At 74.5% G+C, this 57,671-nt stretch carries 41 protein-coding genes (1 of these 41 running past the window's edge); 16 read left to right on the top strand and 25 right to left on the bottom strand.

All coding sequences use genetic code 11. The features are described from left to right. Window positions 1–3,140 carry the 5' portion of an isoleucine--tRNA ligase gene (gene ileS, locus LPA27_RS10865; RefSeq protein ID WP_228942436.1) on the bottom strand. Its footprint begins 178 nt before the window's first position, so only the first 3,140 of its 3,318 coding nucleotides appear in the window; it begins with the start codon at window positions 3,138–3,140; its stop codon lies off the left edge, out of view. 482 nt (window positions 3,141–3,622) lie between these two features. Between ileS and LPA27_RS19265 the strand changes: the two genes are divergently transcribed. Continuing rightward, window positions 3,623–4,336 (top strand): PepSY domain-containing protein, encoded by a 714-nt coding sequence (locus LPA27_RS19265; protein WP_267477205.1) that lies wholly within the window; start codon window positions 3,623–3,625, stop codon window positions 4,334–4,336. Window positions 4,337–4,435: 99 nt separating this feature from the next. On the opposite strand, the gene LPA27_RS10855 is transcribed toward LPA27_RS19265, so the two are convergent. After that, window positions 4,436–4,885, bottom strand: coding sequence for a MerR family transcriptional regulator (locus tag LPA27_RS10855; RefSeq protein ID WP_200920136.1), 450 nt, complete (start codon window positions 4,883–4,885; stop codon window positions 4,436–4,438). Window positions 4,886–5,199: 314 nt separating this feature from the next. Between LPA27_RS10855 and LPA27_RS10850 the strand changes: the two genes are divergently transcribed. Beyond that, complete coding sequence (locus LPA27_RS10850; protein ID WP_416383240.1) at window positions 5,200–6,654, top strand: SulP family inorganic anion transporter; 1,455 nt, start codon at window positions 5,200–5,202, stop codon at window positions 6,652–6,654. 96 nt (window positions 6,655–6,750) lie between these two features. Here LPA27_RS10850 and LPA27_RS10845 read toward each other — a convergent pair whose 3' ends face one another. Both LPA27_RS10845 and LPA27_RS10840 read right to left on the bottom strand, forming a co-directional pair. Then, window positions 6,751–7,776, bottom strand: a complete 1,026-nt coding sequence (locus LPA27_RS10845; RefSeq protein ID WP_228942434.1) for a lipase — start codon at window positions 7,774–7,776, stop codon at window positions 6,751–6,753. A gap of 147 nt (window positions 7,777–7,923) precedes the next feature. After that, window positions 7,924–9,183: a hypothetical protein gene (locus LPA27_RS10840; RefSeq protein ID WP_228942433.1), complete on the bottom strand. Its 1,260-nt coding sequence runs from the start codon at window positions 9,181–9,183 to the stop codon at window positions 7,924–7,926. 201 nt (window positions 9,184–9,384) lie between these two features. Between LPA27_RS10840 and dapD the strand changes: the two genes are divergently transcribed. Both dapD and LPA27_RS10830 read left to right on the top strand, forming a co-directional pair. Continuing rightward, entirely contained in the window at window positions 9,385–10,362 is a 978-nt protein-coding gene (gene dapD, locus LPA27_RS10835) for a 2,3,4,5-tetrahydropyridine-2,6-dicarboxylate N-succinyltransferase (RefSeq protein ID WP_228942432.1), read from the top strand. 76 nt (window positions 10,363–10,438) lie between these two features. Then, complete coding sequence (locus LPA27_RS10830; protein WP_228942431.1) at window positions 10,439–11,407, top strand: hypothetical protein; 969 nt, start codon at window positions 10,439–10,441, stop codon at window positions 11,405–11,407. A 9-nt stretch (window positions 11,408–11,416) separates the two neighbouring features. On the opposite strand, the gene dapC is transcribed toward LPA27_RS10830, so the two are convergent. Next, complete coding sequence (gene dapC, locus LPA27_RS10825) at window positions 11,417–12,493, bottom strand: succinyldiaminopimelate transaminase (protein ID WP_324251256.1); 1,077 nt, start codon at window positions 12,491–12,493, stop codon at window positions 11,417–11,419. Between the two features lie 44 nt (window positions 12,494–12,537). Further along, on the bottom strand, window positions 12,538–12,864 hold the full coding sequence (gene fdxA, locus LPA27_RS10820; protein ID WP_056862274.1) for a ferredoxin: 327 nt from the start codon (window positions 12,862–12,864) through the stop codon (window positions 12,538–12,540). Between the two features lie 76 nt (window positions 12,865–12,940). Between fdxA and LPA27_RS10815 the strand changes: the two genes are divergently transcribed. After that, window positions 12,941–13,945: a GNAT family N-acetyltransferase gene (locus LPA27_RS10815; RefSeq protein ID WP_228942430.1), complete on the top strand. Its 1,005-nt coding sequence runs from the start codon at window positions 12,941–12,943 to the stop codon at window positions 13,943–13,945. A gap of 6 nt (window positions 13,946–13,951) precedes the next feature. On the opposite strand, the gene LPA27_RS10810 is transcribed toward LPA27_RS10815, so the two are convergent. Further along, window positions 13,952–14,908, bottom strand: coding sequence for a DUF389 domain-containing protein (locus LPA27_RS10810; RefSeq protein ID WP_193665191.1), 957 nt, complete (start codon window positions 14,906–14,908; stop codon window positions 13,952–13,954). 110 nt (window positions 14,909–15,018) lie between these two features. Between LPA27_RS10810 and LPA27_RS10805 the strand changes: the two genes are divergently transcribed. Further along, window positions 15,019–15,366 carry a hypothetical protein gene (locus LPA27_RS10805; protein WP_228942429.1) on the top strand — a complete coding sequence of 116 codons (348 nt, stop codon included), beginning with the start codon at window positions 15,019–15,021 and terminating at the stop codon, window positions 15,364–15,366. 52 nt (window positions 15,367–15,418) lie between these two features. On the opposite strand, the gene LPA27_RS10800 is transcribed toward LPA27_RS10805, so the two are convergent. The 4 genes from LPA27_RS10800 to LPA27_RS10785 all read right to left on the bottom strand — a co-directional run bounded on the left by LPA27_RS10800 (window position 15,419) and on the right by LPA27_RS10785 (window position 19,582). Continuing rightward, complete coding sequence (locus LPA27_RS10800) at window positions 15,419–17,191, bottom strand: VanW family protein (protein WP_228942428.1); 1,773 nt, start codon at window positions 17,189–17,191, stop codon at window positions 15,419–15,421. Between the two features lie 32 nt (window positions 17,192–17,223). Further along, window positions 17,224–17,679 (bottom strand): hypothetical protein, encoded by a 456-nt coding sequence (locus tag LPA27_RS10795; RefSeq protein ID WP_228942427.1) that lies wholly within the window; start codon window positions 17,677–17,679, stop codon window positions 17,224–17,226. 77 nt (window positions 17,680–17,756) lie between these two features. Next, window positions 17,757–18,725, bottom strand: a complete 969-nt coding sequence (gene mshB, locus LPA27_RS10790) for an N-acetyl-1-D-myo-inositol-2-amino-2-deoxy-alpha-D-glucopyranoside deacetylase (RefSeq protein WP_228942426.1) — start codon at window positions 18,723–18,725, stop codon at window positions 17,757–17,759. Between the two features lie 110 nt (window positions 18,726–18,835). Beyond that, window positions 18,836–19,582: a (deoxy)nucleoside triphosphate pyrophosphohydrolase gene (locus LPA27_RS10785; RefSeq protein WP_228942425.1), complete on the bottom strand. Its 747-nt coding sequence runs from the start codon at window positions 19,580–19,582 to the stop codon at window positions 18,836–18,838. A gap of 47 nt (window positions 19,583–19,629) precedes the next feature. On the opposite strand from LPA27_RS10785, the gene LPA27_RS10780 reads away from it, so the two are divergent. Both LPA27_RS10780 and LPA27_RS10775 read left to right on the top strand, forming a co-directional pair. Continuing rightward, window positions 19,630–20,811, top strand: coding sequence for a DMT family transporter (locus tag LPA27_RS10780; RefSeq protein WP_228942424.1), 1,182 nt, complete (start codon window positions 19,630–19,632; stop codon window positions 20,809–20,811). Window positions 20,812–21,053: 242 nt separating this feature from the next. Beyond that, window positions 21,054–22,160, top strand: coding sequence for a hypothetical protein (locus LPA27_RS10775; RefSeq protein ID WP_228942423.1), 1,107 nt, complete (start codon window positions 21,054–21,056; stop codon window positions 22,158–22,160). 20 nt (window positions 22,161–22,180) lie between these two features. Here the strand turns inward: LPA27_RS10775 and LPA27_RS10770 are convergent, their stop codons facing one another. Then, a complete protein-coding gene (locus LPA27_RS10770; RefSeq protein WP_228942422.1) occupies window positions 22,181–23,014 on the bottom strand; it encodes a thioesterase family protein in 834 nt (277 codons plus the stop codon). A 63-nt stretch (window positions 23,015–23,077) separates the two neighbouring features. Here LPA27_RS10770 and LPA27_RS10760 point away from each other — a divergent pair, with 63 nt between their 5' ends. After that, complete coding sequence (locus tag LPA27_RS10760) at window positions 23,078–23,488, top strand: YidH family protein (protein WP_324251255.1); 411 nt, start codon at window positions 23,078–23,080, stop codon at window positions 23,486–23,488. Between the two features lie 251 nt (window positions 23,489–23,739). Here LPA27_RS10760 and LPA27_RS10755 read toward each other — a convergent pair whose 3' ends face one another. Both LPA27_RS10755 and LPA27_RS10750 read right to left on the bottom strand, forming a co-directional pair. After that, entirely contained in the window at window positions 23,740–24,351 is a 612-nt protein-coding gene (locus LPA27_RS10755) for a hypothetical protein (RefSeq protein WP_228942421.1), read from the bottom strand. A 36-nt stretch (window positions 24,352–24,387) separates the two neighbouring features. Next, window positions 24,388–25,002 (bottom strand): hypothetical protein, encoded by a 615-nt coding sequence (locus LPA27_RS10750; protein ID WP_228942420.1) that lies wholly within the window; start codon window positions 25,000–25,002, stop codon window positions 24,388–24,390. A 182-nt stretch (window positions 25,003–25,184) separates the two neighbouring features. Here LPA27_RS10750 and LPA27_RS10745 point away from each other — a divergent pair, with 182 nt between their 5' ends. Together LPA27_RS10745 and LPA27_RS10740 are read left to right on the top strand one after the other, a co-directional pair. Beyond that, window positions 25,185–25,568, top strand: a complete 384-nt coding sequence (locus LPA27_RS10745) for a hypothetical protein (RefSeq protein ID WP_228942419.1) — start codon at window positions 25,185–25,187, stop codon at window positions 25,566–25,568. Next, window positions 25,565–26,902 carry a hypothetical protein gene (locus LPA27_RS10740; RefSeq protein WP_228942418.1) on the top strand — a complete coding sequence of 446 codons (1,338 nt, stop codon included), beginning with the start codon at window positions 25,565–25,567 and terminating at the stop codon, window positions 26,900–26,902. Before LPA27_RS10745 ends, LPA27_RS10740 begins: the two co-directional genes overlap by 4 nt. Before the next feature lie 68 nt (window positions 26,903–26,970). On the opposite strand, the gene LPA27_RS10735 is transcribed toward LPA27_RS10740, so the two are convergent. The 5 genes from LPA27_RS10735 to LPA27_RS10715 all read right to left on the bottom strand — a co-directional run bounded on the left by LPA27_RS10735 (window position 26,971) and on the right by LPA27_RS10715 (window position 43,770). Next, window positions 26,971–27,789: a hypothetical protein gene (locus tag LPA27_RS10735; RefSeq protein WP_228942417.1), complete on the bottom strand. Its 819-nt coding sequence runs from the start codon at window positions 27,787–27,789 to the stop codon at window positions 26,971–26,973. Window positions 27,790–28,031: 242 nt separating this feature from the next. After that, window positions 28,032–38,225, bottom strand: coding sequence for a hypothetical protein (locus tag LPA27_RS10730; RefSeq protein ID WP_228942416.1), 10,194 nt, complete (start codon window positions 38,223–38,225; stop codon window positions 28,032–28,034). Window positions 38,226–38,504: 279 nt separating this feature from the next. After that, window positions 38,505–38,984 (bottom strand): hypothetical protein, encoded by a 480-nt coding sequence (locus LPA27_RS10725; protein ID WP_228942415.1) that lies wholly within the window; start codon window positions 38,982–38,984, stop codon window positions 38,505–38,507. Between the two features lie 120 nt (window positions 38,985–39,104). Further along, entirely contained in the window at window positions 39,105–39,965 is an 861-nt protein-coding gene (locus LPA27_RS10720) for a hypothetical protein (protein WP_228942414.1), read from the bottom strand. A gap of 523 nt (window positions 39,966–40,488) precedes the next feature. After that, window positions 40,489–43,770 (bottom strand): Ig-like domain-containing protein, encoded by a 3,282-nt coding sequence (locus tag LPA27_RS10715; RefSeq protein WP_228942413.1) that lies wholly within the window; start codon window positions 43,768–43,770, stop codon window positions 40,489–40,491. Window positions 43,771–44,106: 336 nt separating this feature from the next. Between LPA27_RS10715 and LPA27_RS10710 the strand changes: the two genes are divergently transcribed. Both LPA27_RS10710 and LPA27_RS10705 read left to right on the top strand, forming a co-directional pair. Then, complete coding sequence (locus LPA27_RS10710) at window positions 44,107–45,717, top strand: hypothetical protein (RefSeq protein ID WP_228942412.1); 1,611 nt, start codon at window positions 44,107–44,109, stop codon at window positions 45,715–45,717. A gap of 260 nt (window positions 45,718–45,977) precedes the next feature. Beyond that, entirely contained in the window at window positions 45,978–47,516 is a 1,539-nt protein-coding gene (locus tag LPA27_RS10705; RefSeq protein ID WP_228942411.1) for an AtzH-like domain-containing protein, read from the top strand. A gap of 162 nt (window positions 47,517–47,678) precedes the next feature. On the opposite strand, the gene LPA27_RS10700 is transcribed toward LPA27_RS10705, so the two are convergent. The 6 genes from LPA27_RS10700 to LPA27_RS10675 form a co-directional block, all read right to left on the bottom strand. Then, a complete protein-coding gene (locus tag LPA27_RS10700; RefSeq protein ID WP_228942410.1) occupies window positions 47,679–48,401 on the bottom strand; it encodes a DUF1275 family protein in 723 nt (240 codons plus the stop codon). A gap of 357 nt (window positions 48,402–48,758) precedes the next feature. Continuing rightward, complete coding sequence (locus LPA27_RS10695; protein WP_228942409.1) at window positions 48,759–49,823, bottom strand: SGNH/GDSL hydrolase family protein; 1,065 nt, start codon at window positions 49,821–49,823, stop codon at window positions 48,759–48,761. A gap of 65 nt (window positions 49,824–49,888) precedes the next feature. Then, the gene (locus LPA27_RS10690) at window positions 49,889–50,458 is read right to left on the bottom strand and encodes a TetR/AcrR family transcriptional regulator (protein ID WP_228942408.1); all 570 of its coding nucleotides are present in this window, start codon (window positions 50,456–50,458) and stop codon (window positions 49,889–49,891) included. Window positions 50,459–50,575: 117 nt separating this feature from the next. Then, window positions 50,576–51,271, bottom strand: a complete 696-nt coding sequence (locus LPA27_RS10685) for a collagen-like protein (RefSeq protein ID WP_228942446.1) — start codon at window positions 51,269–51,271, stop codon at window positions 50,576–50,578. A 164-nt stretch (window positions 51,272–51,435) separates the two neighbouring features. Further along, entirely contained in the window at window positions 51,436–52,443 is a 1,008-nt protein-coding gene (locus LPA27_RS10680; protein WP_228942407.1) for an alpha/beta hydrolase, read from the bottom strand. A gap of 265 nt (window positions 52,444–52,708) precedes the next feature. Further along, complete coding sequence (locus tag LPA27_RS10675; protein WP_228942406.1) at window positions 52,709–53,455, bottom strand: maleylpyruvate isomerase family mycothiol-dependent enzyme; 747 nt, start codon at window positions 53,453–53,455, stop codon at window positions 52,709–52,711. A gap of 257 nt (window positions 53,456–53,712) precedes the next feature. Here LPA27_RS10675 and LPA27_RS10670 point away from each other — a divergent pair, with 257 nt between their 5' ends. The 3 genes from LPA27_RS10670 to LPA27_RS10660 all read left to right on the top strand — a co-directional run. Continuing rightward, window positions 53,713–54,999 (top strand): hypothetical protein, encoded by a 1,287-nt coding sequence (locus tag LPA27_RS10670; RefSeq protein WP_228942405.1) that lies wholly within the window; start codon window positions 53,713–53,715, stop codon window positions 54,997–54,999. Then, window positions 54,992–56,098, top strand: coding sequence for a polysaccharide deacetylase family protein (locus tag LPA27_RS10665; protein ID WP_228942404.1), 1,107 nt, complete (start codon window positions 54,992–54,994; stop codon window positions 56,096–56,098). The genes LPA27_RS10670 and LPA27_RS10665 overlap by 8 nt, the downstream gene beginning before the upstream one ends. Further along, a partial coding sequence (locus LPA27_RS10660; protein WP_228942403.1) for an O-antigen ligase family protein occupies window positions 56,095–57,671 on the top strand: 1,577 nt, incomplete at its 3' end. The genes LPA27_RS10665 and LPA27_RS10660, both read left to right, overlap by 4 nt.

Below are 57,671 nucleotides of genomic sequence, written 5' to 3'. Positions count from 1 at the left end.
AGGGTCAGCGCGATCCGGTCGGAGACGTCGAGGCCGGCGTCGCGGCGGGCCTGCTGCACCGCGCGCACCAGGTCGCGCGCCAGGCCCTCCGCCGCGAGCTCGGGGGTGACGGCGGTGTCGAGCACCACGAAGCCGCCGCCGCGGGGCAGCAGGCCGACCGCGGTGGTGTCGTCGGCGGCGCCGGCGACGGTCTCGAGGGTGTACTCCCCCTCGACCAGCGCGAGACCGCCCGCGGTGACGGTGCCGTCCTCGGCCACCGACCAGTCGCCCGACTTCGAGCCCTTGATCGCGACCTGCACCTCGCGCCCGAGCCGGGGCCCGGCCGCGCGCGCGTTGACGGTGAGCCGCTGCGACACGCCGTACGACGCCGCCTCGGGCGCGTCGGCGCCCAGCAGCCGCACGGTCTTGACGTTGACCTCGTCGGCGAGGATCGACTCGAAGCCGGCGAGCAGCGCGGGGTCGGCCACGACCACGGTGAGGGCCGGCAGCGGCAGCCGGTTGCGCAGCTGGCCGGCCTTGCGCAGCGCGGAGGTGGCCGAGCAGGCGTCGCGCACCTGGTCCATCGCCGCGACCAGCGCGTCGTCGCCGGGCAGCTCCTCGGGCGTCGGCCAGTCGGTGAGGTGCACCGAGCGGCCACCGGTCAGGCCGCGCCAGATCTCCTCGGTGGTGAGCGGGAGCAGCGGGGCGGTCGTGCGGCAGACCACCTCGAGCACGGTGTGGAGGGTGTCGAAGGCCGCGGCGTCGCCCTGCCAGAAGCGCTCGCGGGAGCGGCGGATGTACCAGTTGGTCAGCACGTCGAGGAAGGAGCGCGTGACGTCGCAGGCCTCGGCGACGGCGTAGTCGTCGAGGGCGCCGGTCATCTGCTCGACGTACTGGCGGGTCTTGGCCAGCAGGTAGCGGTCGAGCGGGTCGGTGGAGGCGGTGGAGCGCTGCGCGGTGTAGCCGCCCTCGCCGGCGGCGTTGGCGTAGAGCTGGAAGAAGTACCAGCTGTTCCACAGCGGCATCATCACCTGGCGCACCGAGTCGCGGATGCCCTGCTCGGTGACCACGAGGTTGCCGCCGCGCAGGATCGGGCTCGACATGAGGAACCAGCGCATCGCGTCGGCGCCGTCGCGGTCGAAGACCTCGCGCACGTCGGGGTAGTTGCGCAGCGACTTGCTCATCTTGTTGCCGTCGGAGCCCAGCACGATGCCGTGGCTGACGCAGGCCGAGAAGGCGGGCTTGTCGAAGAGCGCGGTGGCCAGGACGTGGAGGGTGTAGAACCAGCCGCGGGTCTGGCCGATGTACTCCACGATGAAGTCGCCCGGGAAGTGGCCCTTGGCCGCGGCGGTGCCGTCGAACCAGTCGGCGTTCTCGAAGGGGTAGTGCACCTGGGCGTAGGACATCGAGCCCGAGTCGAACCACACGTCGAGCACGTCGGTGACGCGGCGCATGGTGGAGCGCTCGCCCTCGGGGCGCGGGTCGTCGGGGTTGGGGCGGGTCAGCTCGTCGACCCAGGGGCGGTGCAGGTCGCGCTCGCCGTCGGCGTTGCGGGGCAGGTCGCCGAAGTCGCGCTCGAGCTCGGCGAAGGAGCCGTAGACGTCGAGGCGGGGGTAGGCCGGGTCGTCGCTCTTCCACACCGGCACCGGGGAGCCCCAGAAGCGGTTGCGGGTGATCGACCAGTCGCGGGCGTTCTCCAGCCACCGGCCGAACTGGCCGTCCTGGATGTGCTCAGGCACCCAGCGGATCTGCTGGTTGAGCTCCAGCATCCGCTCCTTGATCGCGGTGACCTCGACGAACCACGACGAGACGCCCTTGTAGATGAGGGGCTCGCGGCAGCGCCAGCAGTGGGGGTAGGAGTGGTCGTAGGTCTCGCGACGCAGCAGGACGGTGCCGGCGGTGACCGCGCCGGCCTCCTCGCCGGTGGCGCCGCGGGTGGCCGCGCGCAGGTGGTCGATCACGTGGGGGTTGGCGTCGAAGACCTGCATGCCGGCGTACTCGGTCACCGGCGCGGTGAAGCGACCGTCCTTGCCCACCGGCATGACCGCCTCGATGCCCTCGCGGTCGGTGACCTCCTTGTCGACCTCGCCGAAGGCGCCGGCGGTGTGGACCACGCCGGTGCCGTCGGTGGTCGTGACGGCGTCGTCGGCGGCCACGACGCGGAAGGCGCGGTCGTGGTCGGCGTAGTAGGAGAAGGGCGGGGTGTAGGTGAGGCCGACCAGGTCGGCGCCGCGGCGGCGGGCGAGCACGACCGGCTCGTCGCCGAGCTCGCGGGCGTAGGCGCCCAGGCGGGCCTCGGCCAGCAGGTAGCGCGCGGTGGCCTCGGTGCCGGGCACGGGCGCCTCGACGACGACGTAGTCGATGTCGGAGCCGACCATGACGGCGAGGTTGGAGGGCAGGGTCCACGGGGTTGTGGTCCAGATGAGCACCTTCGCACCGTCGAGCTCGGCGTCGCCCTCGACGCCGTCGCGGGCGTGGAGGGTATAGCCGACGGTGACCGCGGGGTCCTGGCGGTTCTGGTAGACGTCGTCGTCCATGCGCAGCTCGTGGTTCGACAGCGGCGTCTCGTCGTTCCAGCAGTAGGGCAGCACGCGGAAGCCCTCGTAGACCAGGCCCTTGTCGTGCAGGCTCTTGAAGGCCCAGATCACCGACTCCATGTAGTCGGGGTTCATCGTGCGGTAGTCGTGGTCGAAGTCGACCCAGCGCGCCTGGCGGGTGACGTAGTCGCGCCACTCGCCGGTGTACTTCATCACCGACTCGCGACACGCGTCGTTGAACCTGTCGATGCCCATCTCGACGATCTCGTCGGTGGTCTTGATGCCGTTGAGCCGCATCGCCTCGAGCTCGGCCGGCAGGCCGTGGGTGTCCCAGCCGAAGCGGCGCTCGACGCGCTTGCCGCGCATGGTCTGGTAGCGCGGCACGAGGTCCTTGACGTAGCCGGTGAGCAGGTGGCCGTAGTGCGGCAGCCCGTTGGCGAAGGGCGGGCCGTCGTAGAAGACGAACTCCCCCGAGCCGTCGTCGCCGGCGCTGCGCTGCTCCACCGAGGCCTGGAAGGTGCCGTCGGCGGCCCAGTAGGCCAGCACCTTCTCCTCGATCTCGGGGAAGCGCGGCGCGGACGGGACGGCGGCCTGGCCGGCCGTGGAGACCTGGGGATAGGTCATCGGGGTCATCTCCTGCGGTGCGTCGGGTCGTGGGCTGCCTCACCACGAGGACGACTCCCTGACGGGGACCGCGGTACCACCTCGCTTGCCCTGCCGCGCCGTGCGCGCCGGTGGGCGCGTGCGTCGGGCGGGGCCGCTCGTTGCGGGCTGTGACGGGCCTACCCGTCCGGGTCTAGTGAGGTCGCGCGGTCGGGGACCGCGCGGCCCGTTCTTCCGGAGGCTCGCCGCTGATGACGGCTCGAGCGCCTGTGCTCCCAGGGTAGCCAGCCGGGCCCGTCCCCGGCCAACCGGTTCCCCGTCGCCCCCGCCGTACGTCGCACCGCTCGGCTCCCGCGGTGGTCCGGCGGGGGCCGGCGGGGGCCGGCGCGCGTCTTAGCGTCGCCTTGACCTTCCCTTGGAGCCGCGTTGGTGCGCACCGCCGCAGAGTGGTGCCTGTGCTCGAGGAGACCTCGAGGAAGACCACCCCGATCCAGGAGACGACCATGACGAAGACCGTCCGCACCACGACCGCCCTCCCCACCGGCCGCACCCCCGGGCGTCGCCTGCGCCGCAGCCTCGCCGTCGCGGCCGTCGTCCCGCTGGCCCTCGGCCTCGCCGCCTGCGGCGACTCCGACGACGACAACGACGACGTCACCGCCCCGGCGCCCACCGCCACCGTCACCGAGACCGCCTCGGCCTCGCCGTCGACCGGCTCCTCCGACGACGCCTCCGACGACGCCTCGACCGGCGGCTCGACCGGCGGCTCCGGCGACGAGCGCGCACTCCTCGCCGCCGCGGCGACCGCCGTCGGCTCGGTGCAGGGCAGCACGCTCTTCTCCATCGACCGCGACGACGCCGGCGGCTGGGAGATCACCGTCGTCGACGGTCAGGGGGTCGAGAACGACGTGGTCGTCTCCGCCGACGGCTCCTCGGTCGAGCGCGGCCCCGACGTCGACCAGGACGACGCCGACGACCAGGACGACCTCGCCGAGCGCCAGCAGCTGCTGAACGACGTGCAGGTCGACTACCGCCAGGCCGTCGAGGCCGCCCGCGGCGAGGTCGCCGGCGGCGTGGTCGAGGACGTCGACCTCGACCTGGAGAACGGCGCGGCCGAGTGGGAGGTCCAGGTGCAGGACGGCACCACCGAGCAGACCGTGCGCATCGACGCCGTCTCCGGCGACGTCAGCGGCACCGAGACCGACAACGACGACGACTGACCGCACCCCCGCGCCCCCCGGGCGCCCCCCGGCCGGACCGGGCCCGTCGCTGCGTGACGGGCCCGGTCCTTCGTCGTCCGGCCCCGGCGGGGTGGGTGGTCAGGGGAGGTGGCGGCCGAGGAGGTCGAGGAACTCGTCGGCCATGGCGAGCTGCCGCACGAGCTTCTCGCGGCGGGCGGCCGCCTCGGCCTGCACGGCGGCGAGCCGCTCACGGGCTGCGGCTCCCGGGGCGCCGGGGCCGGTGTCGGGACCGGGGCCCTCCTCGGCGAGGAGGTCGAGGTCGGCCAGGGCGGCGCCCATCTCCTCGAGGCTGAAGCCGAGCGGCTTCATGCGGCGGATGAGCAGGATCCGCTCGACGTCGCGCTCGGTGTAGAGCCGGAAGCCGCCGTCGGTGCGGCCGGAGGGACGCAGCAGGCCCACCTCGTCCCAGTGGCGCAGGCTGCGCAGCGACAGGTCGGTGCGGGTGGCGACCTCACCGATGTGCATGGCGCGCGCCTCCGGGATCGGGTCGGACGGGTCGGCCGCGGGGCCGGCGGTCTCCTCGCTCACCTGGGTCTCCTCGGTCGGTGGGTGTGCTCGCGCGTCGGGTGGGAGCGATTTCAACCCTACCCTCACGTAAGGGTAGGGTTGCGCTCAGACTTCCGCCGGCGACGACGCCGGCAGCGCGCCCGGCGCGCACCACCCTCCCATCCCGTCCACCGACGCTCCCGACCGCCCGCGCACGCCGCGCGGACCGGGGCGTGCCGGTGTGCCCTGCCCCCGAACGGAGCCTCGTGACCACGACCCCCTCCCTGCCGGCCGACGTGCCGGACGCCCGGCCTGACGCCACGCCGCCGCCCCGCCAGCCCGGCGTCCGCGAGGCGCTGCGCTCCCCCGCGCTGCTGCGCACCGAGGTGCTGGCCGGCCTCGTGGTCGCCCTGGCGCTGATCCCCGAGGCCATCTCGTTCTCGATCATCGCCGGCGTCGACCCGCAGGTCGGCCTCTTCGCGTCCTTCACCATGGCCGTCTCCATCGCCTTCCTCGGCGGGCGCCCGGCGATGATCTCCGCGGCCACCGGGGCGGTCGCCCTGGTCATCGCCCCGGTGATGCGCGAGCACGGCTACGACTACCTCATCGCCACCGTGCTGCTCGGCGGCGTGCTGCAGGTCGTGCTCGGCCTGGCCGGCTTCGGCCGGCTGATGCGCTTCATCCCGCGCTCGGTCATGGTCGGCTTCGTCAACGCGCTGGCCATCCTCATCTTCCTCGCGCAGCTGCCCTACCTCGTCGACGTGCCGTGGCTGGTCTACCCGATGGTGGCCGTCGGCATCGCCGTCATGGTGGGCCTGCCGCGGGTCACCAGGGTCGTGCCGGCCCCGCTGGTCGCGATCGTCGCGCTCACCGGCTTCACCGTGCTGGCCGCGCTGTCGGTGCCCGACGTGGGCGACGAGGGCGAGCTGCCCGACTCCCTGCCCGCGCTCTTCGTGCCCGACGTGCCGCTGACGCTGGAGACCCTGCAGATCATCGCCCCCTACGCCCTGGCGATGGCGCTGGTCGGGCTGCTGGAGTCGCTGATGACGGCCAAGCTGGTCGACGACCTCACCGACACCCACTCCGACAAGACCCGCGAGTCGTGGGGCCAGGGCGCCGCCAACGTGATCACGGGCTTCTTCGGCGGCATGGGCGGCTGCGCGATGATCGGCCAGACGATGATCAACGTGAAGGCCTCCGGCGCCCGCACCCGGATCTCCACCTTCCTCGCCGGCGTCTTCCTGCTGGTCCTCGTGGTCGGTCTCGGCGACGTGGTCTCGATCATCCCGATGGCCGCGCTGGTCGCGGTGATGGTCATGGTCTCGGTCGGCACCTTCGACTGGCACTCGGTGCGCCCGCGGACGCTGCGCCGCATGCCGCGCTCGGAGACCACCGTGATGGTGGCGACCGTCGCGGTCACCGTGGCCACCCACAACCTCGCCATCGGCGTCGTCGTCGGCGTGCTCGTCGCGACGACCCTCTTCGCCCGCCGCGTCGCCCACCTCACCGAGGTCGACCGCGAGGTCGCCGTCGGCCCCGACAGCGAGCCCACGGCGGTCTACCGCGTCACCGGGGCGCTGTTCTTCGCCTCCAGCAACGACCTCTACCGCCAGTTCGACTACGTCGGCGACCCCGCCCGCGTCGTCATCGACCTCAGCGAGTCGCACGTCTGGGACGCCTCCACCGTGGCCTCCCTCGACGCCATCACCACCAAGTACGCCGCGAAGGGCAAGCGCGCCGACATCGTGGGGCTCAACGAGGCCAGCGCCGAGCGCCACGGGCGGCTCACCGGACAGCTCGGCTCCCACTGAGCCGGGCCCACTGAGCCGGGCCCACTGATCCGGGCCCGCTTTGCCGGCCCGCTGGGACGGGCCCACCGAGACGGGCCGGGCCTCCGCGGCCCGGGGTCAGCGGGCGTAGGGCGCCAGCGGCGGCTCGGCGGTGACCATCGGCGAGGTGGCGCTCGACCGCGCGGTCTGCGCGAGGGCCGCGGCCACCTCGGCCGGGAAGGTGACGGGGTCGACGTCGGGCATCAGCGGCTGGCCGCAGGTCGCGGTGGGCACGCGGTCGAGCCGGGCCGGCCCGCGGTGCTCGAGGGCGTCGAGGCCGATCAGCCAGGCGGCGTTGTCGTAGGCCATGCCGAAGTGGTCGACGACCTCGGTCGGGCAGAGGTCCTGCACCGCGACGTTGGTGACGTTGCTCCCGGGGGCGAGGTGGGCCGAGGTGCTGGGCACGACGACCTCGTCGTAGCGCGTGCTGATCGCGGTGTAGTCGACCCGGTCGTAGGTCTCACGTCCGCGGTTGAGGGCGGTGAGGAAGTCGGAGCCGGCCAGTTGCTGCCAGTTGGCCGGGGTGCAGCGCCCGAGGGTCTCGCAGACGGCGCCGAAGACCTCGGTGCCGTGGTGGGAGGAGGAGAGCCCGACGTAGTCGTCGACCATGCCGCGGGTGTCGGGCCAGTACTTCAGCGCCCAGCGGCCGACCATGCCGCCCTGGCTGTGGCCCACGATGCTGATGTCGCGCCCGGCGCGGCGGTGCATGAGGCGGATCGCGCGCACGACGTACTCGCCGTTGACCTGGATGTCGGCGTTGGCGCTGTCGGGCGACTGCAGGTCGCAGTGGGCGCGGTGGCGGGCGTCGAGGGCGCGGTCCCAGTTCCACGACCAGTTGGCCTCGGCGCTCGAGGTCGTGCCGTGCAGGAGGAGCACCGGAGCGCGGCCGCGGGTGAGGTCACCGGTGCAGTCGAGGGCCTCGAGCACCTGGGCGCGCGTTGGTCGCAGGTCGGGCCCCGGCGCACCGGCACCGGCCGCCCCGGCCGGCCCGGCCGTGAGGGCCTCCACGCCGGTGAGGGCGCTCGCGAAGGCGAGGGCCGCCGCGGCGAGGGCGGCGGCCGGGCGCAGCCGGGCGGTGGACGGGCGGAGCGGCGTACGGCGCACGGGAGCGGCCTCTCGGGGGGAGACGGGATCACCCGCCCAACGACGCCCGGTGGCGATGGTCACGCGCGGCAGCGCCCGGGGCGGCCTCGACCCGGGGCCGACCGGGAGCCGCCCGGGTCCACCCGGACCCGCCGTCGTCCGGACGGGTCAGCGGGCGGCGGGCTCGGTGACCGGCAGCTCGAGCACGCGGGTCAGCAGGGCGCGGGCCTCGGCGCGCTCACCGGCGTCGCGCAGGTGGGCCGCGGCGTCCTCGGCGGTGCGCACCGCCAGCTCGACGTCGACGGGGCCGGCGGCGAGGAGCAGCCGCGCGGAGACCCGCGGCGGGCAGCCGGACTCGAGCGCGGCCACGGCGAGACGGTGCAGCAGGCCGGCGCGCACCGCGGGGGGCACGGTCTGCTCGACCCGGCGCCGCACGGCGTCGTGACGGTAGGCGACCCCCTCGGGTCCCTCGCGCAGCAGGCCGGCCGCGACCCCGGCGCTCTGCCAGCCGGCCCCCAGGGCGTGGTCGAGCAGCCCCCTCGGCGCCCCCGCCCCGGCCAGCGCGAGCACGGCCCAGGCGTCCAGGTCGCGGTCGCCGGCCCCGGCCACGACCCCGCCGACGACGACGGGCAGCACGTCCTCGAGGCGGATCGCGGTCTGCGACGGGTCGGGCGCCCAGCGCACGAGGTCGAGGGCCGCGCGGGCGTCGGGCAGGTCGAGCACCGCCGTCAGGCGACCGGGCTCGCCGCCGCTGGCGCGGGCGTAGCCGGCGGCTAGCGAGGAGCCCGGCTCGACCTGCTCCCCCAGCGCCCGCGACACCACCTCGGCGACCGCGGCCCGGTCGAGGCCGGGCAGGTCGAGGACGCGCGCGCCGGGGAGGTCCTCGAGCGCGGGCACGGCACCATGGGCGCCGACGACGACGGCGACGCCGGACTCCCGCGCCGCGACCGCGAGCAGCGACTGGGCGGTGGGGCCGAGCAGGTGGGCGTCGTCGACCACGAGCACGACCGGGGAGCCGGGGGCGATCCCGCCCGGGCCGGGCAGCGCGCAGACGCCGCGGCCGGCGAGGCGCCGGCTCACCTCGTCGGCGTCGGCAGGGCGCACCAGCGCGGGGCGGCCGTCGAGCTCGCCGAGCAGGATGTCGAGCACGCCCACGTCGTCGGCGGCCCAGCGGTCGGCGGCCGTGGCGAGGCAGCGCACGCCGGTGGCCGCGGCCAGGGGCGCCACGGTGGCCAGAGCCGCCGAGACCCCGATGCCCGGTCGCCCGCGCAGCACGAGCACCCCGGCGCTGTGCACGGCGTCGGCGATCTCGGGCAGCAGGTGGGTGCGGCCCGGCAGGGCCGACGGGAGCGAGGCGGCGGACCCGCCTGCGCCGGCTGTGGTGGACGGTGTCGCCCTCGCGGACGCCGCGGCGTGCTGCTCGCTCATGGCTCCCCCCGAAGCACCGGCTCGTCCGACCCCCCGCCGGACGTCTCCAGGTTAAGCCCCACGGCGGCGAGCACCACACCGCCTCCCCAGGATCGGGGTCGGGGCGGGTGGCAGCGCGCCTCGCCCGCGGTGGCGGGCGCTGCCGTCCGGGGTCGTGGACCGCGGACGAGCCGCGGGGCGGGCCCGCCTAGGCTTGCCGCCGTGACTGAGGCCAACGACCCGACCGCCACCCCGACCCGCGCCTGGGCCCACGGCCTGGCGACCGTGACGAGCGACGACACCGTGCTGGACGTGTGGTTCCCCGAGCCCCGCCTCGGCGAGGCCCCGGCCGACGCGACCGCGCCGCGTGAGCTCACCGACCTGGTCGGCGGCGACGAGGCCCGTGGCGTGCGCCGTGAGGTGCGCCTGGTGGAGATCGACGACCTGCAGGCCGAGCCCACCTCCACCGAGGACGTCTGGCTGCGCCTGCACCTGCTCTCCTCCCGCCTGGTGCGCCCCCACACGATCTCGATGGCCGGCGTCTTCGGCCACCTGGCCAACGTCGTGTGGACCTCCGCCGGCCCCTGCGCCGTGCAGGGCTTCGAGCTGACCCGCGCCCGGCTGAAGGCCCGCGGCCAGCACGTCACCGTCTTCGGGATCGACAAGTTCCCGCGCCTGGTCGACTACGTCGTGCCCGCCGGCGTGCGCATCGCCGACGCCGACCGCGTGCGGCTGGGCGCCCACCTCGCCGAGGGCACCACCGTCATGCACGAGGGCTTCGTGAACTTCAACGCCGGCACGCTCGGCGCCAGCATGGTCGAGGGCCGGATCTCCGCCGGCGTGGTGGTCGGCGACGGCTCCGACGTCGGCGGCGGCGCCTCGATCATGGGCACGCTCTCCGGCGGTGGCACCCAGGTCATCTCCCTGGGCGAGCGCTGCCTGCTCGGCGCCAACGCCGGCATCGGCATCTCGCTCGGTGACGACTGCGTGGTCGAGGCCGGCTGCTACGTCACCGCCGGCACCAAGGTGAGCCTCGTGGGCGAGCGCGACGAGGCCGGCGAGCCCCGCGTGGTCAAGGCCCTCGAGCTCTCCGGCTCCGACAACGTGCTCTTCCGCCGCAACTCCGTCTCCGGCGCCGTCGAGGCCGTCGCCCGCACCGGGCAGGGCATCGCGCTCAACGCCGACCTGCACGCCAACTGAGGCGCGGTCGAGGACCCACAGCCGCCGACCGGCGCGTTCTCAGGTGGTTCTTGGCCGGTCCCAGGAGAATCGACCCATGAGGACCTCCGTGATCGCCGCGGGCTCCGCCGTGGCCGCGCTGGGGGTCGTGGGGGCCGTCGGCTACGGCGTCTACCAGGAGGTGGCGCCGTCGCTCGACGGCGACACCTGCGTCGCCACCGTCGACGGCCGCTCGGTCGAGCTGAGCGTGGAGCAGGCCGAGAACGCCTCGCTCATCGTCGCGACCGCCGTGCGCCGCGGCATGCCCGCCCGCGCGGCGTCGATCGCCCTGGCCACGGCCTACCAGGAGTCGAAGATCGTCAACATCGACTACGGCGACCGCGACTCCGTCGGCCTCTTCCAGCAGCGCCCCTCGCAGGGCTGGGGCACCGTGGAGCAGATCCTCGACCCGACCTACGCCACCAACGCCTTCTACGACGAGCTCGAGGAGGTCGACGGCTACGAGTCGATGGAGATCACCGTCGCCGCCCAGGCCGTGCAGCGCTCGGCCTTCCCCGACGCCTACGCCGACCACGAGGACGACGCCCGCGTCATCGCCTCGGCGCTGACCGGCAACTCACCGGCCGCCTTCACCTGCGAGAGCGACGACTCCGCCGAGGCCGCCTCCGACACCCTCGGCGACAACGGCCTGGTCGCCCGCGCCGAGCGGGTGCGACGCGACGTCGACCGACACTTCGGCCGCCAGGCCGTCGGCGGCTTCGCCCCCGGCGGGGTCAGCACCGGCCACATGGAGGGCTCGGCGCACTACGAGGGGCGCGCCGTCGACCTGTTCTACCGCCCGGTGAACCCGACCAACCTGGTGCGCGGCTGGGCGGTGGCGCAGTACCTCGTCGCGCAGGCCGAGCGCCTCGACGTCGCCACCGTCATCTACGACGCGAAGATCTGGACCTCCGGGCGCGCCGACGAGGGCTGGCGCGACTACACCCCCGACACCTCCGGCCGCTCCCCCGAGACCGCCGCGATCCTCGAGCACCGCGACCACGTGCACGTCGACGTGCTCGACTGACCCGCTCGGTCAGCGCGTGAGGCGCTCGACGGCGGCGTCGACCCGCTCGTCGGTGGCGGTGAAGGCGACGCGCACGTGCTGGCGACCGGCGACGCCGTAGAAGGCCCCGGGCGCCACGAGGATGCCGCGCTCGGCGAGCCAGGAGACGGTGTCCCAGCAGTCCTCGTCACGGGTCGACCAGAGGTAGAGCGAGGCCTCGGAGTGGTCGACGCGGAAGCCGGCGTGCAGCAGCGCCTCGCGCAGCCGGGCGCGGCGGGCGGCGTAGACGGCGTGCTGGGCCACGACGTGGTCGTCGTCGTCGAGGGCCGCGGCCATCGCGACCTGCACCGGGCCGGGCATGATCAGGCCGAGGTTCTTGCGCACGGCGAGCAGCTCGGCGACGACCGCGGTGTCGCCGGCGACGAAGGCGGCGCGGTAGCCCGCGAGGTTGGAGCGCTTCGACAGCGAGTGGACCGCGAGGATCCCCTCGAGCGAGCCGCCGTTGACGTCGGGGTGGAGCACCGAGACCGGGGTGGTCTCCCAGGCGCACTCGAGGTAGCACTCGTCGGAGACCAGCAGGGCGCCCCGCTCGCGGCACCAGTCGACGACCTTGCGCAGGTGCTCGGGCGGCAGCACCCGGCCCGAGGGGTTCGAGGGCGAGTTCAGCCAGACCAGCGCCGGGGTCTCGGGGCCCAGCGAGGTCAGCGAGTCGGTGGCCACGGCGCGGGCGCCGACGAGGGCGGCGCCGACCTCGTAGGTCGGGTAGGCCAGCGCGGGGTAGGCGATGAGGTCGCCGGCGCCCAGGCCCAGGTGCAGCGGCAGCGCGCCGATGAGCTCCTTGGAGCCGATCGACGGCAGCACCTGGTCGGTCCCGAGGCCGGTCACGCCGTGGCGGCGCGCCAGCCAGTCCACGACGGCCTGGCGGGTGCGCTCGAGGCCGAGGGTGGTCGGGTAGCCCGGCGAGTCGGTCGCGCCGGCTAGGGCGCGGCGTACGACCTCGGGGGTGGGGTCGACGGGCGTGCCGATGGAGAGGTCGACGACACCGTCGGGGTGGGCGCGGGCCCGTGCGGCGTGCCCGGTGAGGGCGTCCCAGGGGAAGTCGGGCAGGCGCGCGGAGACGGTGCCCCGCGCGCCCGGCCCGGCCGTGTCGCTCAGTGGTCCTGGTTCTGCGGGGGGAGGGCGGCGATGAAGGGGTGGTCGTGGTCGATCTCCCCCATCTTCGCAGCGCCGCCGGGCGAGCCGAGCTCGTCGAAGAACTTCACGTTGGCGTCGTAGTAGTCCTTCCACTCCTCCGGCGTGTCGTCCTCGTAGAAGATGGCCTCGACCGGGCAGACCGGCTCGCACGCACCGCAGTCGACGCACTCGTCGGGGTGGATGTAGAGCATCCGCTTGCCCTCGTAGATGCAGTCGACGGGGCACTCGTCCACGCAGGCGCGGTCCTTGACGTCGACACACGGCTGGGAGATGACGTAGGTCACCGGGATCCTCCTGGGAGTGGAGATCCAGGCCGGGGCCTGGGGGTGCTGATGGACTCCCACAGCCTAGTATCCCGGCGTGCCCGACGCCGCCCCCGCCCACCGCTTGGGTCCGCACGTCGTGGGCACGCGGGTCGTGGTGAGGCGGATCGTGCGCGGCGGCGGCGCCTCGGGCGACGAGCCCGAGGCCGGCCCCACGGGCGGCCCGGCCTTCACCGACCTGCTCGGCACGTGCACGGCCTGGGGCGCCGAGACCTGCACGATCGCCCCGGAGCGGGGCGAGCCGGTCGAGATCGCGCTGCGCGACATCGTCTCGGGCAAGCCGGTGCCGCCGCGCGCGTCGGTGCGCCAGCGGGTCTCGGCCCGCGAGGCCGAGGGCCACTCCTTCTCGGCCTTCCCCGACGTCGAGCGCCGCGACCTGGGCGACTGGGTGGCCCGCAGCGACCCGATGCCGGTGGGGAGGCCCTTCAAGCGCGCCAACTCCTGCCTGGCCGTGGGCGACCCCGGCGTGCCGGTGGCCGAGGCCCTGACCCGGGTCGAGGCCTTCTACGCCGAGCGCGACCGGCCCGCGCTGCTGCAGGTCGAGGCCGACGGGCCGGTCGAGGCCGCCGCGCTCGCCGCGGGCTGGGGGCTGCTGCCGCACGGGGAGGTCGAGTTCCGGCTCGGCTCGCTGGCCGCCGTACGCCGGCGCCGGCGCGGCCTCGCCCCCGCCGTCGACCGCACCCACGTGGAGGTCACCGGCGACCGGGCGCTCGCGGTGGTCGCGACCTCGGCGGGCCGCATCGCCGAGGGCCGCGCCATCCTCGACGGCGACTGGCTGGGGCTGCACGCGCTCAAGGTCCGCCTCGAGCACCGCCGCCAGGGCCTGGCCGGCGAGGTGATGGACGCGCTGCTGGAGTGGGGCGCCGAGCGCGGGGCGAGCACCGTGTGGCTGCACGTCGAGACCGACAACGAGCCCGCCCTCGCCCTCTACGACGGCCTGGGCCTGCTCCCCCACCACCTCACGCGCTACCTCGTCCCGCCCGGGGTCGCCGCGTGGCCGGGCGACGGCTTCACCGGCGGCGGTCCGGGCAGCGGGACCTGAGCCCGGTCACGACAGCCGGCGGAAGAGCCGCTCGCTGGCCACGGTGATCGGCGTCCACCACAGCCGCATCACCACCAGCACCAGGGTGCCGGCGATGATCATGCCGGCGACGTTGAGCCCCAGCTGGGCCAGCGACCCGCGGATCTCGCCGCCGTCGAGGAAGGCCAGGCCGAGGGCGAGGTTGCCGGCGGCCGGCACGGTGGTGACGCTGATGAACACCCCGACCATGGTGGCGGTCTTCTCGATGGCCAGCGCGAGGGCGCCGGCGGCGCCGGCGACCAGGGCGACGATGAAGGACCAGCGGTCGGGGTGCCAGATGAAGCCGGTGTTGGGCCGCTCGCGCACGACCTCCTCGAGCGTGACCAGCCCGGTCGCCCGGGCCAGCACCGCCAGCAGCGTCACGACCACGATGGCGAGCAGGAACGACAGCACGAGCAGCCGGAGCCCGCGGCCGACGAGCCCCCAGCGGCCCAGCAGCAGCCCGGCGCAGGTGGCCGCGATCGCGCTGAACTCCGGGCCGACCACCATCGCCCCGATGACGAGCACCGCGGAATCGGTGATCACCGCCACCGCGGCCAGCACGACCGCGAGCACGAGGAAGACGTGGAAGGACACCGTGGGCACGGCGCCCGCCTCCGCGGCCGCCTCGACCGACTCCCAGATCACGGCGTCGTCGGGGTGGCCCGGGGCGGCGCGCTCGAGCCGGTCGGCGGCGTCGAAGGGCGTGCCGGTGGGCGAGGTCACCACGATCCCGCCGCGCTCGCGCAGCCCCAGGCGGGTGAGCTCGCGGATCACCGGTCCGGCCTTCTCCCGCGCCACGTCGGCCTCGACGAGGTCGCCGGCGGGCTCGAGCACCACGCCGCGCTGGAGGGTCACGTTGGTGATCCAGTCGTGGCGGCAGAGGGTCTGGCAGACCGACTCGGTCAGGTCGGCGGGCGCGGTCACGCGCAGGTGGAGCAGCACGCGCCCAGGCTAGAGCGGCCGGCCTCGTCGGCTCCGACGGGCCCGGGTGCGCGCCGGACACGCCGAGCCAGTAGTTCGCGTAACTCACCTAGGTCAGTATGGTTACGCGCATGATGACCGACGCCGGCCTCCCCCAGCCGTCTGGCTGCCAGCCCCTCGACCCCCGCGTGGCGATCGACACCGCGGTCGAGGCGCGGGAGGGGCGGATGTGCGTGCTGCGGGGCACGGCGTGCGTGCACGACGCCACCGTGGCCATCGTCGAGGTGAGCACCGACGGCGGCGAGAGCTGGCACGAGGCCACCCTCACCGGGCCCAACGAGCCGGCCGGCCCCGTCGAGTGGGAGCACCCCTGGGTGCCCGAGGCCCCCGGCGTGCACACCCTGCTCGCCCGGGCCACCGACTCGCGCGGGCGTCGCCACGACGTCGGTCGCGACCGGCTCCGCGTCTCCCCGGCCTGAGGTCGGGGCCCTGGCCGGACCCTTGGCCGGCAGCTCGGGTCAGCCGCTCGGGTCAGCCGCGCCCGGCACCCGCCGGCGGGCGGCAGATGATGGTGTCGGAGGGGATGTAGTCGGTGTGGATCTTCTCCTGCTTGACCAGCCGGTCATCGCCGGGTCGCCGGAAGTAGCGCCACACGTCGACCGAGAAGCCGGAGTAGCCGGTGTTGGGCAGGCAGTTCTCGGTGCTCAGGGTCTGCGTGGCCGGGGCGGTGTAGTCGTAGCGCTCGGAGGTCCGGGTGGTGATGTCCCAGGTCTTGGTCGACCAGATCGAGACCGTCAGCACGCCCTGCGACGACGGGGTGCTGTCGGAGAAGGCGGTGTCGACCAGCACGCCGTGGTCGGTGTCGTTGCGGAAGCGCAGGTCGACCGCGCCCCACACGACGGTGGCCTCGCGGCCCACGGGGTAGCGGTCGATGTAGACCGAGTGCGCCTTGTGCTCGACGTCCTCGAGGCCGGCGAAGAAGGCGGCGTTGTAGGTCGTGGTCGCCATCTGCGAGACGCCGCCGCCGAGGTCCTCGACGAAGACGCCGTCGCTGATGATGGTGCCGGTGGTGAAGCCGTTCTCGACCGTGCGCTCGCCCACGATGTCGTTGAGGGAGAAGGTCTCGCCCGGCTTCACGACCGTGCCGTCGACGATCTCCGCGGCGCGGCCGATGTTGACGTTGCGGTACTCCGCGTAGGGGAAGTACGTCGTGAACGACGACACCCGCTCGCGGATCCCCAGCGCCCGGGCGTCCTTTGTGGTGAAGTCGGGCCGGGCCACGGTGGCCGCGACGTCGACCTCGCGCCTGCCCTCGCGGCGCGTCAGCACGTCGAGGAAGTCGGCGGCGACGTCGTCGGGGTCGTAGGAGACCCCGGGGCGGCCCGGCACGACCTCCGGGCGGCCGTCGACCAGCGCGACGGTGGCGTCGACGGGGTCGTCGGAGGTGGTCATCGAGTCGACCAGCGCGCTCAGCGCCTCGGTGTCGACGCGCGGCTCGAGCTCCCCGTCGACGGGCTCCATCGAGAGCGCCTCGCGGTAGTCGGCCGGCTGCAGCCGCAGCGGCGTGCCGTCGAAGCGCAGCACGACCGAGGCGGACAGCGCGGGGTTGGCGAAGTCGTCGAGGCCGGCCTGCACGTCGGCGGCGTCGATGTCGGGCTCCACCACGACCGGCTCCAGCTCGACGCGGCGGTCGGCGCGGCGCTCGGCGACGTACGCCGCCTCCAGCGCCTCGCGGACCTCCTCGGCGTCGAGGGCGCGGCCCTGCTGCGGGGAGACGGTGCTGACGCCCGCGGGACCGAAGACGACCTCGCCGTCGACCGCGGGAGCACCGGCCTCGTCGTCGAGGCGGGTCACCAGCGCGTCGAGCGCGGCGGGGTCGACGTCGACGACGGCCTCGAGGTCGTCGCCGCCGGTGTAGTAGTCCCACAGGCGGCGGGGGTCCCAGGTGCGCTCGCCGCCCGCGGCCTCGACCGAGGCGAGGTGGTCGACCGAGAGCCCCGCGTCGGCGGGGCTGATGCGCAGCGGCTCGGCGTCGGAGCCGGCCACGGAGACCCGCAGCCGGCCGCTCTCGCGCTCGGCGAGGCCCTCCTCGAGCGCGGCGACCGCGTCGGCCTGGGTGCGCCCGCCGATGTCGACGCCCGAGACGGCCGTGCCGCGCGGCACCTTGTCGCCGGCGGTGAGGGCCAGCGCGGCGTAGCCGCCACCGGCGAGCAGGGCCAGCCCGCCGATGACCGCGGCGACGACCTTGCCCCCGCTCCCCTCGCGGTCGGGGCGGGGCGGCTTGGCGTCGTCTCGCGGGCTCACGACCCCCATCCTAAGGAAGGGCCCGCGCCGGGTCAGGATCCCCGGCCCTGGGCGGGCGGCGCGGGGTCGGCCGCGGCGGCGCCCTCCGGGGGCCGAGCACCGGGCTGGTCACCGGTCCGGTCATCGGGTCGGTCACCGGGCCGGTCACCGGGTCCGGCGCCACGCGGACGGAGCACCAGGGTGGTCACGTCGGAGACGACGAGGACCACGACGACGAGCCCGAGGCCGAGCAGCAGGTAGCCCGCGACGTCCTGGGCGACGAGGTAGCCCGACCCCGGGGAGCTCTCCAGCACGACGCCGAGCACGACCACCCACGCCAGCGCCCACGGCGGGCGCGCCCACCACGACCGCGGCAGGGCCCACGCCGTGGCCAGGGTGGCGGCCGCGCCGAGCAGCAGGCCCCACCACAACGGGTGCACCAGCACGACGGCGGTCGCGGTCGCCGCGCCCACCGCGGCCAGCAGCCCGGCGGCGAGCACGCGCAGCACCAGCCCGACCGGCCCCGGTCGGGCCGCTCGCCCCGGCGCCCCGGGGTGCGCCGGCGCCTCGGCCACCACGGGCGGGGTCAGCCCGCGTCGCCGGCGAGCCCGGCGAAGAGGTCGCTCTCGAGCCCGTCGTCGCCGACCGGGCCCAGGGCGCCCTTGACCAGGCGGTAGAACTCCACGCCCCAGGCGGCGGCGCCGACGTTGTTGGACAGCGCGAAGAAGGGCCCGTCGAGGGTGACCTGCGTGGGGTAGGCCCGCAGGGCGTCCATCTTGCGCTCGACGTGGTCCTGGGCGTCGACGGCGCAGGACAGGTCGTCGTCGGCGGTCACGAAGTGCGGCAGCGGGCCGTCGGGGTCCATGCCCTCGAAGGAGGTGGTGTCGCCGGCGTCGCGCAGGGCGCGCAGGCCGGCGCGCATGCGGCTCTCCGACATGGCGCCCCAGTAGACCTTGGCGATGTCCCACGCCGCCCCGAGGTCGGGGCGGTAGGACGGCACGGCCGCGAGCTGCGCGGCGTACATCGCGACGCGGTGGGCCTGGATGTGGTCGGGGTGGCCGTAGCCCCCGAACTCGTCGTAGGTCACCAGCACCTGCGGGCGCACCTCGCGGACCACCTCGACCAGCAGGGTGGCGGCCTCGGTGAGGTCGGCGCGGGAGAAGGCGTTGTCGTGCACGTCGTCGGCGGCGACGGCGTGGCCGTCGGCGTGCCACTGCATGCCGGAGTCGCGGTAGTGCCCGAAGCCGCCGAGCCAGCGGTGGTCGGTGACGCCGAGGGCGGCCATCGCGTCGGCGATCTCGCCGCGGCGGTGCTCGCCGAGGCGGTCCTCCTTGTCGGCGGCGAGGTGCTCGAGCTCGGGCACGAGGATCTCGCCCATCTCGCCGGCGGTGCAGGTGACGAGGGTGACCGAGCGGCCCTGCGCGGCGTACTGCGCCATCGTGGCGCCCTGGCCGATCGTCTCGTCGTCGGGGTGGGCGTGCACGAGGAGCAGCCGCTGCTCGGCGGGCGTGGCGGCGGGCGGCTGCTGGGAGGCGTGGGCGGGCGCTGCGGGCATGGCGAGGATCCTAGGGACGAGGTCCGACAGGGGCGGAGGGCGCCCGGCCGCGGGAGTCCCGCCGCCGTGCACCGCGACCGGCGCACCGGCCGGTCAGTGGCCCCAACACCTCACTGCGGCTTTTTGATCCGCCTCGGCGCGCTCGGCAGGTCCAGCGGCGCCGCGGGCGGCGCGTCGGGAGCCTCGAGGCCCTCGTCGAGCCAGCCGTCGTGCTCGTCGCAGAGCACGTCGAGCACGAAGGCGGGGGCGTCAGTGACCACGGCCCAGGGGTGGTCCTCGTCGTCGTCCTCCCCGGCCAGCCGCTCGCGCTCGACGTGGGCGTCGTAGCCGTCGGCGCGCAGCCGGCGCTCCACGGCCCGGGCGTCGTCGTCGGAGAAGAAGACCGCGCGCGCCGAGGCCACCGGCGCGGTGAGCAGCACGTGGCGCAGCTCGGGCAGGAAGGGCCGGTCGGGCTCGAGCCAGTCGAGGTCGTCGAGCTCGTCGGGGCCGACCCAGGCCAGCAGGTCGTGCTCGCCCGGCTCGGGCTCGCCGCGCACCAGCCGCGCCGTGGCCACCCGCAACGTCAGCCCGGGCCGCACCGCCACCCCGTCGGCGGTCGCCCCGGCGGCGCCCGCTGCGGGCCCCGTCGCCGGCCCCGTCAGCGGTCGCAGCCACGCCACCACCTCGACCTCGCAGCCCAGCTCCTCGGCGACCTCGCGCACCAGCGCGTCGCCCGGGGTCTCGCCGGCCTCGACCTTGCCGCCCGGCAGCTCCCAGCGTCCCGCCGCCTCCGGCGGAGCCGTACGCCGCGCGGCCAGCACCCGCCCGCCGCGCACGAGCGCCGCGCCCACCACCAGCCGCTCCCGCTGCCCGTCCACGAGCCCGACTCTAGGTCTCCCGCGCACCGGTGGTGCAGGGTGGGCCCATGCTGTCTCGGGGACCTCGTCGCACGCCTGCCCCGTCGGCCGCGCAGCCGGCCGGCTCGCGACCCGGCGCCGACCGGGACGCCGACCCCGCCACCGACCACGGCCGCCACCACCCGCACCTGCCGCACCCGCAGGTGCCGCTCGTGCCAGCGGCGGCCTTCGTGGTGGTGTGGTCCTCGGGCTACATCGCCGGCCCGCTCGGCGTCGAGGCGGTGGAGCCGATCACGCTGCTGGCGCTGCGCTTCGTGGTGGCGACGCTGCTGCTGGGGGCGTGGGCGCGGTGGCGCCGCGGGCCGATGCGGCTGCCGCGGCGCGTGCTCGTGCGGCTGGGCGCGGTGGGGCTGATGATGAACGGGCTGCAGTTCGTCTTCATGTACCTCGCCTTCGACGTCGGCCTCGGCGCCACCCTCGGCGCGCTGATGCACTCGCTCTCCCCCGTGCTCACCGTCGTGCTCGCCGGGGTGCTGCTGCGCGAGCGGGTCACCCGCGTGCAGGTCGTCGGCCTGGTCGTGGGCGTCGCCGGCGTCGTGACGATCCTCGGCCCCGACGTCGAGGAGGCCGGCGGGGCGGTCGGCATCACCCTCGGCGTGCTGAGCACCCTCAGCCTCTGCCTCGGCACCCTCGGCCAGCGCTGGACGGCGGCCGCCCCGGCGCGCGCCGAGGGCGCGGGCCTGCCCTCTGACTCCCTCGAGGAGGCCGGCGCGGCCGAGTCGGGCGCGACGCCGCCCGGAGGCGCGATCGACCCGGTGTGGGCGGCGGTGGTGCAGTTCGCCGTGTGCGCCGTGCCGCTGGTGGTGCTCGGGCTGCTGCTCGAGGGCACCCGCCCCGTGCACGACCCCGCCGTCGCGGTCGCCACCGTGGCCTACCTCGCCGTCGTCAACTCCATTGTCGGCCTGCTGCTGCTCGGCGCCGTCGTGCGCCGCGGCGGCGCCGGGGCCTCGGCCAGCGTCTTCTTCCTCATGCCCCCCGTCACCGCCGTGATGGCCTGGTTCTGCTTCGGCGACACCCTCGACGCCCGTGAGCTCGTCGGCCTGGTCGTCGCCGTCCTCGGTGTCGCCGTCGCCACCCGCTCCGCCCGCCCCCACCCCGACGGTGGTCGAGGAGGGAGCCCCAGCCCCGGTGCTCGAGGAGGGAGCCCCAGCCCCGGTGGTCGAGGAGGGAGCCCCAGCCCCGGTGGTTGAGGAGGGAGCGCCAGCCCCGGTGGTTGAGGAGGGAGCGTCAGCGACCGTCTCGAAACCACTACGCCCGGGGACAGTGGTTTCGAGACGCTCGTCGCTGGCGCTCCTCCCTCCTCAACCACCGGCCCGACGGTGATCGCGAGACGCTCGTCGCTGGCGCTCCTCCCTCTCGACGACCCGTCCCGGGCAGCCCGACCAGGACGACCTGCCAGGCTGGAGCCCCGCCCGTCGACCAGGAGGACCCCGTGACCGACCCCGACCTCTGGCTCACCCCGGGCCGCGACGCCGGCCCCGCGATCGACGCGCTCGTCTCGTCGTACGGCGGGCGGCGCGCGGGTCTCGCGGGGCTGGTGGTGGCTCTGCCCCGCGAGGGCCGGCGGCTGCGGCGGACCCTGTCGCCGGGTCTCGCGGCGCGCCGCTCGTGGACGTGGCAGGGGCCCGACCGGCGCGACCCCCGCTGGTGGCCGCAGGGGGTGACCTCGTCGGCCGACGCCGCGGCGGGGGCGGCCGAGGCACCGGTGCCGGGGCGGGTGCTGATGGTCAGCTGGTACGCCAAGACGATGCCGGGCGAGCCCACGCCGCCGGGCGGCCAGGGCTCGCGGATCAGCGTCGTCGACCTCGAGACGCGCCGCTACGACCACGTCCTGCTGGTGCGCGCGCAGGCCGACGGGTCGTGGAAGCCGCTGCAGGTGCACGCGGGCGGCATCGCGTGGGTGGGGTCGTGGCTGCACGTCGCCGCCACCGCGAAGGGCTTCTGGAGCGCCCGGGTCGACGACGTCGTCGAGGTGCCGGCCGGTCGCCGCGCGGAGACCTTCGGCCACCGCTGGGTGCTGCCCGTGCGGCGCGGCCACGCCGCCGGCTCGGGTGAGGGCGTCGAGCCGCTGCGCTACTCGTTCCTCTCCGTCGACGCCTCCCCCGCGTCACCCGCGTCGTCGTCCGCCGCGCCCGCGGCGGGCCCGGAGCTGGTGGTCGGCGAGTACGCCCGGGGCCGCCGGACCCGGCGCCTGGCCCGCTTCGCCCTCTCTCCCGAGGGCGCCCCCGTGGTCGGCGACGACGGACGCGCCCGCCCGCTCTCGGTGCACGACAGCGGGGTGGCCGGCATGCAGGGCGCGGTGGTCTCGCGCGGGCGCTGGCACGTGACGACCTCCCACGGCCCCTGGACCCCGGGCACCCTGGTCACCGGCGCCTCCCCCGACGCCGCCGACCCCTGGCGGCCCCGCCGCTGGGCGACCCCGATGGGTCCCGAGGACCTCGCCGTCTGGCCCGGCGACACCCCCGCCGACGACCGGCTCTGGACGGTCACCGAGCACCCCCGCCGCCGCTGGATCTGCGAGCTGCGCGTGCCCCGCTGACGCCCGCGCCCGCAGGCGGCTCAGGCCCCGCGCGGCACCATCGCGAGCTGGCGCGCCTGGGCCACGAGGCGCCCGGCGGAGTCCCAGACCTCGCAGTCCTCCTCGAACATGCCTCCCGCGAGGTTGCGGGTGGCGTGGCGCACCTTGAGCCAGCCAGGGGCGGGCCGGGCCCGCACGTGGGCGGTGAGCTCGACGGTGGGGGCCCAGCCCATGAGCCCGAGGTCGAAGGTCACCGGCGGCAGGGCGTCGACGACGAGCAGCAGCGACAGCGGGTCGGGGTCGCGCTCGTCGTGCAGGCGGAACCACGCGGCGATCTCCCCGCGGCGGCTCGGCGCGCCGACCGCCCAGCCGGCGCTCTCGGGGGCGAAGCGCATGTCGAAGCGCTCCATCAGCGGCGCCATCGCGCGCACCTCGGGCGGGGCGTCGGTGTTGCGCACGCACTGCTCCAACGGCGGGAGCTCGGGCTCGACGGCGGTGGTGCGCACGTCGTCGGCGGCGCGGGCGAGGTCGCCGTAGGTGGCCAGCGCGGTGATGCGGGTCTGCCCGTCCTGCACGAGGTCGGCGGCGACGGTGGCGACGCGGCCGCCGTCGCGGCGTACGGCGACCTGGGCCTCGGCCGGCCCCGCGGTCGCGGCGGAGAGGTAGTAGGCGCTGATGACCAGCGGGTCGGGCTTGCCGCGCTCGGCCAGCTCGGCGCGCACGGCGGTGCCGAGGGTGGCCAGCAGGTAGCCGCCGTTGAGGCCGCCCCCGACCTTCCACCCGGCGGCGAGCTCGGCGGCGTAGCGCCCCTCGCCCTGCGCCGTGACGGCGGTCTGCGTGTCGAACTCGGAGGTCGGGGGGAGGCCTGCGGTCATGGCCGGACGCTACCGCCCGCCGCCGACCCTCCCGCGCCCGCGGTCGTGCGGCACGATGGTCGCGTGCCCGCGTCCGCCTCCCCCGCTCCCGGCGAGAGCCCCCGTGGGCAGGAGCGCCCGCGCCGCCCCGCGTGGGTCTACGGCGAGGGCCAGGAGCCCGACCCTCGCTACGTGCTCGCCAACGAGCGCACCTTCCTCGCCTGGGTGCGCACCTCGCTGGCCCTGCTCGCCGGCGGCGTCGCGCTGTCGTCGCTGGGGGTGCCGGAGCCGACGTGGCTGCGGCTGACCCTCGTCGTGGTGCTGGTGCTCCTCGGCGGGCTGACCACCGCGGTCGCGCTGGCCCGCTGGGCGTGCGTCGAGCGCGCGATGCGCACCGGCCGCCCCCTGCCCGCCTTCGGCCTGGGCCTGCTGATGACCGCCGCCGTCGTCGGCGTCTCGCTGCTCCTCGCCGTCGTGGTCCTGCTCGGCGCCTGACCGCGCCGTGGTCGAGGAGGCAGCGCCACCCGCCCCCGGTGGTTGAGGAGGGAGCGCCAGCGACCGTCTCGAAACCGCCCCCGGTGGTCGAGGAGAGAGCGCCAGCCGGCCCCGGTGGTTGAGGAGGGAGCGCCAGCGACCGTCTCGAAACCACCCCCGGTCGTCGAGGAGGCAGCGTTACCCGGCCCCGGTGGTTGAGGAGGGAGCGCCAGCGACCGTCTCGAAACCACGCCCGCCGACCGGTCGGCGCGTCACCCCGTCAGCTCGGCGCTGCCCATCACCGACTCGACGCGCTCCTGCGCCTCGGCGTCGGAGACGCTGCGGTCGAGCTCGAAGACGACGTAGACCTGCAGCTCGCCCGAGGTCGTGCCGAAGACCTCGGCCGTCGTGCCCAGGCCGGTGCCACCGTCGGCGGAGCCCGCGAGGTGCCACCACCGCGTCCCGGCGTACTCCACCGGCTGCTGCGACTCGAGGTCGGGTCCGTAGGGCGCGGTCTCGCGGAAGATGTCGGCCTGCTCGCGCAGCGTGCTGCCGTAGGACGGGATGGAGGCGATCTGCATCGCGTCGGTGGTCGCGCCGGAGAAGCCGACCTGCACCAGGTCGTCGCTGACCGGCTCGACCGTCGTGCCCTCGGGGGCGTTGACGCTCAGGCCGGGGATCTCGACCCGCTCGCCGGTGGCGGGATCGTCGGTCGGATCGGAGTCAGCCGAGGGCGGCCCCGAGGATGCGCCGGTCGGACCAGCCGAGGACGTCGAAGACTGCGCCGTGTCCACAGGGTCGCCCTCAGAGCCGCCCCCACACCCCGAGACCAGTACGCCGCAGCAGGAGACGACCGCAGCAGCGGCCAGGCGGTACGACCTCATGCCCCCACCCTCCCCCGGGCGCAGCGGCGTCACACCTCAGCCGAGCTCGACGCTCCCCATCACCGACTCGATCCGCTCCTGAGCGTCGGCCCGGCTGGTGCCCTGCGGGATGCCGAACTCCACGTAGACGACGTACTCCCCCGTGCTGGTGCCGAACGACTCCACCCGGTCGCCCAGGCCGGCCGGCCCGGCGAGGTGCCACCAGCGCTGTCCGACGTACTCCACCGGCGCCAGCACGGTGGGCGGGGTCGGGAAGCGCGAGGTCTCGGCGGCGGTCTGGGCCAGCTCGCGCAGCGACCCGCCGTAGTCGGGGATGGACCCGGCGTTGACGAAGGACCCGTCGGCGTAGTCCGCGCTGATCAGCCCCTCGCCCAGCTCCTGGGGCTTCGCACCCTGGGGCGCGACGACGGAGATCCCCTCGATCCGCAGCTCGGTGCCGTCTGGCGCCTCGGACTCCGAGGGCTCTGAGGGCTCCGAGGGCTCCGCCGAGGCGCTGGTGGAGCCCGCGGAGCCGGCGTCGGTGGGGGACGCCGCCGCGGTCGAGGACCGGTCGGGATCGTCCCCCGAGCCGTTGTCGGAGCATGCGACGCCGGTCATCGCTACGGCAGCGGCGGTCAGGGACAACAGGACGGTGCGCGCACGGGACAGCATGGCCACAGCGTGCCAGACCCCCCACGGGCGCAGCCGCCCGCGGGAGGCCCTGCCGGCCGAGGGAGCGCACGCGGGGCGGACGACTTCTGTCGAGGACGTTAGAAGTCGCAGCGCGAGGGGAAGGAGCGTCTCGGCCACACCCTGAGCCCACGACACCTCGACTGTCCCAGGAGGACGCGCTCATGAGCGACACCACGCCACTGCCAGGGCTCGTAGGTGCCCTGCAGGAGCTCATCATCGACTACGGCGTCATCGAAGGCATCCTCGAGGAGCTGAGCACGGGCGAGGGAGACCTCAGCTCCACCGACCTGGACTGGGCCGCCGGGTCGTCGTTCGGCTCGCTGCCGCGGGGCACCGAGCTCAGCGGACACGCCGACAAGGCCAAGGACTACCTCCGCGACAGCCTGGTGGACCTCCGGCAGGCGATGAACATCTACATCGAGGCGGTCCAGACGTTCCGCGACGGGACCAACACGACCGACACGCACTCCGCCGAGGCCCTGGCGCAGATCCAGAGCAGCACCGACGCGGTGGAAGCGATCAACCAGAACCTGGAGAACCGATGAAGGGCACGGAGCGGACGCGTCTCGACCAGGCCGTCGACCAGTCGAGCGACGACGCCATCACCAATGGCGTCACCGCCTGGGAGAACGTCTCCGAGGTGCTCAACAGGGTGGCCATCCACCTGTCGACGGCCGCCCAGAACGGGGTGGACATCGGAGGCGAGACCGGTCCCGCCATGTTCAACGCCCTCAGTGCCTCCGCCGACCGCATGCGCGAGCGTGGCACGGAGGCCTTCCGCGGCAAGCTGGCGCTCCAGATGGCCAAGGACGGCGTGATCAAGGCCCGCGAGGCCCGCGACAAGATCGACACCGAGCTGCCGTCCCTGACGCCGATCACCTACACGCCCGACCCGGAGAAGACCCAGGCGGAGAACGACCAGGCCAAGACCACGGCCGACAACTCCGCGACCCTGGCGGCCCAGCGCGAGCAGGCCCGCGAGCAGCGCGCCCGCGAGATCGCGGACCAGATGGAGGCCGACTACGACGAGCCGATCACCATCTTCAAGGACATCCACAAGATCCCCGACCCCGAGCCCCTCCCCGGCACGGGTGGCGGCGGCGGCGGGGGTGGCGACAACCCCTACGGCGACGGCTCCGGCGGAGGCGGCGGGGGCAACAGCACGTGGCGCCCCGACGAGGGCGGCCGGATCGACCGCGATCCCGATCGTGACCGCGACCCCGATCGTGACCGCGACCCGATCATCGACCCGGTCGACCCCGAGGAGCCGAAGCCCCCGATCATCACCGAGCCGCCGATCACCGGCGAGCCGGAGGTCCCCGACGGCACCGACCCCGACATCGGCGACCCCGGCTCCTGGACCAACGGCGGCGCGTCGGGCACGGGCACCAGCGGCTCGGGCGGCAGCACGGGCGGCGGCTTCCCCGGCGGTGTCGCGGGCGGCGTGGCCGCCGGCGCCATCGGGGGCGGCGCGCTCCTGGGCGGCATCAAGAGCGGTGCCTTCAGCGGCCTGGCCGGCTCGCTCTCCAACGCCGCCACGAAGGCCGGCGCCATCGGCGCGTCGGCCCGCACGGGCGCCTCGGGCGCCCTGGGCCGCGGCGCGGCGGTCGCCGCTCCCGGCTCCACGGGCGGAGCCCGTACGGCGGGCGCCGCCGGTGCGGGCGGTCGTGGCGGCAGCCGCAGCGGGGCCCGTGGGGCCGCCCGCGGTGGCACCGGCGCCGGGGGCCGCGGGGCCGGTGGCCGTGGTGCGGCCGGGGTCGGCGGCGGCGCGGGGCGCGGCAGCAAGGACAAGAAGAAGGGCGCCGGCGGCGAGGACTTCTGGGACGACGGCCAGGACTGGATCGACGACGAGGACTCCGGCACCACGGTGCTGAAGTAGCCGACCAGGCGACGTGAGCGAGGGCGGGCCCATCCGGGCCCGCCCTCGCTGCTTTCACGGCCGGGTCGTCAGCGGGTGACCTTCAGCTCGTAGACCCAGCCCCACGGTGAGGCGACGGAGAGCCCGGAGGCACGGTCGCGCTTCGGGGAGCCGTAGACGGCGATGACGAGCGTCTTGCCGGCGAGCCGCTCGGGCACCCTGATCCGCGTCTCGAGCTCCTTGCTCGACGTGCGCACGAAGCGGATCTGGTCCTTGGTCGGGCAGTAGCTGTTCTTGCAGACCAGGAAGTCCGAGCGCCGGTCGCGGAAGCCCGAGGCCCCGCGGGCGGCGACGATCTGGGTGACCGAGGCGACGTCGTCGCCGTAGGCGCCCTTCCAGTCGAAGCGCAGCAGCGAGCCGGCCTTGACGGTGGTCTTGGTGGTCCGGTGCAACGTGAGGCTCTCAGGGTGCTCGACCGCCTCGTAGGTGACGCGGTCGGGTGCCGACTCCTCCACCACCGTCTCCCCGTCGAGCTCGGCGACCACGACGTCGTAGGTCTGCCCGAAGACCACGCCGGGGCCGGGCAGGATGTCGACGACGGCGTCGGCGCCGTCCCAGCCCTTCGGGGGCTCCCACGGCTGCGACGAGACCTGCTCACCGGTGACGGTGTCGGTCGCCGTGGCGACGTAGACGTGGCCGCGGGTCACGGTCGCGTCGGAGATGCGCGCACCGATGCCCTGGAAGCCCCAGCTGAGCGAGGGGAAACCGCCCCAGCGGTCGGTGATCAGCCCGGCCCCGACGAGGTCGAGGCCGCCCTCGTCGGCGTGCACGCTGCCGGCGCCGAGGGAGGTGGTGGTGAGGAGGGCCGCGGTGAGGGCGAGGCCGACGCGGCGCAGGTGGGTTCGCATGGGGGCTCCTGTCGGAGGGGGGTCGTACGGCGCTCCGCTTCGGCGCCGGTCCGCTCTCGGGGCGGACGGCGTGACCGTAGGCCCGGGTCGCGGGGTCGCGGGCGCGTTCTGGGTGGCTCGGGTGTCCGGGATCGTCCGGGCCCTCCTCCCGACGGGATCCCGGACGGCACCGTCCCTCCCCCGGACGCCGTCGGCCCCACCCGAGTGCTCGGGTGGGGCCGACGGTGTGGGGCGTTCTCGGATCAGCCCGTCTCGCAGGCGTATGTGCCCGGCGGGAGCGGGTGGGCCGGCGAGCGCTCTCCCGAGGCCGGCACGAGGGCCAGCTCCGCAGAGCCCACCGACCCGGTGTTGAGGGCCAGGCCCGTCAGCAGTGAGACCGTGCCGGGCTGCGAGGTGTTGAGGATGACGCCGACGCCGTTGGGTCCGCTGCACACCGTGTAGAGGTTGTACGACGCGTTCCAGTCGATGAGCCGGTCGCCCTGCACGTTGCCCTGGTCTCCCATGTCGGCCTGCAACGCGTCGTGCCCGAGGCCGCCGTAGAGCACGTCGGTGCCGTTGACGGTGACCCGGCGACCGTCGGTGTCCTGCGTCGGGGCCACGACCTTCCACAGCGCGGGCACGCTGCGCGACTGCTTGACGTCGAGGACGTCGTCGCCGCTGCCACCGAAGATCCGGTCGTGGTCGGCGTCACCCCACAGCGCGTCCGCACCGTCGCCGCCGAAGACCACGTCGTCACCGGTGCCTGCGTTGACCGTGTCGACGCCCGCGCCTGCGTGGATCGAGTCGAAGCCGTCGCGCCCGAGCAGCACGTCGGCGCCACCGATGGTGGGCTGCGTCTGGGTGACGACCCGCACCAGCGTGCCGCTGGGACGGATCAGCTCGGTGACGATGCCGGCCTGGCTGCTGATGCGGGTGTTGACCGCACCGAGCGAGGCCGCCGGAGTCGGCACGTCGACGCCCTGGTCGCCGATGAGCGCGTCGTCGCCGGCCTCGCCGTCGAGCACGTCGCCGGAGACGGGCTGTCCCGCGACGACCTGCTTGGGGCGGCTGGCGCCGGTGTTGTCGAACTGGCCGTAGAGGTCGTCGTCGCCGGTGCCACCGGTGAGGAGGTCGCTGCCGGCCCAGATGCCCGGGCCGCTGTCCGCCATGGCGACCTTCCGGACCACACGGGGACCCGAGCCACCGCCCGGGAGCACGACGTTGGGACCGTTGCGGGTCACCCGACCGTTGTCGCCGAGCACGATGTCGGTGCCGTCGCCGCCGTCGAGGGAGTCGTTGCCGTCGACCAGACCGGCCGCCGTGGTGTCGACGGTGGCGGTCGGGCTCACGAGCAAGCGGTCCTCGGACGGCTTGGCGCCGATGACCAGGCCGTTGCTGGTCGAGCCGCCGCCGACGAGGTCGTCCTCCCCGAGACCGCCCTTGACCAGGTCGTCCTCGGAGCCGCCCTCGGCGTAGTCGTCGCCCTCGCCCCCGTCGATGTCGTCAGCGCCGCCCTGCCCGAAGAGCAGGTCGCGGCCCGCGTCACCGACGAGGGTGTCACCGGCGCTCGTGCCGGCCGCGGCGCGAGCCGAGGACCGGTCGAGGTCGAAGAGCGCGACCGTACGGCGCTTCGTGCCGTCGGTGCGCAGCGTGCCCGTCGGAGCCAACAGGGCGTTGTCGCCCGCCGCCACGTCGTCGCCGTTGCCGCCGACGAGGGTGTCGCCGGCGTCGAGCTGACCGACGCCCGTGCGGGTGGCCACGATCTTGCCGTCCTTCGACGAGCTGCCTCCGACCAGGGCGTCGTCGCCGTCGTCGCCGCGGAGGGTGTCGGCGCCGGCGCCGCCCTCGAGGAGGTCGTCGCCGGCGCCGGTCAGCAGACCGACCCGCACGACGCCGTCCTCACCGTTGAGCACGTCGTCGCCGCCCTGGCCGAAGACCGTGTCGTTGCCGAGGCCGCCGGAGAGTGCGTCAGGCCCGAAGGTCGACGTCGCGGCCGCCCGGCCCGGTGCCGGTGCGTCAAGCAGCGTGACCACGGCGGGGTCGGCGGTGGTGCCGGCCCCGGTGACGGTGCCGTTGTCGCCGACGACGAGGTCGTTGCCCTCGCCACCGTCGACGGTGTCGGAGGAGGCGCCGTCGTAGGAGCCGGCCACCCACGAGCCACCGATGAGGTGGTCGTCGCCGAGCTCGCCGGTGAGGACGTCCCCGCCGGCCGCGCCCTCGAGCGCGTCGTTGCCGTCGCCGCCCGCGAGAAGGTCGTCACCGCCCTGCCCGAGCAGCAGGTCGTCCTTGCCGCCGCCCTGAAGCGTGTCGGCGCCGGAGACGGTGGCCGCCGGGGCCTGGGTGGTGGCGGTGTCGAAGAGGGTGATGCCGACCGTGGGTCGGATCCGGGCCCACCACGTGCGGGCCGGCTCGGTGTTCTGTGACGGGGGCACGAGACGGGCGTTGTCGCCCACCAGGACGTCCTTGCCGTCCTTGGCGTCGACGCCCTCGTCACCGACCAGGGTGTCGCCACCGTCGGGGCGGCCGGCCCCGGTGCGGTCGAGGGTCAGCGGGCCGGAGGTCGAGGAGCCACCCACGAGGAGGTCGGCGCCGTCGTCGCCCTGCACCAGGTCGGAGCCGGAGCCGCCCTCGACGACGTCGTCGTCGGGACCGCCGTAGACCTCGTCGTCACCGCCCTGTCCGAAGACCCAGTCGTCGGAGAGCCCGCCGTAGAGGAGGTCGTCGTCGCCGGCCGAGTCTGCGCCGAGGGTGGCGAGCACTCCGGGCAGGATCGAACGGCTGGTGTCGCGCGGGGTGGCGCCGGGGGCGTCGGAGGCGCTCGGGGAGAAGGCCAGGTCGGCGTCGCCGCCGACGAGGAGGTCCACGCCGCCGTCGCCGATCAGCTCGTCACCGCCCTCGCCTCCGGCGAGCAGGTCGGTGTCGGAGCTGCCCCGCAGGACGTCGGCGTCGGCGTCGCCGAAGAGCACGTCGCGACCGGCGTCACCGGAGAGCAGGTCCTCGCCGGTGTCACCGTGCAGCACGTCCTCGCCGTCGCCGCCGCGGACGAAGTCGTCGCCCGCGCCGCCGCGGACCTGGGTCTCGTCGCCGGCGCCGGCGTCGACGAAGTCGCCGCCCGCTCCGCCGTCGAGGTCGTCGGTGCCCTCGCCGCCGAGGACGCAGTCACCGTCGCCCTTCGCGCCGGTCAGACCGGCGAGGTCGACCGTGCCGGTGTCGCCGACGACGTTCGCCGCGCGCCGCTGGCCGGTGGTGCCGTTGCCGTCGAGGTCGGCGAGGCCGCCCGCGAAGACGACGCCGCCGAGCACGCCGGTGAAGGGCGCGCCGCCGGCGTAGACCTGGCCGTCGCGGACCTCGAGGCCCTCGAGCTGACCGTCGTCGGAGACCCCGGAGAGGTCGCCGTCGAGGTCGACGCGGCTGAGCACGATGCTCGTGGAGGGTCGGCACACGATCGAGCGGCCCGCGCCGAGCGGGGCGCCGGCGGAGGCCGGCTCGGCCTCCACGGTGTCGTCGCCGGCGTCACCGATCAGCAGGTCGCTGCCGGTGCCACCCGCCAGGGTGTCGTCACCCTCGCCGCCACGGGCGAGGTCGTCGTCGGCGTCGCCGGCGAGGAGGTCGTCTCCACCGGAGCCGTAGACGCGGTCGCGCCCGGCGCCGCCGCGGACGTCGTCGTCGCCCTGGTCGAGGGCGACGACGTCGGAACCGTCGCCGTCGAGGAGGTCGTCGCCCCCGCGACCGCACACCAGGTCTTCACCGGCGCCACCGGAGAGGATGTCGGCCCCGCCGCCACCGACGACGAAGTCGGAGCTGCCACCGCCGGTCACGTTGTCGGTGCCGCCCTGGGCGACCTCACCCTGGTTGGCGCAGGCGGCGTCGATCGCGGCCCTGCCCGGCAGGTCGACCGACGGCACGGTGACCGGGATGCCCGGCACCAGGGTGCCGCTGTCGGCCGTGCCGGTGACGCGCACGGCGAAGGTGCCGCCGTAGGTCGCAGGAACCGCGCCGGCGTAGGTGCCGCCGACGGTGAGGTCGGAGCCGTCGCCGCCGACCACCTGGTCGGAGCCCTCGCCGCCGACCAGCAGGTCGCCGGAGTCGATGAGGCCGGCGATGACCTCGTCGTCGGTGCTGGGGAAGGTGGACCTGACGTCGAAGCCGACGCCGCCGTCGACCACGTCGTCGCCGGTGCCGCCGACGACGGTGTCGGCGGCCGGGCCGCCACGGGTGCGGTCGGCCTCGGTGCCGCCGTCGACGAGGTCCTTGCCACGGCCGCCGTCGAAGACGTCGAGACCCGAGCCGCCCTGGCCGTCGGTGACGGTGTCGTCGCCCGCGCCGGCGTCGACGGTGTCGTTGCCGGCGCCGCCGGTGACGACGTCTGGCCCGTCGCCGGTGACGATGGTGTCGACGCCGGCGCCGCCGTCGACGCGGGTGGGCACGGTGAAGGGCACGTCCTCGATGGTGGTGGCGCCGTCCTCGCCAGGGTCGGGCGCATCGATGAGCTGACCGGGGTAGAAGCGCACGGTGTCGTTGCCGCTGCCGGCGTCGACGAGGATCTTCTTGCCCTTCGGGACCACGTAGGGCTTCACCAGGTTGAAGGCGCTCACCTCGATGCTGGCGCCACCGTCGGAGGTCGTGCCGACCTGACGGATCGTGAACTTCTCGTTGGTGATCGAGGTGTAGGCCCGACGTTGGCCGGCCCAGCCCTCGCCGATGAGCAGCCGCAGGTCGCCGTCAGCGGTGGGCACGGCCAGCTCGGGCTCCTCGACCTCGCAGTTGAACTCGAAGAGGGTGAGGCGCGGGCTGCGGACGATGTCGAACTCCTCCTCGATGGAGAAGAGGAAGAGATCGATGCTGAAGTAGAACTGCAGGAAGAACACGATGCCGGAGGAGACGTTGAAGGCGCAGCTCGGTCCTGAGCTGCTGCCGGCGAACTCGTCGGTGTAGATCTTGCCGTTGCTGTCGGGGTCGAAGGCGTCCAGGCCGAGGTCGAGCACGACCCCGCCCTTGATGCCCGCCTCGGCGAAGCCGATGCTGACGGCCGCACCGGCCTCGACGGTGAAGGTGAGCTCGATCTCGGGGACGTCCTCACCCTCCTCGAGGTCGTCGATGTAGAAGCCTTCCTTGAAGACCGAACCGCCGCCGGAGAGCCCGTCGGTGTCGCCGGGGTCGACCGACTCGATCCTCTGGGTCAGCCCGCGGGTGTCGAAGCCGAAGGCCATGCGGCCGTCGAGGCCGATCTCGCCACCGATGGAGGCACTGACCGGCACGGGGCCGACCATGAAGGGACCGAAGCTGCGGCTGACGCCGACGGAGAAGCCCATGTGGCCCAGGTCGACGTAGAGCAGGGTGGCGTCGCCCTCGCCGAGCAGCAGGTCGAAGACCTGCTCGGAGTCCTGGAGCACCGGCATGCTGATGCTCGGCAGGCCGACGTAGGCCTCCTTGCTGATCTCGGTGACCGTCTTGGGCTTCTCGGGCCCCGCGTCCTCCTCGACCGGCTCGGTGCCGTCCTCGCCCTTCTTGGTGTCCTCCTCCTCGACGTCGCAGGCCGACTCGGCCCCGACGTGCGACGTCCGGGTGGTCTCGGACGTGGTGGTGCCGTCGTCGAGCTTCTCGACGGCGGTGGAGGTGCAAGAGCCGAGCTTGAGGTCGCCTGCGTCGACCGAGAGCTCGCCGCCCTCGTCGAGGCTGCTGAGGCTGACGAGCTGCACGCCCGACTCGGCCTCGGGGAGCTTGCCGACCAGCTGCTGGAAGGCGATGAGGTTGGTGAGCATGCCGAGGTCGGGGTAGCGCTTGACCAGGATCGAGAGCATCGAGACCGGGCCGGCGCCGACCAGGTTGGCGAGGTCGTTGATGACGGGGATCGGCGCGTTGAGCGTGTCGACCACCGGGTTGAGCGGAGCCAGCCAGGAGCGGGCCTGGCGGAACCCGTCGCCCACGGCGTTGTAGAAGGTCACGGCGTCGATGAAGGAGTTCTCGAAGGCCAGGTCGCCGAAGGCGTCCTGGTCCTCGACCCAGGGCAGCGCCAGGGCGCCGACGGTGTCGAAGAACCCGATCTCGCCGGCGAAGGACTCGAAGTAGAGGTCGAGACCGCCGACGCCGTCGGCGGAGGCGTCGAAGCCGACCTCGCGGTCGTAGATCGCCGGGAGGTAGACCCGGCCCTCGTCGTCGCCGGCGTCGCCGGGCACGAGGTCGACGTCCAGGGTGGCGCCGCGCATGCCCGACTCGCCCAGGTCGACGAGCACGGCGGGCATGGTGCCGACCACGGCGTCGACGCAACGGGTGCCGGCCCCGGCGACCGGCACGACGGTGCCGGTCTCGGTGGTCCACTCGTCGGCGCGGCTCCACGCGTGGCAGTCCCCTTCGCTCCACTCGGGCAGCGCGGCGCTCACGGTCGCCGTGAGCTCCGGGTCGGTCGAGCCGAGCAGCAGGAACGGTCCTGTGCCGCGGGTGATGCCCAGCGTGACGTCAAGGGTCCAGGAGACCTCCGTGACTACCGGGGCCACCGTGTCGATGCGCACGCCTGCGGGTCCGGCGTCGAAGGCCGCGTCCTCCGAGGCGGTGCCGGACAGCGTGACGGGGATGGTGATCTCCTCGATGTCGCCGACCGTGTCGCAGCTGCTCACGCAGTCGAGGCTGGCGCTCCCGCCGGCCAACGTCGTGCCGGTGCCGCTGTCGGTGACCTCGGCGAGGGCGTCCTCGAGGGCCGTCACGAGGGAGTCGGAGGAGTCGGCGTCGTCGACGTCGCCCAGCGCGCGCAGCGCGTTGCGGGCCGCGCCGCTGACCTGGCGCACGGCGGTGGGGATGTCGGCGCCGGCGTCGAGGTCGGCACCGACGAGCGGGAGCCGCAGACCGGAGACGTCGCCGTCGAGGGCGTCGCCCAGGGTGCGGTCGAAGGAGCCGAGGCCGTCGGCGAGAAACTGCACCGACAACGGGAGGTCGTCGAGACCGGCGCCGGTGCCGCCGGAGCTGTCGCCGGCCTCCATGGCCAGGGCGACCGTCTGGCCGCCCTCGATCGGCACCGTCGCGCAGGCCGCGGTGGTCGCGGTCGAGGCCGAGGTGACCGGTCCGGTGGTGCAGGTCTGGGCGGACGCGCCGTCGCCGAGGGCGCGGGTGTGGGTGAGGGAGTCGCGGAAGTCGGCGAGGGGCACCCAGGCGTCGTCGCTGCCCGAGGCGGTCGTCGCGTCGATGGCGAGGGCGAGGTCGGACCCCTCGCCGGTGCGGACGGCCGCGGAGCCGTACTCGGCGTCCTTGTCGTCGATGTCGGCGACGGTGCGCTCGCTGATGCCGGTGATGCGCTCGACGGCGGAGGTGCCCTCGGTGCCGACGAAGGACCGTGCGGTGGCGAGGTCGACGCCGAGGGAGATCGAGGCGCTGGAGGAGGAGGCCACCCGCACCGTGACGGGGGTCGGGAGACCGGCGTCGTCGGTGCCGCCGCTGAGCACGCGCAGCTGCGCGTCGCCGGCGACGAGGCGCAGCGGCGCGGGGTCGGTGCGAGGGGCGGTGTCGAGGCCGGTGGTGAAAAGCAGGTTGTCGCCGTCGAGCTCGAAGGAGACCGTGGCGTCGTCGACCAGCGCCGGCACGGCGGCGGCCATCTCCTGCAGGGAGGAGACGGGCACGGCGTCGGCGACCGGGAGGGAGCCGGTGGCCGAGCCCTGCAGCCCGAGGAGCACGTTGTTGAGGCCGATGCGAGCCTGGTTGACCTCCGACGGGATGAGGTCGACCAGCGGGAGCGTCTTGTCGGCGCCGAGCTCCGGGCTGGGCTGGGCGTAGGCCAGCAGCACGGCGGCGAGGTCGTCGAGCAGGAGGTCGCGCAGGGCCTCGGAGTCGCCGTTGATGACATAGGCGTGACCGTCGGCGAAGCCGCCCGCCGCGAGGGGGCCGTCGACGCAGGTCAGCTCGGTGGCGCTGAGGACGTCGAAGGCGGTGCAGACGTTCTGCGTCGGGTCGGTGGCGCCGAGGTCGATGAGCTGACGGGTGACGCGGCGCTGGTCGGCGGCGGCGTCGGGGGCGATCCCGAACTGGGTGAGGAAGTCGGCGGCGGGGTCGGTGAGGGTGCCGTCGCCGCTGCCCTCGCCCATCACGCTGTTGCGCGAGGGCACCAGGTCGAGCAGGCGGAGGTCGTCGTAGGTCTCGCTGGTCGCGACGGTGGGCAGCGCGCCCAGGGCCAGCCGCTCCCAGACGGCGTCGATGGTGCCGCTCGTGCCGTCGTCGCCGATCAGGCGGCTGCCGTCGGCGAGCGGTCCGTCGGAGACGACGAGGCGGGCCTCGGCGCGCAGGGAGACCTCGCCGTCGACCGGGGCGGTCGCGGCCGGGTCGACGGGCTCGGCCCCGTCGGCGGCGGGCTGGTCGTCGCCGGTGTCGAGGAGGTCGGCGACGTCGACGGCGCCGGAGACGCTGCGGTCCTCGCCGAGGGCGACGTCGCCGGGGGTCAGGACGACGCGGGCGGCCTGGTCGCCCGTCTGCTCGAGGGTGTAGTCGTCGCGGGCCACGTCGACGTCGGTCTGCAGGAAGCCGATGCGGCCGGCGAGCTCGACGTCGTCGTCGAAGGAGGCTTGCAGGCTGCCGACCTGCCAGAGCAGGCCGTCGGCGGCGGGCTTGACGTAGGCGACCGGCGCCTCGGCCGGGGTGGCGGACGCCGCGGGGTCGGTGGGCTCGGACGGGTCGGTGGCGGGGGCCGGGTCGAGCAGGCCGATGCCGAAGGTGGCGTTGAGGGTGAGGTCGTCGGTGGTGACCGTGGCGTCACCCGACGGGGGCTCGGTGAGGGCGCCGGGGCGCTCGCCGATGCGGGGGCAGACCCGCTGAGCGCCGTCGTCGACCGACTGGCACAGGCCCGTGAGGCCCGTGAGCGGCGCGAGGCTGGCGGTGCCCCCGGTGGCGACCTGGGTCGTGCGCGCCTCGGTGACCGACTGGGCGACGGCGATCTCGAGGGCGCGGGCCGTCGGGTCGTAGGTCACGGTGCCGTCGAGGCCGAGGTCGCCGACGGCACGGCCGAGGGCCTGCACCGATCCGGCCACGGTGCGTGCGGTGCGCCGCTCCTCACCGCTGTCGAAGGAGACGGTGAGGGTGGGGAAGCCTCCCCCGCCGGTGACGGCGACGTTGGCGGTGGGCGAGGGGCCCACGGTCGCCCCGAGGTCCGCACCGTCGGCGGGCACCACGTCGACGCCGGCGTCGGGCGAGCCCCACGCGATCCGCGGCTCCTCGTCGGGCGAGACGCCCGTGGTGGTCGCCTGGCAGTACTGCACCTGGCCCGGGCGCGGGGCACCGGTGGGAGGAGAGGTGTCGGCCGCGCCGCAGGTGATCGTGGCGGTGGCCTGCTGGGTGAGCAGCGCGATGAGGTCGTCGGCGGGCGAGTAGAGGTCGCTCACGTTGGCGTCGAGGAGCGGCAGCTCGGCGTCGGCGGCGCTCTCGGCGGTGCGCAGCGCCGTGGCGTACTGGGTGAAGGCCGCGAGGGCCTGGGTCTGGCTCAGCGAGGCCAGCACCCTCAGCTCGGACTCGGGGTCGGAGCCCTCGTCGGTGTCGAGGTCGACGACGGGGGTGGCGTAGGGGGGAGCGGCGGGCTCGTCGTCTTCGTCGGCGCCGGGCTCGGGCGCGGTGGGCGCCTGCGGCTCGCGCAGCCCGACCGTGACCGACCCCTGGGGGCCGGTGACGCCGGGGATGAGGTCGGTGGTCAGGTCGAGGTCGAAGGTGACGTCGTCGGCGCCCGGGGGCGTCGCGGTGGCGAACATCTCCGCGGGGTCGCTGAGCTGGAGGTCCTCGGTGGTGAGGGCGCCGCGACCGTTGACGTCACGCAGGTTGAGACCGACGGAGCTGTCGATGAGGCCGGTGCCCGAGGCCTGGGTCTCCACGAAGCCGGCGAGCACCGTGAAGGGCTCGGCCTGCAGCGTCTCGGCGGCGTCGCCGTCGCCACCGGCGCGGGTCCAGACCCGGGTGGTGAGGGGGTTCTCCCCCACCACGGAGAACTCGCGCAGGTCCTCGGCGGTGTCGTCGTAGCGCAGCCGGATGGTGCCGGTGAGCTCACCCGCGAGCTCGCCGGTGAGCTCGGCGGCGCCGAAGCGCACCGTCTCGTCCTGGTAGGTCAGGGCGACGGGGGCCCGGCCGGTGAGGTCGATGCCAAGGGTCCACTCGAGGCTGCCGGCCGGCGCCGTGGGGAGCGGCTCGACCCGCTTCATGTCGAGCACCCCGCCGGACCCACTGGTCAGCACGCCGGGCAGCGTGTCGAGGGTCGCGGCGGGGTTGTCGGCCAGCACGTCGGAGACCAGTCGTCCGAGCGCGGTGTCGAGCTGGAGCACGTCGCGTACAGAGAGGTCGGTGAGCGGCAGGTCGTCGGCGAGGGCGGGCTGCTGGGCCGTGGCGCCGAGGGCGTTGCTGAGGGCCAGCAGGCCGATCCTGATGTCGGAGACCGCCTCCTCGGCAGCGGTGGGCTCCACGGCCTGGGCCGTCGGGAAGGGCGACAGACCAGCAGCCACCAAGGTGACGACGGCGGGGGCTGCGACGCCCCGGGTCAGACGACGGACGAGCGAGGACTTCAGGGACACACCAGGACGCACGACGACTCCACGAGCAGCGACCCGGGGCGATCCCACACCACCCACACATGGTCACGCTGAGTAAAACCGGCGTGCCCCCAGTCGCACCATGGACACTTCACGCACCCGGCACGGTCGATTCGAGGGATTTCTCCTCAAACGACGGACACGGCGTCGCAGGCAGAGGTAAAGAGGTGCCGACCCCTGCACCGGGGGGCGTCAGCCCTTGCGGGCCTTGCCGCAGGTGAAGTCGGCGACCAGCGTCGCCTCCTGACCATCGACCCCGAGGACGGTGGCGTCGACCGAGGCGGTCTCGCCGTCGCCGAGCACCTCCAGCCCCTGGGCCTCCCCAGGCGCGGTGGCGAACGCCGCGTCGCCGATGGCCACGGTGGCGCTGCTGGTGATGTCTCCGCCCTCGGAGAACACCTGCACCGAGCCGTCCTTCCACTCGGCGGTGTAGAAGGCCTCGGGGCTGCCAGAGGGGGGCCTGGTCGACGTGCCCCCACCGCTCCAGCTGGCCTCGACCGCACCGGTGACGGTGAGCTCGACGTCGCAGGCGCGGGTCTCGTCGTCGGCGGGGGCGCTGGCCGAGGCCGTCGGCGACGTCGCGCCGCCCTCGGCGCCCTCCTCGTCGCCGGAGCATCCGACGAGGAGGGCGGAGAGGGCCAGGGCAGCCAGGATCGCGGAAGTAAAACGCATGCGGCGAGTGTGCCACCACTGGTCGGTGCGACACCGGACCGGACGGAGGCGCGTTGCGTGACGCTGGTCGCCCCGTCGCGCCGTCGCCCCGTCGCCCCCGCGTGTCGGCGGTCGCTGCGGTCAGCAGGCCAGCGTCACCGCGTCGCGTGCGGAAGACCTGTCCGCGAGCGCATCGTCGCGCACATCCCGGGCCTCTCGGATGGCGGGGCGGTCGCCGGCGTCGACCGCGGCCGCGAGGGTAGCGCGCGCCTGGACGACGGCCGCACGAGCCGCGCGCAGGGCGTCACGAGCCGCCACACAAGCCGGTTCGAACTGCCGGAAGGCCACCGTGGCGGACTCGCCCCGGTTGCCGGCCGCGTCGACCGCGCGGACGGCGAACACGTGGCGACCCGGCGTGGTGGCCAAGGCCACCGGGCTGCTGCAGGCGCTGAAGGCGTCCTCGTCGAGGGAGCACTCGAAGCCCACGGTCTCCTCGTCCGGCGAGGAGAACGCCACCTCCGGAGCCGCGCCCACCCGCTGGCCGTCGACCGGGAACCCGATGGACGCGCTCGGAGCAGTGACGTCGGGGACCGGGTCGGGCACGATGTCGAGCACGAAGGTGCGACTGGCCGGCTCCCCCACGTTGCCGACCCTGTCGGTGGCGCGGACCGCGAGCGTGTGGGCGGCGTCGGCGAGGCCGGCGATGTCCACGGTGTAGGGGCTGGCGCACTCGGTCCAGGCGGCAGCGTCGATGCGGCACTCCTTGAGGACCGTGTCGGGATCGGCCGAGTAGAACGCGTAGCGAGGAGCCGTCGTGACGACCGCGCCGCTCTCGGGCCCCTCGTCGATGATCACCCGAGGCGCCGAGGTGTCCGGCACGGGCGCCGGCGGATCCCACTCGCAGGAGGGGTCACCGGTGACCAACAGACCGGCCGAGATCGACAGAGCTGCGATGCGGCGCGTGCTGCGAGCACGGGCGAGAGAGCGGAGGGAGAGGCGCACGGCAGTCCTTCGGTGAGCCGACTCCGAGCAGCCGGGCGAGATGTGTGGTCTCATCCTCGACCTCGCTCTGGCTGCTCCGCAGGCTTTACCGCAAATCGGCTCAGGATGCACAAAGTGCTGCCACCCAAGGCCCAGGAGCAGCAGAGATGGGCGCGCCTGGGGGTGGCGGGCACCCCATTCACTACAGTGGCGGGCGGCGGTCCGGACCATTCTGAAGCAGCGGCAACAGAGAATGGCCCGGACCGTCCTGGCTTCCCGCTCGTAGGCGGCCCCGAAATGCCCACCGGGGCGCCACACCGAGGTGCGGCGCCCCGGTGGAGCAGCCGGTGGACCGTGGTCCTGATCGAGCGACCAGGCAGTCCGGACCATTCTCAAGCAGCGGCAACAGAGAATGGCCCGGACCGCGTCTGGGTCTCCCGGCCGTGAACGACCGTGGTGGAGAAGTGAGGCTTACGCCTCGGGGAGACTCACCCCGGAGCGGCTGTCGCCGCCGCTCCGGGGCTCATCCCGTGGTGACTGCGGGTCAGCGGACCCGGGTGACGTTCGACTTGGCGAACTTGGTGTCGACCGTCTGCTGCACCTTGGCGACGTAACGCGAGAACCGCTTGCCGTTGGTGTCCTTCACGTTCTTCTTCACGCTGCCATCGGCACCGAGGACGGCGCGACCGACCTGGACCTGGTCACCGTTGGCCTTGATGCGGAAGAACTTGACGACCGCGCCCTCGGCGATGGCCTTGCCCGTGGTGACCTGGAGACGGTCAGCCTTGGCGCCGTTGTTGTTGGCGCTGAGCTTGGCGCGAATCTTCTCGCGAACCGGGGGCTCCACGATCGGGTCGCCGAAGGTGACGGAGTCGCTGGCCTGGCTCTCGGGGATGACCTCGCCGCCGATGTAGCCGATGGCGGTCACGTTGGCGACGCCCTCGGTCGCACCCTGGAAGACGTAGTTGACCTGGCCGTCCTCTCCGGTGGGGTTGGTGGCACCCGAGGTGTCGTCCTGCACGTCGCCGGGGCCGGCACGCAGGAAGTCGACGTCCTGCAGCTCGATCGGCTCACCGTTCTGGTCGATCGCGGTGTAGGTCATGATGACCGTGCTGCCGACCGGGACGCGGTCAGCACCCTGCTGCGAGAGCGTGAAGGTGCTGTTGGCGAAGTCCACCTCGTAGAAGGTGACCGTCGGGCCCTCGCCCTCGATGTCGACGGGAGCATCGTCAACGTTGCCGTCCTCGTCGATAACAGACGAGGGAGCGTCCACCCAGGTACCCACGGGGGTGACGTCGCCCGCCGCGGTCGGGAACACGAAGAACTCGGCGTTCCCATCGACCAGGTCGGTCGTGACGGAGCTGTTGTTGCTGACGCCGTCACCCTCGACCTCGATAGCGACCTCAACGTCGTCAACCGGGTTGCCGAACTGGTCGGTCGCGGTGACGTCGTAGGCGACGTTGTCGGTGGTCGGAGCGAGCGGGAGCACACCGGACTGCTGGAAGCGGTCGTCCGAGAGCGTGATGACCACGTCGCCGCCGTTCAGCGGGGCGGTGGAGCTCCAGTTGACGTCCTCGGTGTCGGAGGCGTCGGCGCCGGCGACCGTGGCGGTGACGGTGTCCTCCGCCTCGCCGTCGTCGTCGAAGTCCTCCGAGCGCTCGATCGCCACGAGGAACGACGCGACGCCGTCCTCGTCGGTGACGACCGTGATGGACTGGCCGAGCGACTCGAGCTCGCCGGTCTCGTCGCCCTCGGCCGGAGTGGCGTCCTCTTCGTCACCAGAGGTGAAGAAGGTGTCGCCGTCGACCGTCAGGGTGACGACCTGGTTGGCGACCGGGTTCTCGTCCTCGTCGAGGACGAGGACCTCGCCCTGCTGGGCGGTGCCGGGGGTGCCGGGCTCGCCGTCGACGTCGGTGTCCTCGTCGTCGCCCTCGGCAATCTCGCCGCCGATCTCAACGGTGGTGCCCTCAGCGGCCTCACCCTGAGCGAAGACCACGTCCACGGTGTTGATGGCACCAGCGTCGTTGGTCTCCGGGGTCGTGTCGACCGCGCGGCTCTCGGTGTAAGCGGCCGTGTCCGCGGTCACGGTGCCGGTCTCGGTGGCCTGGTCGCCGATCTCGGCGGCCGGGTCGTCGAGAACAGCGGAGAACTCGCCGTTGGCGTTGGTGGTGACGCGAATGTTGGCGGTGTCGACACCGGTGGCGCGGTCGAAGACCGCGTCGCCGAGACCGTCAGCGTTGTAGCTGAGGTCGACCGGACGCGCGGGGAGGCCGGGGCCGTCGCCGTTGTCCAGGGCGAGCGAGCCCGCGATGGTGACCTGGCCGCCGGCCGAGCCGGCGATGCGGCCGTCGTTGGTGGTGCCGTCGAAGGTGATGACCGCCTGGCCTGCCTGGACCTCGAGGACCTCCGAGACCGGGACAGCACCCTCGCCCGTGGTGGGGTCGGCGACAGCACCGGCAAAGAGGGTGTAGGTGCCCTCGAGGCGGTTACCGTCCTCGTCCTCAAAGGTCGGCAGCTCGATGGTGGCGAGGCCGTTGGTCGCGGGGACCTCCTCGGTCTCCTCTTCGGCGTCGGCGGCCGGGAAGCGGTCCGACTCACCGTCGAAGGAGGTGAACTCCCAGTAGTACTCGACGGTCTGGTCGCCCTCGAGCTCGGCGCCGCGCTGGTCGACGATCTGGACGGTGATGTCGTCGGCGTCGTACTCGTCGTAGTCGAAGATCGCACCGTTGTCCGACTCGGCCTCGAGGGCGTCGGCAGCGGGGACGTACTCCTCGACGACGACGTCGGCGGAGCGCTTGTCGCCCACTGCGGCCGAGTACCCGAAGGCGTCGGTGGCGTCAGCGTAGTAGTAGACGGTGCCGCCAGCCTGGTCGAAGGTGGCCTCACCGTTGGCGTCGGTGAACTCGGCCGCGCCGACCCCGGTCGCGTTCGAGGGGAGGACCCGGGCGCCGGCGATGGGCGCGCCGTTCTGGTCGAGGACCGTGACGGTCACCTCGGCGCCGTCGGCGTTGGCGTCGCCGGCCTCAGCCGTCACCGTGGTGATGGTCTGGCGGTAAAGCGCGAAGGCCTCGGTGTCATTGGTCGCGTCGGCGGCCTGCACGAGGATCTGGTTGTTGGAGGCGGTGAAGTCGTAACCGGTGATGTCCAGCACGCCGGCCCACGCACCCGACTCAGCGTCGGTGTCGTCCGCAGCGAGGGTGGATTCCACTAGCTGCTCGCCCTGCACGAACTCGCTGCCCTCGGCAAGGCTGCCGTCGAGGAAGGAGAGAGTGGGAAGCGACTCGGGGTCAGAGGACGTGCCCTTGACGATCACCGGGTTGCCGTAGGGACGGGCCTCGTAGGGGCTCTGGAAGACGCCGAGGGCGTCACCCTCGGTGATGTTCGTGGTGGCCAGGTTGTTGTTGACCTCAACCGGAGCCGACTCGTCGATGTCGTTGATGTTGGCGGCGGTGAACTGGCCGTCCGCACGAATGACGACGTTGTCGGCGCCAGCGATGCCGGAGGGGTTCCACTCGTAGGAGAAGACGCCGTTGTCGTTGCGGTTTACCGTCGCGATGGGCGTGAAGACCGGCTCGTCGACGGTGTTGTCGAGGGTGTAGGAGAACGTCACCGAGGTCACGTTGGTGCCGCCGAGAGCGGTCAGACGGTAGGTGTTGTTCGTGCCATCGTTGTTGGCCGAGATGTTGCCGGGCTCGACGAGGTCGACCGCGGTGTTCGCGAGGTCCGCGGTGAGGGGCTCCGCGTTGGCGATCGCGGGGACACCCGTGATCGCGAGGGCGGCGATGGCCGTGGTGGCCAGTCCCCGCTTGATGCCGCTGCTGTTCATGTGGAGATGTTCCTTCCGGAAGGTGAAGTGAGCCTCCGACACCTGCCGGATGACTCGCCAGGTCCCCGCTGGGACCCGGGCCCAGGCCTGCCGAGCAGACCCAAACAACGAGGACCTTAGGAAGGTAAAGACTTCGGCACCCCCATTTATGTGTACCGAAATTTGATCCGCAATAACTATGGCGCCGCTCCGTCGTTGTGGTTCCTGAGACGGAGCCCGAGGTGCTCCCTTACCTTTCTCCTGCACGACGACGTGAGGAGCACGATCAACCATGGGCGTTGCGTCCCCCCCGACGCGCTCACCGCAGCGACAGACCCCTTGCCACCAGGGCTCAGCGTGACGGGCCGCCGACGCGGCCGTCCGCAGCAGATGCCCGACGACCCCAGCTCGTTGCGCTCGCGCACCTTCGGCGCTTGGCCCCGAACCGCCTGGCTGCTGGCCACCTCGCGCATGCTCGGCAGCGACCTGGAGCTGGCCAGTCGCTCGGCCTTCGTGGAGAGGCTCAAGGGACTCGGCCTGGCCGCCGACCTCAGCCGCGTCAGCCGCTGGGAGTCGGGGCAGCAGGCCGTGCCCACCAAGGTGGTGCTCGCCTACGAGCAGGCCCTCGGCCTGCCGTCGGGCTCGATCCTGGCGACCTCGCGCAGCCTGCTACGCAACTCCGCCTCCACACCCCCGCCGCCCGAGCGGGCGTCCTACGGCGACGAGGACACGGGCCCGCTGCTGGTGCAGGACCTCCTCGAGCGCGCCCTGGCCGGCGACGCCCTCTGCGGCGGGGAGTGGCTGCAGCTCGCGGTGGAGCTGGCCCGCTTCGACTACTTCTTCCTCATGGCCGACTCCTGGCAGGTGCTCTGCGGTCGGCTGGTCAACGAGCTCTCGCGCACGATGGGCATCGACCACCTGCGCCGCTACGAGGCCTGTGTGACCCTCATCGGCCACGACATCGCGCGCCCCCACATGCTCCACGCCCTGGGCTCCTGGCTGACCCACCCCGACGTGCAGCTCGCCGCCCCGGCGGTCTCGCTGCTGCGCGAGATCCCCGACTCCCCGGCCGGCGACCTCGTGCTGCGGCTGCTGCACAGCGACAACGCCACCCTGCGCGAGGCCGCCGTCGGCGTCGCCGCCGGCAAGGCCGCGCGGGGCCACTTCGACACCTTGTCGCTGCGCAAGCTGGAGAAGGTCGCCGCCCGGCGCCTCGACGCCCACGAGACCACCCGCGCCGCGGTCGACACCATCGACCTGGTCGCCCACCTGCCCGACGACGGCTTCGAGCGGGTCATGCGCGGCCTGCGCGACCCGGCCAAGCGGCCCCGGCTCCAGCACACCCGCGACAAGGGCCTGCTCCTGCCGGCCCAGCACATCAACCTGGTGTGCCGCACGATCGCCGGCCAGGCCCAGGCCATCACCCCCACCGCGCGACCGGCCGAGCCCGACGCCCTGCTGGAGAAGCTGGTCAAGGAGCTGCTCTTCCACGTGCACGGCGTGCGCCGCCGCATGGCCGGGCGCGTGCTGGCGCTCAGCCCCTACGGTCCCGCGGTCGCCGACGCCTGCGTGCCCCTGGCTGGCGGGGTCAACGAGGTGCTCGCCGCCCGGGCCTGGGACTCCCTGCTCGTGCTGGGCCATGGCAACCGGCGTGACGAGGTCGTGGCGCTCGCCGTCGGCGAGCCCCGCTCCGGTCTCCAGGGCGAGGCCCTGGTCAGCGTCGGGCTGGGCCAGCGTCACCTCGACGAGGACGAGGCCGAGAAGCTGCTCGCCGTGGCCCGGGAGACCCCCCATGCCGATGTCAGGGCCTCGGCGGTCTTCGCGCTCGGCATGGCGGGCCCCAGCCACGTGGCCGAGGTGGCCCGGGCCTCGGAGGAGTCGGCCCGCGCCGCGCGCTGGTGGGCGGCCACCGGGCCGGCCATCTACGACGCCGACAGCTCCTCGGGCCCTACCGCGAGCGCTGTCTGAGCCCGCCGGGAGATCGATGGGGCACGAGTCGGCCTCGTCCGGACCGACTCGTGCGACCGCGATCACCCCTGCGGGTGGAACGACCACCCGGACGTGGTGAGTTCACTCGCGACAGGTGCCAGAGAACAGGCTGAGAGCCCTGCGGGGAACCGCCCGTCGGGGTGGGGACCGGCCGGTGACGCGCCGCCGAGGCCCGCGGCCGAGGCGACCGACGGGCGGCACGGCGCCCGTCGTACGGTCCGGCGGGGGATGATCAGCGCGTGAGCGCCACTGCCCCCGGACCCGTCCCCGGACCCACCGGCCCGAGCCTGCCCGTGCCCGACGGCCTGGTCGAGGCCTTCTGGGCCTACGAGCGGGCCCTGATGGCCGACGACGTCGAGACCCTCGACCGGCTCTTCGCGCACGCCTCCACCACGCTGCGCGGCGACGCCGCCGGGCTGCTCGTGGGCCACGACCAGGTCAGCGCCTTCCGCCGCTCGCACGGCCGCGCGCCGCGGCGACGGATCGTCCAGACCCACGTGCAGGTCACCGACCCCGACCACGCCCTGGTCGTCGCCGTCACCGAGCTCGAGCGCGGCGGCCGCGGTCAGCAGACCCAGCTGTGGGCCCGCGGCGCGGACGGCTGGGTCGTCACCGCCGCCCACGTCTCGGCGCCCGCCCCCGCCCTCGACAGCCGCATCTGGCGCGTCGTCGGCGACCCCCTCGTGCCCGGCGCCGCCGGCGGCCCGCTGGCCGGGGAGAGCCTCGCGGTCAAGGACCTCTACGCCGTGGCCGGCCAGGTCGTCGGCGCCGGCAACCCCGCCTGGGAGGCCGCCGCCCCCGTCGAGCGCGGCGACGCCCGCGTCGTCGACCTGCTCGTCGAGGCCGGCGCCTCGGTGCGCGGCATCGCCCGCACCGACGAGTTCGCCTACTCCCTCGCCGGCACCAACCACCACTTCGGCAGCCCGCCCAACCCGCGGGCGCCGTACCGCGTGTCAGGGGGCTCCTCCTCCGGCTCGGCCTCCGCGGTCTCCCTGGGGCACGCCACCATCGGTCTCGGCACCGACACCGGCGGCTCGATCCGCGTGCCGGCGGCCTACCAGGGCCTCTACGGCATCCGTACGACGCACGCCGCCATCGCCACCCACGGGCTCCTCGCGCTCGCGCCGAGCTTCGACACCGTCGGGTGGATGACCCGCGACGCCGACCTGCTCGCCCTCGTCGGCGAGGTGCTGCTGCCCGACTCCCCCGGCGGCTCGAGCGACCTCGTCGTGGTGCCCGAGCTTCTGGGGCTGGCCACCCCGCCGGTGCGCGCCGCGGTGGAGGGCTGGATCGGCGACCAGGGACTGGTCGTGCGGGAGAGCTGGCCGCTCGGGGAGCTCGACGCCTGGCGCCGCGCCTTCTCCACCTGGCAGGCCTGGGAGGCCTGGCAGGTGCGCGGCGCCTGGCTGGCCGAGCGGCTCGACACCCTCGGCCCCGACGTGCGCGGCCGCTTCGCCGCCGCCTCCGCGGTCTCGCGCGCGGAGGCCGACGCCGCGCAGGCCGTCGTCGCCGGGGCCCGCGCCCGGGTGCGCGAGCTCGTCGGCGACCGGGTGCTCGTGCTGCCCTCCGCGCCCTCGGTCGCCCCGCTCGTCGGCGAGGACCTCGGCCGCGTGCGCGAGGCCACCCTCGCCCTCACCTGCCTGGCCGGCCTCGGCGGCCTGCCTGCCGTGTCGCTGCCCGTCACCACCAGCGACGGGCTGCCCGCCGGCGTGTGCCTGGTCGCCGGCCCCGGTCGCGACCGCGACCTGCTCGCGCTGGCCGCCAGCCTCGCCGGCTGAGGACGGGCGCGACGGGGCCACAGCGGCCGGGTCGTCGCAGTCGGGTCGCCGTAGCCGGACGGGCACTATCGCTGTCCGCCCCGGCGGCAGCCGGATAGCGGCCCGCCACTGCGCGGCGCTCGGCCGCACGAGGTCGCCGAAGGGTCGACAGTGCCCGTCCGGCTACGCCGGCACCCGGGGGGTCGCCCGGGCGGCGACGCGGGCGTGGACCGCGCCGAGCAGGGTGGCGAGGGCGACGAGGCCGCCGGCCACGACCAGTCCAGCGCCGAGGTGCCAGCGCAGCAAGGCGGCCCCGGCGGCGGCGCCGAGCAGGATCAGGGCGACGGCGAGCACGCGGCGCCCGGAGCCGCCGCCCTTGCCGCTGCCGAGCACCGAGTCGGCGGCGAGGCCGGTGATGGTCGAGGTGACCACGACGGTGGTGACGTCCTTGACCGCGATGAAGCGCGCGGTGGCGGCCTGCACCCCCATCGCCGCGCCGAGGGCTGCGGTGACCGGCAGTGCCACGGCCCGGGCGGGGGTCTCACCCGGGGTCTCGCCGAGCACGAGCAGCAGCGTCCCGAGACCGGCGCAGACGACGGCCACCGCGGTGAAGAGCAGCGTGGTGCGCGCGGTCCACGCTCCGCCCGCGCGGCGCAGCACCCGCCCGCCGAGCGCCGCGCCGGCCATGAAGGCCGCCAGGGCCACCACGGGCCCGAGCACCGGGAGGTCGTCGGCGCCGACGATCGCCATGCCGAGGATGACGACGTTGCCGGTCATGTTGCCGGTGAAGACGCGGTCGAGGCCGAGGTAGCCCACGGCGTCGACGATGCCGGTGGTGAAGGTCAGCACGAGCATGAGCGCCAGGTGCATGCGCTCGTGCGACACGGCGGCGAGGCGGGAGGTCACCGGGTCATCCTCGCGGGGCGTGCGGGTGGGGGTGGGTGGCTGGGTGGTGTCGAGACGCTCGCTGGCGTGGTCCCTGAGGAGCGAGCGCAGCGAGTGTCTCGAAGGGCTCGCTCCTCAACCACCGTGGCGGTCGGGTGGTTTCGAGACGCTCGCTGGCGTGGTCCCTGAGGAGCGAGCGCAGCGAGCGTCTCGAAGGGCTCGCTCCTCAACCACCGTGGCGGTCGGGTGGTTTCGAGACGCTCGCTGGCGCTCGCTCCTCAACCACCGTGGCGGTCGGGTGGTTTCGAGACGCTCGCTGGCGCTCGCTCCTCAACCACCGTCGGAGTTCCGCTCGCTCCTCAGCCACCCGAGGGCGGGTCAGGAGCAGGAGTAGCACTCGGTGTCGCGCAGGTACTGCAGCAGCACGGCGGCCTGGGCGCGGGCGCCGGCGGCATTGGGGTGGGCGGGCACGCCGACGGCGGGGTCGTTGACCGAGGGGCCGTAGGTCTCGGCCCAGCGGGTGACGGGGTCCTGGCACAGGTCGTGGCCACCGGTGTGGCTGAAGGTGTCGACGAACTCGGCTCCCCCGCGCCGCGCGGCCCGCTCGACCATGCGGTTGAGCTGGCGGAACTTTGCGGCGATGTAGGCCATGTCCTCGTCGCTGGCCGGCACGGTCGGGTAGCAGCCGTGGTCGGGGATGACGTCCATGTAGTCGAGCACCAGCACGCGGGCGCGCGGGGCGAGCCGGTGTACGGCGCGGAAGGCCCGCACGAGCTTGATCTCCGAGGCGCGGATCTGCTCGGCCAGCTGGTCGGTGCCGCCGGCGGTGTACTTGGCCTTGCAGCCGCCGAAGGGCAGGCCCGCGCCGGAGTCGGTGAGCGGGTTGTCGACCGGCAGCACCCCGAGGCAGTCGAGGCCCGCCGAGGCGATGCCGGCGTCGTTGCCGCCGATGCCGATGGTCACCAGCTCCGTGCGGCGGGTGAGCCGGTCGAACTGCGGCGGGTTGGTGCCGCCCAGCGGCAGCCCGGTCTGCGGGCGGCGGAAGTCGCGGGTGGTCGCGGAGCCGCAGGAGGCGTCGCGGAAGCGGTCGGCGCCGAGGGCCTCGGCCACGATCTTGGGGTAGTTGTGGTGCGACTGCGCGCAGTCGACCGGCACGTGCGTGGTGTCGGGCACCCCGTCGCGGTTGACGAGCACCACGTCGGCGGTCCAGGAGTCGCCGAGGGCGACGTACTCGGTCAGCGACGGGAGCCGGCGCCGGTCGGGGGTCTGCGCCGCCGGCGTCCGGCTCGCCTCCTGCGCCGTCGTCGCGACGGTCGCGGCCGCGGTGGGCGCGGCCTGCGCGTCGGACCCGGCCAGGGGCGTCACGCCCGGGGTGAGCAGGGCCGCGGCGAGCGCGAGCGCGGCGAGGGGGACGGCGGGCACGAGACGGCGCGAGGACCTCATGCGGAGACCAACGTCACACGCCCGCCGAGGTCACGCCCGGATCCGGGGTCGGGCGGCGCCGGACGTCAGGCCGTACGCCGCTCCCGCGGGCCCGCCAGCTCCTGCGCGGCGCGGGCCAGGTCGTCGACGCCGGCGGCGAGCCACTCGGGCCGGTCGGTGGCGAGGTCGAGGTGGAAGCCCGACAGCGACGCCTCGACCAGCGTGACCACGCGGCGCACCTTGCGGGGCGGGGCGCCGCAGCGCACGAAGTAGGTGCGCAGCGCGGCCGCCCACCGCTCGTTGGCCGCGCGGGCCTCGGAGAGGTAGGGCTCGTCGCCGATCAGGCCGGTGGCCGCCGCCTGGCAGTAGGCGGTGAGGCAGCCGTGCATCGGCTCGTCCTGGTAGGTCTCCCAGAGCCGGTTGACCCCCGAGCGCACGGTGCGGGCGGTCGGGAGGGCCTCGACGATCTCGATGGCGCGCTCGGTGACGCGCGTGATGACCGCCGAGACCAGGCCGTCGCGGCTCTCGAAGTGGTAGATCAGCATGCGGTCGCTCGTGCCGATCGCCGCGGCCACCGGGCGCAGCGTCAGCCCGGTCAGACCGTGCTCGAGCACGTGGTCGGTGACCTGGTCGAGCAGCTGGGTGCGTCGGGACATCCCTCGAGTGTAGCGATCGCTACGGATCGGGCGCCCTCGACCTCGGGCCGACGGCCGCCACCCGTCCAGCACCCGTCAGGGGCTCGCCCCCATGGAGCGAGCCCCTGACGCCGGCGGTCAGCTGACCGGCGGCGCCGTCACGCAGGCGACGATCACGGTCACCGAGTAGGCGGTGGAGCCCTCGGTGATGACGCGCCACGCGGTCGCGGGGCCGCCGCTCTGGAACATCCCGCTGCTGATCAGCCGGAAGTCGGGGCCGGTGGTCCCGCCGAGGAGGTAGCCGCCGCCCGTGGGCACCTTGCCGGACGGGCAGCTGGCCACCGTGGTGGTGCCGCCGCCTGACTGGGACGTGGTGGCGCTGACCTGCTCGTAGCCAGAGGCGCCGGCGGGGCCGGCGACTCCCTGGGGACCCTCCTCACCCTGGATGCCTTGGATTCCCTGGATCCCCTGCAGGCCGCGCTCACCCGTGGCACCGGTCAGGCCGCGCTCGCCCTGAGGGCCGGTCGCTCCGGTGTCGCCCTGCGGGCCCTGAGCACCGGTCTCGCCCTGCGGGCCCACCAGCAGCGCGCCGTCGGCGAAGTCGGCGGCCTGGAGCGTGCCGTCCTTGATGTCGACGGACTTCACGCCGTTGTCGCGCAGGTCCACGCTGCGCACCCGGTTGTCGATGATGTCGACGCTGCGCACCATGCCCTGCACCGCGGCGTGGGCGGTGCCGGAGCCGATGAGCACCGCCAGGCAGAGGCCGGAGGTGACGTTGGCGAAGGTGAGTCGCGAGCCGATCGCACGGGCGGAGGGACGGGAGGGGAGGCGCATGGTGGTGCCTTTCGGACGAAGCGCCCGCGAGCGCGGGCGGGTCGGGTAATCGCCCACACCCTGCTGAAGGGCGGCCGGAGCCGACCGGGACTCGCGCGGCTCTTTACCGTCCCACCGCAGTCTTAACCGGCGCGACTAGACCAGTCGACGCCCGCCGGCCGGCATCACCGCAGCGCCGCGCGCTGGGCGGCGACGACGGCGTCCATGGCCGGGCGCGCGGAGCGGGCGAGGTGGGGGAAGCCCAGGAAGCCGTGCGGCATGCGGTGGAAGTCCTCGACACGGGCGGGGACACCGGCGGCGGCTAGCGCCTCGGCGTACCGCACACCCGAGTCGTGCAGCGGGTCGAGCCCGGCCACCACGACCAGCGCCGGGGGCAGGCCTCCGAGGTCGGGCGCGAGCAGCGGGGAGAGCCGCCAGTCGGAGGCGTCGACCGCGGTGGGGCCCGGCTCGGGCAGGTAGTGGTCCAGGAAGACCTCGAGGTCCTCGAGGCTGACGACCACGCCGTGGTCGTTGGCGGCGAAGGAGTCGTGCTCGCGCAGGGCCTCGGTGAGGTCGGTGGCGGGGTAGAGCAGCGTCTGGTGGCACAGCCGCGGACCGCCGCGGTCGCGGGCGAGCAGCGCGACCACCGCCGCGAGGTTGCCGCCGGCCGACTCCCCCATCACCGCGACCCGCTCGGGGTCGGCGCCGAGCTCCGCGGCGTGCTCGACGGCCCACAGCAGCGCGCCGAGGCAGTCGTCGAGCGCCGCCGGGAACCGGTGGGTCGGGGCGAGCCGGTAGTCGACCGAGACCACCACCGCGCCCACCTCGCGGCACACCACGCTGGAGGCCCAGTCGCCCTGCCGCGCGCTGCCCAGCACGAAGCCGCCGCCGTGGAAGGCCAGCACCAGCGGGCGCCCAGCGGCCGGACGCGGCCCGGGCGGGGTGTAGACGCGCAGGGGCACCTCGCCGTGGGCGGCGGGGTACGCCGTCGTCCGCACGACCACCCCCGGCTGCACCCGCCCCAGCACCCCTCCCAGCACCCGGCCGACGGGCCCGCGGTCGGGCAGGGCGAGGGCCTGGACCCGCTCGAGGCGGGCGGGGTCCATGCGCGCGACCGAGAACGACGGGCTGGCGCGCATCACCGCGTCGACCAGGCGGATGCCCGGGGTGAGTCGCGGGCGAGGGGTGGGCACGCAGGGATCGTAGGTCGGCGGGGTGGTGGTTTCGAGACGCTCGTCGCTGGCGCTCCTCCCTCCTCAACCACCGAGGCCCCACGGTGGTTGAGGAGCGAGCGCCAGCGAGCGTCTCGAAACCACCCCCACCCGACGAGTGGTTTCGAGACGCTCGTCGCTGGCGCTCCTCCCTCCTCAACCACCGGAGGCCGTCGCTGGCGCTCCTCCCTCCTCAACCACCGGAGGTCGTCGCTGGCGCTCCTCCCTCCGCGAGCACCGCGACGGGCTACTCGGGGAGCGGCTCGGTGGGGAGGTCGCCGAGGCCGGCGAAGGCGTCGAGGTGGGGGGTGACGTCGCCGCGCACGGTCCAGGAGCGCAACTGGTCGGCGGTGCGGCGGCTGGTGAGGGCGCGAAAGAGGTCGAAGCCGGAGGCCTCCAGCCGCACGGGCGCGTCGTCGGGGTCGACCCCGCCGTCGCCGCCGTGGCTGCACCAGCGCCAGCCCTCGGGGGCGGGGTCGACCAGGGCGATGGGGGGGAGGTCGGCGACGGCGTCGGCGAGCCGGCCGGCCATGCGCCGGCGTACCTCCGCCAGGCCGGGGGTGTCGCGCCCGCCGGGCTCGCCGACGGCGCCGCGCAGGTCCTGCTCGTGGATGACGACGTCGTTGAGGGGGCGGCTGCCGTGCTCGCCCATCCAGGCCACCAGCCGCGGGGCGACGTCGTCCCACTCGGCGACCAGCTCGGCCACCGAGCGGCCCCGGCGCCGGTCGACGTGGGCCTGGGTCCAGGCGGGGTCGTGGTCCTCGGGCTCGTCGCCGTCGAGCACGTCGACGGGCAGACCGACGACGTGGCTGAGCAGGTCGCGCACGGTCCAGTCGGGGCAGGCCGGCACGTGGCGCTGCACCTGCTCCTCGTCGAGCCCGGTCACCAGCGCTCGCACCCGCTGCCGCGCGACCTCCCACTGCGACACCGGGTCGGCACCCGGGTCGGCACCCGTGTCGGCGCCCGTGTTGGTCAGGTCCTCGCCACCAGCCACGTCGGCCTCCTCCTCGTCGTCCCTGCACGCCGTCAGGGGCCCACCACCCCCGCGGCCGGCACGCCCAGGGTCCTGCCTATCGGCGCACCGGGCCGGCCAGGAACCCCCGCCCGGGTGACCCCGGACGCCTCCCCGCGCCCGAGGGGACGACTCACGTGACGTGTCCCTCAGATTGGCCCTCACCCATCGTGGGTAGATCATGGAGCGACAGTTCCTCCGGGGGGAGGTTTCGCCGTGCCTGCAGGAGGAACCGCACGATGATCGAGACAGTTCGCCGCGCACTGCGCTGGCGGTGGCCGTGGATGGTGCTCGTGCTCGTGCCCGTCGCGGTCGTGGGCATCTGGTGGGTCGAGGCCCAGCCGACCCGCGCCGAGGCCGTCAGCGTCGTCGGCGTGACCCCGGCGTCGGTGGAGTACGCCAACCCCGACCTGGTGCAGCTCACCGTCAACCGGTACGCCGTGCTGCTCGCCTCGCCCACGGGGCTGCAGGGCGTCTCCGACGACACCGGCATCGACGTCGACGAGCTCGAGCGGGCGGTCTCGGTCGAGTCCAGCCTCGACTCGGCCAACCTGCGCATCGTGGTCGACGCCGCCACCGAGGAGCGCGCCGAGGAGATCGCCGACGCGGTCGCCGCCCACGCCCGGGTGCTCGGCGCCGACGACGAGGCCACCGACGTCTCGGTGCTCTCCCCCGCCGTCGTCCAGGCCCCGCCGCTCACCGCCTCCAAGCGCGTGCTCGAGGCCGTGCTCCTGCTCATCGCCCTCGTGGTCGCCCTGGGCGCGGCCTGCGCCGTGGAGCTGGCGCGCCCCCGCATCCGCACCGGCGGCGACGCCGAGGCCGCCACCGGCGCCATGGTCGTGGCCGGCATGCGCCGCTTCCCCCAGCCCGGCCTGCTGCGGCGCAACGTCGTCAGCGACGACGAGGTGCTGCGCGCCGCGCGCGCCCTGCGCACCGGCCTGCTGGCCAGCGAGCGCAGCGCGCCGAGCGGCCCGATCTGCGTGCTCGGCAGCGAGCTCGGCGCCGGCGGCACCACCATCTCCTTCCTGCTCGCCCGCTCGGCCAGCGACGCCGGCGAGGCCGTGCTGCTCATCGACGGCGACCTCGAGGGCACCGGCCTGAGCAAGCACCTGCTGCTCCCCCAGGACGTCGGCCTCGACGACGTGCTTGCCGGTCGCGCCGACCTGGAGGCCGCCATCGACCGCGAGGGCCGCGTGCCCGTCGTCGGCACGCGCCGCAAGCTCGGCTCCGACGCCCTCACCGAGCGCCGCCTCGGCGAGGTGCTCAAGGAGGCCGCCGGCTCCTGGGAGCGCGTGATCGTCGACGCCCCGCCGGTCGGCAGCCAGGGCGCCGACGTCGTCGGCCTCCACGCCGCGTCGGTGCTGCTGGTCGTGCCGCTCGGGGCGCCGGTGCATCGGGTGCGCCGCGCCGCGCGGCGCCTGGCCCGCCACGGCATCCCCGTGCGCGGCGTCGTGCTCAACCGTGCGCCGCGAGGGGTCGTGGAGTCGATGCGCACCGTCGCGACCGTCAGCCACGCCGATGGCTGAGCCGCAGCCCGCCACCACCGGCTCCACCGCGGCCCCCGGTCGCCGCTCGCCGCTGCGCCCGTCGCGCTCGACGGTGGTGCTGATGTACCACGGCTTCTGCACCACCCGTCGCGCCGACGACCCGGAGAACCTCTTCGTCGAGGTCGCCCGCCTCGAGGAGCAGATGACCTGGCTGCTGGCCCACGGCTGGGAGGCGCTCGACCTCGACGGCTACCGCGACGTGCGCGCCGGACGCCGCTCGGGGCACCGCACCGTCCTGGTCACCATCGACGACGGCTTCGACTCCGTCGCCGACCTCGCCGCGCCGGTGCTGCACCGGCTCGGCGTGCCCGCGGTGCTCTTCGTGCCCTCGGGCCTGGTCGGCGCCACCGCCACCTGGCTGCCCGAGCCCGCCTCCAGCCCGCTGCTCCAGCCCGAGCGGCTGCGCGAGCTGCCGGCGCGCGGCGTCGAGATCGGCCTCCACGGACGCGACCACCGCGACCTGCGGGGCATCGACCCCGACGAGCTGCACCGCCAGACGGCGCTGGCCCGCGCCGAGCTCGCCGACTTCCTGGGCGCCCCGGCCGCGCGGTGCGTGCGGTCCTTCGCCTACCCCTACGGCGCCCACGACCGCGCCGCCCGCGACGCCGTCGCCGCGGCCGGCTTCCTGGAGGCCTTCTCGGTCTTCGACGACGCCGGGCCGATGGCGGTCTCCCGCGTCGACGTCAACGCCACCGACACCCTGCGCTCCTTCCGGGTCAAGCTGATGCCGCAGTACCGCCGCGCCTGGCGCGCCCTCGAGAGCGCTCCCGCCCTGCGCCGCCTGGTGCACAAGGTCACCACCCGCACCCCCAACCGCACCCCCGACGGCCCGCCCGAGGCCGCGCCCACCGCCGTGCCGAGCGAGCCCCCCGTCGCCGAGGCGCCGGCCACCGAGGCGCCGGAGCAGGCGGCCTCGGAGCCGACCCCGATCAGGCGCCCGCCGCGCACCGGCGCCGCCCCCACGTCCACGGCCACGCACCGGACCACGACCCAGCGCGCGGCCTTCGCCTCCGCCCCCGAGCCCGACCCGTCGACCGGCACCACCCCGCCGGCCGACGGCAGGGGGCCCCGGGGATGACCACGCTGCTGCCGGCCGCGCCCGCGCGACCGGCCCGCGGACCGGCCTTCCTGGGGCCGCTCCGGCCCCTGGTGCCGCTCCTGCCCGCCGCGCTGACCACGCTGGCCTGCGTCGTGGGCTGCGTGGTCGGCGGGATCGCCGCCGGTCTGCTGCTGGCCGAGCTCGGCGTGCGCTTCGGCCCGGCCGCGGTGGTGGCGGTGGTCGTGGCCACCGGCCTGGCCGCGGTGGTGCCGCGCCGCCCCGAGACGATGCTCGCGGCGGTCGGGCTGACCCTGCCGCTGGGCCCCGTGCCGGTCGGCCCCGTCGAGGTCGTGCAGCTCACGGTGGCCTTCGCCGTGGTCGCCCTGCTGGGCCGCGCCGCGCTGACGCACGGGCTGCGGCTGCCGGCCCCCGCCCTGGCGGTGCCGCTGCTGGCGATGCTGCTCAGCGCCGCGCTGGCCACGCCGCTGGCCCGCGGCAGCGACGTGGCCTTCAGGCTCGACGTACAGCTGCTGCTGCTGGTGCTGCTCGCCGTGGCCGCCGCCAGCGCCCTGCGCAGCCGCCGGGCGCTGGTGCTCGTCACCGCCTCGACCGTGGCGGGCGGGGCGGTCGCGGCCGGCTGGGCGCTGGTGAGCTCGGGGCCCTCGACAACGTTCTACGGCGGCGCGGTCGTGAGCGGCCGCGCCCAGGGCGTCTTCTCCCAGCCCAACGAGCTCGGCCTCTTCAGCGCCGTGCTGCTCGTGGTGGCCATCGGCTTCGGCACCACCGCGACCTCGCGCCGCCAGCAGCTGCTGTGCCTGGTGGCCGGTGGGCTGCTGGCCGCGGCGCTGGCGCAGTCGCTCTCGCGCGGGGCCTGGATCGGGGCCGTCGCCGGACTCGTCACGCTGGCCCTGCTCAGCCCCCAGGCGCGCCGCCCGATCGGTGCGCTGGCCGGGGCCGCCCTCGCGGTCGTGGTGGTGCTCCAGCTCGCGGGCGCCGGCATCGCCGAGGCGCTGCTGGCCCGCCTCGACAGCGTGCTCAACGCCAGCGACAACCCCTACGACCAGCGTGGCCAGATCTGGGCCGAGGCGCTGCGCCAGCTCGCCGAGCGCCCGGTGACCGGCCAGGGCCCCGGCGGCTTCCCCTACGCCGCGCGCGGCCTGAGCGGGGAGGGCATCGTGCTGGAGATCGAGCACGCCCACAACCTCTTCCTCGCCGCGGCCAGCGAGTACGGCGTGCCGGGCCTGCTCGCCCTCCTCGCGCTCATGGCCGGTGTCGTGGTGACCGCGGTGCGCGCCACGCGGCTGCTGGCCGCCGGGCCGCACCCCCGCGACGCCGGCGTGCCCGTGGCCCTGGCCGCCGCCCTCGTGGCCGTGGTGGCCCACGGCATGGTCGACTACCCGCTGCGCAACGCCGCCGTGGTCACCACCGTCTTCCTCGTCGTGGCCCTGCTGGGCGCCTGGCACCTCCACGGGGCCGACGTCGCCGCGCCGCCCGCGCCCGACCCCGCCCGGGCGCCCGACCTCCACCTCGCCGACGTGCCGGTCGTGGCCGTGCACCCCAGCCTCGTGCCCACCCCGGCCGGTCTCGCCGCAGCCGCCGCCCGCGGCGCAGG

It is taken from the genome of Nocardioides sp. Leaf374, from assembly GCF_916862475.1.
GTDB lineage: Bacteria > Actinomycetota > Actinomycetes > Propionibacteriales > Nocardioidaceae > Nocardioides > Nocardioides kribbensis.
Note: the sequence above shows the minus strand (reverse complement) of the source record. Positions and strands in the feature narration are given on the sequence as shown.

Coding starts and splice junctions, on each gene's coding strand:
- LPA27_RS19265 (WP_267477205.1), top strand. CDS start 3,623: ATGACGAAGACCGTCCGCACCACGACCGCCCTCCCCACCGGCCGCACC.
- LPA27_RS10840 (WP_228942433.1), bottom strand. CDS start 9,183: ATGAGCGAGCAGCACGCCGCGGCGTCCGCGAGGGCGACACCGTCCACC.
- LPA27_RS10830 (WP_228942431.1), top strand. CDS start 10,439: ATGAGGACCTCCGTGATCGCCGCGGGCTCCGCCGTGGCCGCGCTGGGG.
- LPA27_RS10805 (WP_228942429.1), top strand. CDS start 15,019: ATGATGACCGACGCCGGCCTCCCCCAGCCGTCTGGCTGCCAGCCCCTC.
- mshB (WP_228942426.1), bottom strand. CDS start 18,725: ATGCCCGCAGCGCCCGCCCACGCCTCCCAGCAGCCGCCCGCCGCCACG.
- LPA27_RS10780 (WP_228942424.1), top strand. CDS start 19,630: ATGCTGTCTCGGGGACCTCGTCGCACGCCTGCCCCGTCGGCCGCGCAG.
- LPA27_RS10770 (WP_228942422.1), bottom strand. CDS start 23,014: ATGACCGCAGGCCTCCCCCCGACCTCCGAGTTCGACACGCAGACCGCC.
- LPA27_RS10755 (WP_228942421.1), bottom strand. CDS start 24,351: ATGAGGTCGTACCGCCTGGCCGCTGCTGCGGTCGTCTCCTGCTGCGGC.
- LPA27_RS10750 (WP_228942420.1), bottom strand. CDS start 25,002: ATGCTGTCCCGTGCGCGCACCGTCCTGTTGTCCCTGACCGCCGCTGCC.
- LPA27_RS10745 (WP_228942419.1), top strand. CDS start 25,185: ATGAGCGACACCACGCCACTGCCAGGGCTCGTAGGTGCCCTGCAGGAG.
- LPA27_RS10740 (WP_228942418.1), top strand. CDS start 25,565: ATGAAGGGCACGGAGCGGACGCGTCTCGACCAGGCCGTCGACCAGTCG.
- LPA27_RS10735 (WP_228942417.1), bottom strand. CDS start 27,789: ATGCGAACCCACCTGCGCCGCGTCGGCCTCGCCCTCACCGCGGCCCTC.
- LPA27_RS10725 (WP_228942415.1), bottom strand. CDS start 38,984: ATGCGTTTTACTTCCGCGATCCTGGCTGCCCTGGCCCTCTCCGCCCTC.
- LPA27_RS10715 (WP_228942413.1), bottom strand. CDS start 43,770: ATGAACAGCAGCGGCATCAAGCGGGGACTGGCCACCACGGCCATCGCC.
- LPA27_RS10695 (WP_228942409.1), bottom strand. CDS start 49,823: ATGAGGTCCTCGCGCCGTCTCGTGCCCGCCGTCCCCCTCGCCGCGCTC.
- LPA27_RS10690 (WP_228942408.1), bottom strand. CDS start 50,458: ATGTCCCGACGCACCCAGCTGCTCGACCAGGTCACCGACCACGTGCTC.
- LPA27_RS10685 (WP_228942446.1), bottom strand. CDS start 51,271: ATGCGCCTCCCCTCCCGTCCCTCCGCCCGTGCGATCGGCTCGCGACTC.
- LPA27_RS10670 (WP_228942405.1), top strand. CDS start 53,713: ATGATCGAGACAGTTCGCCGCGCACTGCGCTGGCGGTGGCCGTGGATG.
- LPA27_RS10665 (WP_228942404.1), top strand. CDS start 54,992: ATGGCTGAGCCGCAGCCCGCCACCACCGGCTCCACCGCGGCCCCCGGT.